The organism is Curtobacterium sp. MCPF17_003, from assembly GCF_003224385.1.
In the GTDB taxonomy this organism is placed as follows: Bacteria; Actinomycetota; Actinomycetes; order Actinomycetales; family Microbacteriaceae; genus Curtobacterium; species Curtobacterium flaccumfaciens.
Map to the genome: position 1 here is coordinate 1 of NZ_QKLC01000023.1, position 47,366 is coordinate 47,366.

At 69.7% G+C, this 47,366-nt stretch carries 37 protein-coding genes and 1 pseudogene; 28 read left to right on the forward strand and 10 right to left on the reverse strand.

Features of this window, described 5'->3' with window-relative positions; all coding sequences use genetic code 11:
• The first annotated feature begins 174 nt into the window (after nt 1–174).
• Nucleotides 175–780, forward strand: coding sequence for an ANTAR domain-containing response regulator (locus tag DEJ30_RS16370; protein ID WP_017887240.1), 606 nt, complete (start codon nt 175–177; stop codon nt 778–780).
• 108 nt (nt 781–888) lie between these two features.
• The gene (locus DEJ30_RS16375) at nt 889–1,359 is read left to right on the forward strand and encodes a GNAT family N-acetyltransferase (protein WP_110862741.1); all 471 of its coding nucleotides are present in this window, start codon (nt 889–891) and stop codon (nt 1,357–1,359) included.
• 16 nt (nt 1,360–1,375) lie between these two features.
• Here the strand turns inward: DEJ30_RS16375 and DEJ30_RS16380 are convergent, their stop codons facing one another.
• The gene (locus DEJ30_RS16380) at nt 1,376–1,744 is read right to left on the reverse strand and encodes a PaaI family thioesterase (protein WP_051596794.1); all 369 of its coding nucleotides are present in this window, start codon (nt 1,742–1,744) and stop codon (nt 1,376–1,378) included.
• A 101-nt stretch (nt 1,745–1,845) separates the two neighbouring features.
• Between DEJ30_RS16380 and polA the strand changes: the two genes are divergently transcribed.
• The 8 genes and pseudogenes from polA (at nt 1,846) to DEJ30_RS16420 (ending at nt 12,425) form a co-directional block, all read left to right on the forward strand.
• Complete coding sequence (polA, locus tag DEJ30_RS16385) at nt 1,846–4,515, forward strand: DNA polymerase I (protein ID WP_110862742.1); 2,670 nt, start codon at nt 1,846–1,848, stop codon at nt 4,513–4,515.
• Nucleotides 4,516–4,564: 49 nt separating this feature from the next.
• Nucleotides 4,565–6,244 (forward strand): DUF885 domain-containing protein, encoded by a 1,680-nt coding sequence (locus tag DEJ30_RS16390; RefSeq protein ID WP_110862743.1) that lies wholly within the window; start codon nt 4,565–4,567, stop codon nt 6,242–6,244.
• A gap of 158 nt (nt 6,245–6,402) precedes the next feature.
• On the forward strand, nt 6,403–7,878 hold the full coding sequence (rpsA, locus tag DEJ30_RS16395; protein WP_027465699.1) for a 30S ribosomal protein S1: 1,476 nt from the start codon (nt 6,403–6,405) through the stop codon (nt 7,876–7,878).
• A gap of 92 nt (nt 7,879–7,970) precedes the next feature.
• The gene (coaE, locus tag DEJ30_RS16400; protein ID WP_110862744.1) at nt 7,971–8,573 is read left to right on the forward strand and encodes a dephospho-CoA kinase; all 603 of its coding nucleotides are present in this window, start codon (nt 7,971–7,973) and stop codon (nt 8,571–8,573) included.
• Nucleotides 8,570–9,613, forward strand: a complete 1,044-nt coding sequence (locus DEJ30_RS16405; protein WP_110862745.1) for a hypothetical protein — start codon at nt 8,570–8,572, stop codon at nt 9,611–9,613. The genes coaE and DEJ30_RS16405 overlap by 4 nt, the downstream gene beginning before the upstream one ends.
• A 22-nt stretch (nt 9,614–9,635) precedes the next feature.
• On the forward strand, nt 9,636–11,132 hold the full coding sequence (locus tag DEJ30_RS16410) for a class I adenylate-forming enzyme family protein (RefSeq protein WP_110862746.1): 1,497 nt from the start codon (nt 9,636–9,638) through the stop codon (nt 11,130–11,132).
• A gap of 140 nt (nt 11,133–11,272) precedes the next feature.
• Nucleotides 11,273–11,833: pseudogene (locus DEJ30_RS18695) on the forward strand (acyltransferase family protein); the annotation flags it as partial.
• A 52-nt stretch (nt 11,834–11,885) separates the two neighbouring features.
• Entirely contained in the window at nt 11,886–12,425 is a 540-nt protein-coding gene (locus DEJ30_RS16420) for a hypothetical protein (RefSeq protein ID WP_110862747.1), read from the forward strand.
• A gap of 205 nt (nt 12,426–12,630) precedes the next feature.
• Here the strand turns inward: DEJ30_RS16420 and DEJ30_RS16425 are convergent, their stop codons facing one another.
• Nucleotides 12,631–13,959: an MFS transporter gene (locus DEJ30_RS16425; protein ID WP_110862748.1), complete on the reverse strand. Its 1,329-nt coding sequence runs from the start codon at nt 13,957–13,959 to the stop codon at nt 12,631–12,633.
• 170 nt (nt 13,960–14,129) lie between these two features.
• Here DEJ30_RS16425 and uvrB point away from each other — a divergent pair, with 170 nt between their 5' ends.
• The 11 genes from uvrB (at nt 14,130) to DEJ30_RS16480 (ending at nt 28,339) form a co-directional block, all read left to right on the forward strand.
• Nucleotides 14,130–16,202, forward strand: coding sequence for an excinuclease ABC subunit UvrB (uvrB, locus tag DEJ30_RS16430; protein ID WP_110862762.1), 2,073 nt, complete (start codon nt 14,130–14,132; stop codon nt 16,200–16,202).
• Nucleotides 16,192–17,109, forward strand: a complete 918-nt coding sequence (locus DEJ30_RS16435) for an SDR family NAD(P)-dependent oxidoreductase (protein ID WP_110862749.1) — start codon at nt 16,192–16,194, stop codon at nt 17,107–17,109. The genes uvrB and DEJ30_RS16435 overlap by 11 nt, the downstream gene beginning before the upstream one ends.
• 48 nt (nt 17,110–17,157) lie before the next feature.
• Nucleotides 17,158–20,199, forward strand: coding sequence for an excinuclease ABC subunit UvrA (gene uvrA / locus DEJ30_RS16440; protein WP_258370025.1), 3,042 nt, complete (start codon nt 17,158–17,160; stop codon nt 20,197–20,199).
• Nucleotides 20,200–22,230: an excinuclease ABC subunit UvrC gene (gene uvrC / locus DEJ30_RS16445; RefSeq protein WP_110862750.1), complete on the forward strand. Its 2,031-nt coding sequence runs from the start codon at nt 20,200–20,202 to the stop codon at nt 22,228–22,230.
• A gap of 103 nt (nt 22,231–22,333) precedes the next feature.
• Nucleotides 22,334–23,233 (forward strand): RNase adapter RapZ, encoded by a 900-nt coding sequence (gene rapZ, locus DEJ30_RS16450; RefSeq protein ID WP_027465691.1) that lies wholly within the window; start codon nt 22,334–22,336, stop codon nt 23,231–23,233.
• 75 nt (nt 23,234–23,308) lie between these two features.
• Nucleotides 23,309–24,289 (forward strand): DNA-binding protein WhiA, encoded by a 981-nt coding sequence (gene whiA / locus DEJ30_RS16455; RefSeq protein ID WP_027465690.1) that lies wholly within the window; start codon nt 23,309–23,311, stop codon nt 24,287–24,289.
• 269 nt (nt 24,290–24,558) lie between these two features.
• Nucleotides 24,559–25,563, forward strand: a complete 1,005-nt coding sequence (gene gap / locus DEJ30_RS16460; protein ID WP_027465689.1) for a type I glyceraldehyde-3-phosphate dehydrogenase — start codon at nt 24,559–24,561, stop codon at nt 25,561–25,563.
• A 3-nt stretch (nt 25,564–25,566) separates the two neighbouring features.
• Complete coding sequence (locus tag DEJ30_RS16465; RefSeq protein ID WP_110862751.1) at nt 25,567–26,784, forward strand: phosphoglycerate kinase; 1,218 nt, start codon at nt 25,567–25,569, stop codon at nt 26,782–26,784.
• Between the two features lie 40 nt (nt 26,785–26,824).
• Nucleotides 26,825–27,604 (forward strand): triose-phosphate isomerase, encoded by a 780-nt coding sequence (tpiA, locus tag DEJ30_RS16470; RefSeq protein WP_110862752.1) that lies wholly within the window; start codon nt 26,825–26,827, stop codon nt 27,602–27,604.
• A gap of 111 nt (nt 27,605–27,715) precedes the next feature.
• Entirely contained in the window at nt 27,716–27,967 is a 252-nt protein-coding gene (gene secG, locus DEJ30_RS16475; protein ID WP_017887256.1) for a preprotein translocase subunit SecG, read from the forward strand.
• 3 nt (nt 27,968–27,970) lie between these two features.
• Entirely contained in the window at nt 27,971–28,339 is a 369-nt protein-coding gene (locus tag DEJ30_RS16480) for an RNA polymerase-binding protein RbpA (RefSeq protein ID WP_110862753.1), read from the forward strand.
• Nucleotides 28,340–29,174: 835 nt separating this feature from the next.
• Here DEJ30_RS16480 and pgl read toward each other — a convergent pair.
• From pgl to tkt, 6 genes are all read right to left on the reverse strand, one after another.
• Complete coding sequence (gene pgl, locus DEJ30_RS16485) at nt 29,175–29,945, reverse strand: 6-phosphogluconolactonase (RefSeq protein WP_110862754.1); 771 nt, start codon at nt 29,943–29,945, stop codon at nt 29,175–29,177.
• Nucleotides 29,946–30,045: 100 nt separating this feature from the next.
• Nucleotides 30,046–30,990, reverse strand: coding sequence for a glucose-6-phosphate dehydrogenase assembly protein OpcA (locus tag DEJ30_RS16490; protein WP_110862755.1), 945 nt, complete (start codon nt 30,988–30,990; stop codon nt 30,046–30,048).
• Nucleotides 30,987–32,525, reverse strand: a complete 1,539-nt coding sequence (gene zwf / locus DEJ30_RS16495) for a glucose-6-phosphate dehydrogenase (protein WP_027465683.1) — start codon at nt 32,523–32,525, stop codon at nt 30,987–30,989. The genes DEJ30_RS16490 and zwf overlap by 4 nt, the downstream gene beginning before the upstream one ends.
• Before the next feature lie 22 nt (nt 32,526–32,547).
• Nucleotides 32,548–34,146 (reverse strand): glucose-6-phosphate isomerase, encoded by a 1,599-nt coding sequence (locus DEJ30_RS16500; protein ID WP_110862756.1) that lies wholly within the window; start codon nt 34,144–34,146, stop codon nt 32,548–32,550.
• A complete protein-coding gene (gene tal, locus DEJ30_RS16505; protein ID WP_110862757.1) occupies nt 34,146–35,258 on the reverse strand; it encodes a transaldolase in 1,113 nt (370 codons plus the stop codon). The genes DEJ30_RS16500 and tal overlap by 1 nt, the downstream gene beginning before the upstream one ends.
• A 139-nt stretch (nt 35,259–35,397) precedes the next feature.
• Entirely contained in the window at nt 35,398–37,491 is a 2,094-nt protein-coding gene (tkt, locus tag DEJ30_RS16510; RefSeq protein ID WP_110862758.1) for a transketolase, read from the reverse strand.
• Nucleotides 37,492–37,914: 423 nt separating this feature from the next.
• On the opposite strand from tkt, the gene DEJ30_RS16515 reads away from it, so the two are divergent.
• Nucleotides 37,915–38,841, forward strand: coding sequence for a heme o synthase (locus DEJ30_RS16515; RefSeq protein WP_110862759.1), 927 nt, complete (start codon nt 37,915–37,917; stop codon nt 38,839–38,841).
• Nucleotides 38,842–39,270: 429 nt separating this feature from the next.
• Here DEJ30_RS16515 and DEJ30_RS16520 read toward each other — a convergent pair whose 3' ends face one another.
• Nucleotides 39,271–40,245 (reverse strand): heme A synthase, encoded by a 975-nt coding sequence (locus DEJ30_RS16520; protein ID WP_051596734.1) that lies wholly within the window; start codon nt 40,243–40,245, stop codon nt 39,271–39,273.
• Between the two features lie 251 nt (nt 40,246–40,496).
• Between DEJ30_RS16520 and sufB the strand changes: the two genes are divergently transcribed.
• The 5 genes from sufB to DEJ30_RS16545 are packed head-to-tail and all read left to right on the forward strand — an operon-like array spanning nt 40,497 to nt 44,704.
• Nucleotides 40,497–41,915, forward strand: a complete 1,419-nt coding sequence (gene sufB / locus DEJ30_RS16525) for a Fe-S cluster assembly protein SufB (protein ID WP_027465678.1) — start codon at nt 40,497–40,499, stop codon at nt 41,913–41,915.
• Nucleotides 41,916–43,217, forward strand: a complete 1,302-nt coding sequence (sufD, locus tag DEJ30_RS16530; RefSeq protein ID WP_258370026.1) for a Fe-S cluster assembly protein SufD — start codon at nt 41,916–41,918, stop codon at nt 43,215–43,217.
• A complete protein-coding gene (locus DEJ30_RS16535) occupies nt 43,217–43,543 on the forward strand; it encodes a non-heme iron oxygenase ferredoxin subunit (protein ID WP_017887268.1) in 327 nt (108 codons plus the stop codon). The genes sufD and DEJ30_RS16535 overlap by 1 nt, the downstream gene beginning before the upstream one ends.
• A gap of 58 nt (nt 43,544–43,601) precedes the next feature.
• A complete protein-coding gene (sufC, locus tag DEJ30_RS16540) occupies nt 43,602–44,375 on the forward strand; it encodes a Fe-S cluster assembly ATPase SufC (RefSeq protein ID WP_110862760.1) in 774 nt (257 codons plus the stop codon).
• Nucleotides 44,375–44,704: a metal-sulfur cluster assembly factor gene (locus DEJ30_RS16545; RefSeq protein WP_017887270.1), complete on the forward strand. Its 330-nt coding sequence runs from the start codon at nt 44,375–44,377 to the stop codon at nt 44,702–44,704. Before sufC ends, DEJ30_RS16545 begins: the two co-directional genes overlap by 1 nt.
• A 320-nt stretch (nt 44,705–45,024) precedes the next feature.
• On the opposite strand, the gene DEJ30_RS16550 is transcribed toward DEJ30_RS16545, so the two are convergent.
• A complete protein-coding gene (locus tag DEJ30_RS16550; protein ID WP_110862761.1) occupies nt 45,025–45,624 on the reverse strand; it encodes a biotin transporter BioY in 600 nt (199 codons plus the stop codon).
• Between the two features lie 115 nt (nt 45,625–45,739).
• On the opposite strand from DEJ30_RS16550, the gene DEJ30_RS16555 reads away from it, so the two are divergent.
• Nucleotides 45,740–47,338, forward strand: a complete 1,599-nt coding sequence (locus DEJ30_RS16555; protein ID WP_027465675.1) for an ABC-F family ATP-binding cassette domain-containing protein — start codon at nt 45,740–45,742, stop codon at nt 47,336–47,338.
• The last annotated feature ends 28 nt before the right edge of the window (nt 47,339–47,366 follow it).

A 47,366-nucleotide genomic window follows, 5' to 3' on the forward strand; every position in this document is an offset into this window, starting at 1 on the left:
ACTCGTACCAAGATGCTCACGGCGAGCGGGGCAGCACCGATCCGCGTCCCGCCACTCGTACCAAGATGCTCACGGCGTGCGGGGCAGTACCGATCCGCGTCCCGCCACTCGTACCAAGCATCGTTCTGCGTGGTCTGGGATACGGCACTTCCGTCGTCTAGTAGGCTTTCGCCCGTGAGTGACACAGAAGCAACAGCACCAGCACCCCGTCGCGTCGTCGTCGCCGAGGACGAGTCGCTCATCCGCCTCGACATCGTGGAGATCCTCCGCGACAACGGGTTCGACGTGGTCGGTGAAGCCGGTGACGGTGAGACCGCCGTCCAGCTCGCGACCGACCTCCGCCCCGACCTCGTCGTGATGGACGTCAAGATGCCCCAGCTCGACGGCATCTCCGCAGCCGAGAAGCTGTCCAAGAACCACATCGCGCCCGTCGTCCTGCTGACCGCGTTCAGCCAGAAGGACCTCGTCGAGCGTGCCACCGAGGCCGGTGCGCTGGCCTACGTGGTCAAGCCCTTCACCCCGAACGACCTGCTCCCCGCGATCGAGATCGCCCTCTCGCGGTACCAGCAGATCATCACGCTCGAGGCCGAGGTCGCCGACCTCGTCGAGCGCTTCGAGACCCGCAAGCTCGTCGACCGCGCCAAGGGCCTGCTGAACGAGAAGATGGGCCTCACCGAGCCCGAGGCGTTCCGCTGGATCCAGAAGGCCTCGATGGACCGCCGCCTGACCATGCACGACGTGGCGAAGGCGATCATCGAGCAGCTCAGCGCCAAGAAGTAGTCCAGCGCTCCACCGTCGCTCACGGAACGCCGCCGGCCCCCTGGGGTCGGCGGCGTTCCTGCGTCCGAGGGCGGGGCGTGTGTCGCGACCACCTGGCAGGCTGGAGCCATGGACGACGTGGTGATCCGGGCCTCCCGGCCTGACGACATGCCGGCGGTGGCCGACCTGCGGTGGCGGTGGAGCGTGGACGAGGGCGGCGCTCATCCGGTGGCGAGCGTGGAGGCGTACCGCGATGCCATGACGGCGTTCGCCGCCGACCACGCGGAGTCGCACCGGTGCGTCGTCGCGGAGCGGGACGGTGTCGTGCTCGGCATGGCGTGGCTCGGGCTCGTCGCGCGACCGCCGCTGCCGGACCGGCCGGGGCGCCGGCTGACCGCCGACGTGCAGACGGTCTACGTGCACCCGGAGCTGCGCGGTTCCGGCGTCGCCGGACGGCTCGTCACGGCCCTGCTCCAGGTCGCCGACGAACTCGGCGTGGAGCGGACGTCGGTGCACTCGAGCGTGGACGGCGAGCGGCTCTACCGGCGGCTCGGGTTCGGCGACGCCCGCCTGCTGCTGCAGCGGCCGCCGGAGGACTGAGCCGTCGGTCCGTCGGTCAGCGACGCTCGCGGATCATGTTCGTGATCCGGACGGTGGAGCACCGGCGACCCTGGTCGTCGGTCAGGACGATCTCGTGGGTGGTGAGCGTGCCGCCCAGGTGGATGGCGGTGCACGTGCCCGTGACGATGCCGCTCGTGGCGCTGCGGGAGTGCGAGGCGCTGAGCTCGATGCCGACGGCGTAGCGGCCAGGCCCGGCGTGCACGTTGGCGGCCATCGAACCGAGGCTCTCCGCGAGGACGACGTAGGCGCCGCCGTGCAGCAGGCCGACCGGCTGGCGGTTGCCCTCGACGGGGATCGAACCGACCGCCCGCTCGGCCGAGAGCTCGGTGATGACCATGCCCATCTTCTCGGCCAGCTCGCCCATGCCGCGTTCGTCGAGGCGGGGATCGATCGTGGTCGATGTGGTGTCGTCGGTCACGGTCTGCGTCGACCTTCCGTGTCAGCGGGCGTCGGTAGGCTGTCCGGGTGTCGGACTCCGCAAAGCCTACCCTCATGGTCATCGACGGCCACTCGCTCGCCTTCCGGGCCTTCTACGCGCTGCCGGTCGACAGCTTCGTGAACCGCGAGGGGCAGCACACCAACGCGATCCACGGCTTCATCTCGATGCTGCTGATGCTCCTGCAGCGCGAGAAGCCCACCCACCTGGCGGTGGCGTTCGACATCTCCCGGTTCTCGTTCCGCACGCGTGAGTACGCCGAGTACAAGGGCACCCGCTCCGAGACCCCGGCCGAGTTCAAGGGACAGATCCCGCTCCTGCAGCAGGCGCTCGAGGCGATGGGCATCACCACCGTCACGAAAGAGGACTACGAGGCCGACGACATCCTCGCGACCCTCTCCAAGCAGGGTGCCGACCAGGGCTTCAAGGTCTACGTGGTCTCCGGCGACCGCGACTCGATCCAGCTCGTCAACGACGACGTCACCCTGCTCTACCCGTCGGTCCGCGGTGTCTCCGAACTCACCCGCTACGACCGCGACAAGGTTTACGAGCGGTACGGCATCGAGCCCCACCAGTACCCGGACATCGCCGCCCTCGTCGGCGAGACCAGCGACAACCTGATCGGCATCGACAAGGTCGGCGAGAAGACCGCGGTCAAGTGGGTGACCCAGTACGGGTCGCTCGACGGCGTCCTCGAGCACGCCGGCGAGATCAAGGGCGTCGTCGGCAACAACCTGCGCGAGCAGCAGGACCGGGCGATCCGGAACCGCCGGCTCAACCGCCTGGTCACCGACGTCGAGCTGCCCGTCGGTCCCGCCGACGTCGCGCTCCGCCCGGTCGACGAGACCGCGGTGCGCGAGCTCTTCGCGAAGCTGCAGTTCCGCACGCTGCTCGACCGCGTCTTCAAGGTGGCCGGGTCGGGCGACCCTGTCGAGCCGGCGGCCGAGGGCACCGTCACCGACGGCGCGCCGACCCCGCCGCCCGTCAAGACCCTGATCGACGAAGAGCTCGGCTACTGGCTCGAGCGCCGCAACGCGACCGAGGCGGCGAACGGCTACGGCGTCGCGGTCGAGGTCATCGACGGACGCCTCAGCGCCATCGGCATCGCGACGCACGACGACGCCGTGCTGGTGCCGGGCGGCAGCGGCGCGAAGGACTACGAGCAGCTCTCGGCCTGGTTCGCCTCCGACGCCCCGAAGCACTTCCACGACGCCAAGGCCGCGATCAAGGCGCTCGGCACCGCCGGCTTCGTCGTGAACGGCATCGCCGGCGACGCCCGGATCATGGGGTGGCTCGCGCAGCCCGGCAAGCAGGGGCAGCCACTGTCGGACCTCGTCTACCAGGAGCTCGGCGAAGAACTGCCGACGGCTGACCCCAACCAGCTGGTCCCCGAGACCGACCCGGTCAACGTCGGGGTGCACGCGTGGTTCGTGCTCCGCGTCACCACGGCCCTGCGCGCCCGGATCGACGCATCCTCGCTGCGGGTCCTCGACGACATCGAGCTGCCGCTCGTGTCGGTGCTGGCCGGCATGGAGACCATCGGTGTCGGCATCGACCGCCCGGTGCTCACCGGCCTGTCGAAGGAACTGGGGGAGCGCGCCGCCGAGCTCGCGCAGCAGGCCTTCGCCGAGATCGGGCACGAGGTCAACCTCGGGTCGCCGAAGCAGCTGCAGGAAGTCCTGTTCACCGAGCTCGCGATGCCGAAGACCCGCAAGACCAAGACCGGGTTCTCGACCGACGCCGCAAGCCTGGCCGACCTGCAGGAACAGCACCCGCACCCGTTCCTCGGGCTCCTGCTGCAGCACCGCGACGCCACGAAGCTCCGGCAGATCGTCGACACGCTCGACGCCGCCGTGGTCGACGGGCGCATCCACACCCGCTACGAGCAGACCGGTACGAGCACGGGCCGGGTCTCGTCGACCGACCCGAACCTGCAGAACATCCCGGTGAAGACGGCCGTCGGTCGCCGGATCCGGTCGGCGTTCGCGGTCGCTGAGCCGTACACGACGCTCGTGACCGCCGACTACTCGCAGATCGAGATGCGGATCATGGCGCACCTCTCCGGCGACCCGGGGCTCATCCAGGCCTTCAACGAGGGCGAGGACCTGCACCGCTTCGTCGGCGCCCGGGTGTTCGGCGTCGACCCGTCCGAGGTCTCCAACGAGATGCGCACGAAGGTCAAGGCGATGTCCTACGGCCTGGCCTACGGGTTGAGTGCCTTCGGTCTGTCGAAGCAGCTGCGCATCGAGCAGTCCGAGGCCCGCACCCTGATGACCGAGTACTTCGCCCGCTTCGGTGCGGTGCGCGACTACCTGCGCAACGTCGTCGAGCAGGCACGCGAGGACGGCTACACCGAGACGATCTTCGGTCGCCGTCGCCCGTTCCCCGACCTGAAGAGCCCGAACCGGGTCCTGCGTGAGAACGCCGAACGCGCCGCGCTGAACGCCCCGATCCAGGGTTCGGCCGCCGACATCATCAAGATCGCGATGCTCGGGGTCGCCGACGACCTGCGCGAGGGCGAGCTGCAGTCCCACCTGCTGCTCCAGGTGCACGACGAGCTCATCCTCGAGGTCGCGCCCGGTGAGCAGGAGCGTGTGGAGGAGATCCTCCGCACCCGGATGGGCAGCGCTGCCGAGCTGAGCGTCCCGCTCGACGTCTCGGTCGGCGTGGGGCCGAACTGGGAGAGCGCCGCCCACTGACCCGGGCTGCTCGGGGTCCTGCCGACCCACGGGTCGGTAGGGTCGGGGCATGAGCGAAGAGCGTCCTGTCCGCCAGCCGTCCGCCGTCGACCGCGTCGCCGAGGACTGGGTCACCACCCTCGTCGACCTCGACCCGACGACCGCCACGTACATCGGCGTCCCGGGGCGCACGGGGGAGTACGGCGACACCTCGCCCGCCGGTGCCGCCGCGATGGCCGAGGCCGCGCGCGGTGCGAAGCGTGCGCTCGACGCCGCTCCCGCCGTCGACTCCGTGGACCAGGTGACGAAGGCCGACCTCGGCGCCGAGCTGGACCTGGTGCAGGAGTCGTACGAGCGCAAGCTGCACCTCCGCGACCTCAACGTCATCGCGAGCCCGGCGCAGTCGGTCCGCGAGATCATCGACCTGATGCCGACCGCGACCGAGGGCGACTGGCAGGACATCGCGAGCCGGCTGCACGCGCTGCCGGACGCCCTCGAGGGCATCCGTGAGACCCTGCTCGAGGGCACCCGCGAAGACGTCACCCCGGCCAAGCGCCAGGTCGCCCTGGTCGCCGAGCAGGCAGCCCGGAACGGCGCCGAGGACGGCTTCTTCGCGCGCCTCGCCGAAGGCGCCGCGTTCGACGACGGTTCGCCGGTGCCGGACACGCTCCGCGCCGAGCTCACCCGCGGAGCCCAGGTCGCCTCGGCCGCGTACCGCTCGCTCGGGCAGTTCCTGGAGCACGAGCTGCTGCCGCTCGCCACCCCCGTGGACGCCGTCGGTCGCGAAGCCTACGAGCTCCACTCGCGCCGGTTCCTCGGGGCGGTCGTCGACCTCGACGAGACGTACGAGTGGGGCCTCGAGGAACTCGCGCGCATGCGGGACGAGCAGGAGCGCATCGCCGACCGCATCGAGTCCGGCGCGAGCGTCGCCCGGGCGATCGAGGTGCTCGACACCGACCCGTCCCGGATCCTGCACGGAACCGACGCGCTGCAGCGGTGGATGCAGGAGACGAGTGACGCGTCGATCGCCGCGATGGCCGGGACCTACTTCGACATCCCGGACCCGATCCGTCGCCTGGAGTGCCGGATCGCCCCCACGCAAGAGGGCGGCATCTACTACAGCGGCCCCTCCGACGACTTCTCCCGTGCCGGCCGCATGTGGTGGTCGGTGCCCGAGGGCGTCACCGAGTTCGGCACCTGGCGCGAGAAGACGACGGTCTACCACGAGGGCGTCCCCGGACACCACCTGCAGATCAGCCAGGGCGTCTACAACCGTGGCGAGCTGAACACCTGGCGCCGGCAGCTGTCCGGGGCCTCCGGGCACGTCGAGGGCTGGGCGCTGTACGCCGAGCGGCTGATGGAGCAGCTCGGGTTCCTCGACGACGACGGCGACCGGCTCGGCATGCTCGACGGGCAGCGGATGCGTGCGGCCCGCGTCGTGCTCGACATCGGCGTGCACCTGCAGAAGACGAACCCCGACGGCGGCGGCTGGACGTGGGAGTACGCGCTCGACTTCATGGGGCAGAACGTCAACATGGACCCGGCGTTCGTCCGGTTCGAGGTCGCCCGGTACTTCGGGTGGCCGGGGCAGGCACCCTCGTACAAGGTGGGTCAGCGCGTCTGGGAGTCCATCCGCGACGAGGTCGCCGCGCGCGAGGGAGCTGACTTCGACCTGAAGGCGTTCCACCACCGTGCGCTCTCGCTCGGCAGCATCGGCCTCGACACCCTCCGGACCGCGCTGGTCGGGTGACGCGCCGTCGACACGCCCGGTTGTGGGGCCTCCGCCGGTGCGGTTAGACTTGTGCGGCGCAATCCGCGCCACTCAATCAATCGCCACGGCGGTGCACCACGGGGGCCGAGTCCCCGCACGCCATGGCCCGACTCATGTCCGTTCGGAGCAATCTCTACATGACAACCACTACGACCAAGGCTCCTAAGCAGGTCGCCATCAACGACATCGGTTCGGCTGATGACTTCCTGGCCGAGGTCGAGAAGACCCTGAAGTTCTTCAACGACGGTGATCTCATCTCCGGCACCGTCGTGAAGATCGACCGCGACGAGGTCCTCCTCGACGTCGGTTACAAGACCGAGGGCGTCATCCCCTCGCGCGAGCTCTCGATCAAGCACGACGTCGACCCCAACGAGGTCGTCGAGGTCGGCGACGAGGTCGAGGCCCTGGTTCTCCAGAAGGAGGACAAGGAAGGCCGCCTCATCCTGTCGAAGAAGCGCGCGCAGTACGAGCGTGCGTGGGGCGACGTCGAGAAGATCAAGGAGTCCGACGGCGTCGTGACCGGGACGGTCATCGAGGTCGTCAAGGGCGGTCTCATCGTCGACATCGGCCTCCGTGGCTTCCTCCCCGCCTCGCTCATCGAGCTCCGTCGTGTCCGCGACCTCACGCCGTACCTCGGCCAGGAGATCGAGGCCAAGATCCTCGAGCTCGACAAGAACCGCAACAACGTGGTCCTGTCGCGCCGTGCGCTCCTCGAGCAGACGCAGTCCGAGTCCCGGACGACGTTCCTCAACAACCTCCACAAGGGCCAGGTCCGCAAGGGCATCGTGTCCTCGATCGTCAACTTCGGTGCGTTCGTGGACCTCGGCGGCGTCGACGGTCTCGTCCACGTCTCCGAGCTCAGCTGGAAGCACATCGAGCACGCCAGCGAGGTCGTCGAGGTCGGTCAGGAAGTCACCGTCGAGATCCTCGAGGTCGACCTGGACCGCGAGCGCGTGTCGCTCTCGCTCAAGGCGACGCAGGAGGACCCGTGGCAGGTCTTCGCCCGCACCCACGCGATCGGTCAGATCGCACCGGGCAAGGTCACGAAGCTCGTCCCGTTCGGTGCCTTCGTCCGCGTTGCCGACGGCATCGAGGGCCTGGTGCACATCTCGGAGCTCTCGAACAAGCACGTCGAGCTCGCCGAGCAGGTCGTGTCGGTCAACGACGAGGTCTTCGTCAAGATCATCGACATCGACCTCGACCGTCGCCGCATCTCGCTGAGCCTCAAGCAGGCGAACGAGGGCGTCGACCCGGAGAGCGACGAGTTCGACCCGGCGCTCTACGGCATGCCGACCGAGTACGACGACAAGGGTGACTACAAGTACCCCGAGGGCTTCGACCCGGAGACCAACGAGTGGCTCGAGGGCTACGACACGCAGCGCACCGAGTGGGAGGGCCAGTACGCGGCCGCCCAGGCGCGTTGGGAAGCCCACAAGGCGCAGGTCGCGAAGACCATCGCCGACGAGGCGCAGGGTGGCTTCGACCTCCCGGCCACGGCTTCCTCATCGTCGTCGACCTCGTCGTTCGCCGGCGAGACGGGTGGCGCAAGCCCCCTGGCCGACGACGCGTCGCTCGCTGCACTCCGCGAGAAGCTCAGCTCGACCAACAACTGATCGAGCGGTTCGTCCCGACCGGAAGCCCGGCACCCCTGACAGGGTGCCGGGCTTCCGGCGTTTCCGGGCATCGGGGTCGTTACCCTGTTGCCGTGCACATCATCGGACTCACGGGCGGCATCGCCGCGGGCAAGTCGACCGTCTCCCGACGCTGGACCGAGCACGGGGCAGTCGTCGTCGACGCCGACCGACTGGCGCGGGACGCCGTGGCACCGGGCAGCCCGGGCCTGGCGCAGGTCGCCGAGCGGTTCGGACCGTCGGTGATCGCCGCCGACGGTGCCCTCGACCGGCCGGCGCTCGGGTCGATCGTGTTCGCGGACCCCGCGGCGCGGAAGGACCTCGAAGCCATCACGCACCCCGAGGTCTGGCGGCTCGCGCAGCAGGCGTTCGACGCCGCCGAGGCCGCCGACCCCGACGCCGTGGTGGTCTACGACGTGCCGTTGCTCGCCGAGGCCCGCGGCTCGCGCCCGCTCCGGTTCGACGCGGTCGTGGTGGTCGACGCCCCCGCTGCGCAGCGCATCGAACGGCTCGTCGAGCACCGCGGGATGCCCCGTGACGAGGCCGAGCGTCGTGTCGCCGCCCAGGCGAGCGACGCAGACCGTCTCGCCCTCGCCGACCACGTCGTCGACGCCACCGGGACGCTCGAGCAGACGATCCGCTCCGCTGACGAGGTGTGGGCACGGATCACGGCATGAGCCACCGTCTGCTGCTGGTCCTCGCCGCGATCGTCCTCGTGGCGATCGGGGCCGGCTCGCTCGTCGCCGCGAACGTCCTCGGTGCCCAGCGAGTGGCGGACAACGGCCGGGTCGCGGTGCACGAGCGGCCGTCGGGTGACGAACGCGGGCCTCACGGGGAGTTCCACCGGTTCCGGCTCGGAACGGTGAACGGTGAGCGGCTCACCCCGAACCGCGACGACTTCGCCGCGCGCACGTCGGCCGACGGTCCGCTCCTGTTGTTCCTGCCCGCGACCCGGTCCCGTCCGGCCGAGTACCAGCGGTTCCTCGGGGCCGCGCTGGCGGACGGCTACCACGTGCTCGGCCTCGACTACTGGAACCTCGGTCGCACCCTGTCCGGCACGTGCGAGGCGGACGCGCGCTGCTACGGCCTGGTCCAGCGGAACCGCTTCGACGGCACCCGGCCGTCGGAGTTCAGCGCGGTCAGTCCGGCCGGGTCCATCGTCTCGCGCTTCCGTGACGCCGTCGCGTACCTCGACGACCACGACCCCGAGGGCGGCTGGGGGCGGTTCGTCCAGGGCGACGACCGCATCGTCTGGAACGACGTCGTCGTGGCCGGGCACTCGCAGGGCGGCGGAGAGGCGGCGTACATCGCACACATCCGCAGCGTCCACGGTGCGTTGATGTTCTCCTCGCCCGTCGAGTCCCGCGGGCCGTCGCACGCAGCGTGGATGGACCGCCCGGGCCGGACACCGGTCGACCGGATGTACGCCATCGACGACGTCCGTGACGCGTTCGGCCCCCGCATCACCGGTTCGTGGGACGTCCTCGGGCTGAGTGGCGTGTCCGGGCCGTTCGAGACGGACACCACCCCGCCCGTCGCCGGCGCGGACCCGCACGCGATCCTCACCGACCTCCGCGGCGACGGCAAGGCGCACTCCCTGATCATCAAGGACTCGACACCGCTCACCCGTGACGGCGTGCCCCGGATGCTCCCGCTCTGGCAGTGGATGCTGCACCGGTTCTCCACAGATCCCGCTGTTCCCTCCGACCGCTCATAGGGTCGGGCAATAGCCTTCTTGCGTGCAGCCCGTTCGCGATGAACCCGACCTGCGCTCGCTCATCCGTGCCCGTGCGGCCGGCGGGGGCGAGCGCCACTTCCTCGAGGATGCTCGCTCCGAGCGCGTCCTGACGTACCGTGCGCTCGACGACGCGGTCACCGCGTGGTCGCGGACCTTCGACGCGATCGGCATCGCCCCGTCGGGTGCCGTCCTGGTCGACGTGGGCGACCCGCTCGCGTTCGCGGTCGTGCACCTGAGCGCCGTCGCCGCAGGTCTCAGGGCGATCCCCGTCGACACCGGGCAGCCGGCCACCGAGCCCGGCCGTCTCGCCGACCTGATCGGCGGTGCGTCCATCGTCGTGTCCGACCGCGCGGTGGACGCGACCGTGCCCGGGGCGCCGGCCAGCGGGATCGACCCCGCCACGTTCCTCCCGACCGCCGTCCGTGACGGCGACCTGCCCGCCGACAGCCCGCACGCGCCGGGTCAGGGTTCCGTCGTGCTGTTCACCTCCGGGTCGACCGGCACACCGAAGGGCGTCGAGCTGCCCGAGACGCAGCTGCTGTTCGTCGCCCGGGCCGTCGCGCGGCACAACCGGCTCGTGCCCGACGACCGCGGGTTCAACTCGTTGCCGCTGTTCCACGTCAACGCCGAGGTGGTCGGGCTGCTCGCGACGCTCGTCGCCGGCGCGACCCTGGTGCTCGACCGGCGCTTCCGTCGCACCGGGTTCTGGGACCTGCTCGCGGAACGACGGATCACCTGGCTGAACGCCGTCCCGGCCGTCCTGGCCGTGCTGGCGAAGACCGGGCCGCTCGAGTTCCCGTCGGGCCTGCGGTTCGTGCGCAGCGCGTCGGCGCCGCTGCCCGATCCCGTGCGCGCCGCCCTCGGCGACGTGCCGCTCGTCGTGAGCTGGGGCATGACCGAGGGCGCCTCGCAGATCACGGCGACCCCGCTGGACGAACCGGCCCGGCCGGGTACCGTCGGGGTGCCGGTCGGGTCCGAGGTGCAGGTCCGAGGCGAGGACGGCTCACTCCTGCCCGCCGACGAGATCGGCGCCCTGTGGGTGCGTGGTGCGGGGATCGTCCGCGGGTACCTCGGGGGCCGTGCGTCCGAGCGATTCGACGCCGACGGCTGGCTCCACACCGGTGACGTCGGGTCCGTCAGCGCCGACGGCTGGGTGTCCCTGGCCGGGCGCTCCGACGACGTCATCAACCGCGGTGGCGAGAAGGTCTACCCGTCCGAGGTCGAGGACGTCCTGCTCGGCGACCCACGTGTGCTCGAGGCGGTCGTCGTCGGCCGCCCCGACGACGTGCTCGGTGCCGTCCCGATCGCCTACGTGATCCCGCAGCCCGACGAATTTGTCGACCACGCAGCCCTCGTGGCCGACCTCGTGGCCCGGGCCGAGGCGCACCTGACGCGGTTCCGCCGACCTGTCGAGGTCATCGTCGTGCCCGACCTGCCGCGTGCGCCCACCGGCAAGGTGCAGCGCGCGAAGGTCCGGACCATGGCCCGACCCTCGTGAACGGACCATCACGCGTGTCGCCGGCGTCGACCGGCGCTGAGCCGGGGGTGCAGACACCGACGCGCACGGCCGCGGGCAAGCCCCGGCACCTGTACGAGGTCGACGTGCTCCGCATCCTCACGTTCGCGTGTGTGATCGGGGTGCACACCACGAGCCACACCGCCGCCGCCGACGACGTCGGGCTGAACGCGCTGCTCGCCCTGCTGCACTTCACCCGGCTGGTCTTCTTCTCGCTGACCGCGTTCGTGCTCGTGTACAGCTACACGTTGCGCCCGCGTCCGATGGCGCAGTTCTGGCCGAAGCGGTTCCTGCTCGTGGGCGTGCCGTACCTGGCGTGGTCGTTCCTCTACGTCGCGGCGGCGTGGCTGCTGAGTCCGACCCGCCGGGGCGACGTCCCGGACCTGGTGCGCACCGCGGCCGAGGGCATCGTCACCGGCACCTCGTGGTACCACCTGTACTTCCTGCTCGTGACGATGCAGGTGTACCTGCTCCTGCCGGTGATCGTCTGGCTGGTGCGCCGGACCCGCGGGCACCACGTGACCGTGCTGGTCGTGGCTTTCCTGGTCCAGCTGGTGGTGTTCGCCGGGTACAAGTACTTCCCGGCGAGCGACGCGTGGATGCACGGGTACCAGAAGCAGTTCTTCTTCTCGTACGTCTTCTTCATCGTCTCGGGGGCGATCGCCGCCGACCACGCGGACGCCTTCCTGCGGTTCATCCGGCTCCACCGCCGTTCGGTCCTGTGGGCCTTCGCCGGTGTCGGGGGGGCTCACCCTGGGCGTGTGGGCGCTGCAGGTCGGCCTCGGGCAGTCCCTCTACGCCGCGGGGACACCGCTGCAGCCGATCCAGGCGGTCTGGAGCACCGCGGTGTTCGTCGGGTTCCTGGCGATCGGCGCCGCGTGGGCGGACCGCCGGCGACCCGGCAGCCGGGCCGCCCGTTTCGTCGACTACGCGTCCGATCGCTCGTTCGGCATCTTCCTGAGCCACCCGTTCGTCATCTGGATCCTGCTCTTCGGCGACAGCTGGCTCGAGGCCGCCGTGCCACGGCCGTGGCTCACCCTCGTCACGTACGTGCTCGTGTTGGTCCTGTCCGTCGCGGTGACCGAGCTGTTCCGGTGGACGCCGCTCAGCGTGCCGCTGACCGGCCGGCCGTCGTTGTCCTCTCGGGCGTCGCGAGCGGCGCGGGCGCGTCGTTCCGCAGGCGCGGCGGCGCCCCGGCGGTCGCCGGAACCGGTGGAGCCGGACGACGCCCTCGTCGGCGAGACCGACGACGTCGGGCGGCGCGCGGCGCGCTGAGCGCCCGCGCGCCCGGCGCAGCTCTGGGAGGTCCCGTCCGTGGTGCGACGGCGGCGCCATCGCACCGAGTCCGGAACCCCGCACCAGCCGTGCGGGGCGGTGGACGCGTGGCGGGCGGCCGGGAGGCGCGGGGCGGGCCCGACGCGTGCCTCCCGGCCGTCGCGCGCGGACCACCAGGGCCGGCGCACGTTCCGCGCGTCGCCCGTCAGGCCGGGCGCTGCTCGGCCTTCGGGGTGCCGATCTCGAGCACGCCGTCGGTGGAGGTCAGCCGCTGCGGCTTCATGAACCAGGCGACGACGGCCGCGGCTCCGAGCAGGGCGCAGGAGAGCGCGAAGGGCACCTGCCAGCCCGAGGCGTCGATGAGCAGGCCGAACACGATGGGCGAGACCACCCCGGCGATGCCGAACCCGGTGTTCATGAAGCCCGAGGCCGTGCCGGACCACTGCGGCGCGACGTCCATCGGAATCGCCCAGAGGTTGGCGTTGCAGAGTTCGAGGAAGAAGAACGACAGGGCCAGCGAGATCGTCGCGACGAGCAGGCCCTGCCCGATCACGAGCGGGATGAGGCAGAGGAGCGAGCCGCCGAGTCCGATCACCAGGATGATCCGGCGGGCGTTCCGGGTGTTCCCGCCGCGGTGGATGATGCGGTCACTGAGCATCCCGCCGACCGTGTCCCCGACGACACCGGCCAGCAGGATGAGGGTGGTGAACAGGGCGAAGTCGCCGATCTCCAGGCCGTAGGTGGAGCTGAGGAACGTCGGGAGCCACGTGAGGAACACCCAGAGGGTCCAGCCGTACCCGAAGTCGACGAAGGTGACCGGCAGGATCTGCTTCGCCATCTGCCGCCACGGCACCGGGGGACGGGTCGCACGGGTCTCGACCGGCGGGAGCTCGGCGAGCTCGACCTGCGTGATGCCCTTCGCGGACTCGGGCTTGTCGCGGAACCAGACGAACCAGACGACGGCCCACGCCAGGGACAGCACCGCGGTGGCGAAGAACGCCCAGCGCCAGCTTCCCGTCGCGCCGATCACCCACGCGACGATGAGCGGGGCCAGGGCGTTGCCGAGCCGGGCGGCCGAGTGGACCACGCCCTGGGCGAAGCCGTTCCGGTCGCGGGGGATCCAGCGGCTCATCGCCTGGGTGGCGGTCGGGAACGCGGCGGCCTCGCTCAGGCCGAGCAGCGCACGAGCAGCGAACAGGGTCCAGAAGCCGACGGCGAAGCCGGTCCAGAGCGTCGCGACGCCCCAGATCACCGTGATGACGAAGAGTGCCCGGCGCGGGCCGAACTTCTCGCTGATCGTGCCGCCGAACACCTGCAGCAGGGCGTACGGCAACGAGAAGGCGGAGACGATGAGGCCGGCGGTCGCCTCGTTGAACCCGAACTCCTCGGTGATGTGCGGCAGCGCCGTCGAGATGTTCGTCCGGTCGATGTACGAGATCGCGTACATGCAGCAGAGCAGGACGAGCACACGCCCGCGGATGCGTCCGCGGAACGGGGTGCCCTTGATCGGTGCGGCCGGGGTCGCCGTGGTCATGAGGCCTCTTCGGGGGAGTGGGAAGGAGTCGGGTGGCTGATCGGATCGAACGGTATGCCCGGTGGCCATCAGTCGACTTGGAGCCCGCTTGCAGCGGACAATACGCCGAGGGCGAGCAGGGGTCCTCGATGTCAGGGGTGCCGACTACCGTTGTCCCCATGGGTGTTGCGATCGAACCGACCCGAGCGGTACGTCCGTTCGAGGTCATCAGCGAGTACTCGCCGAGTGGCGACCAGCCCGCGGCCATCGCGGAACTCGCCGGACGGATCAACGCTGGTGAGACCGACGTCGTGCTGCTGGGTGCGACCGGTACCGGCAAGTCGGCGACGACCGCGTGGCTCATCGAGCAGGTGCAGCGGCCGACGCTCGTGCTCGCGCACAACAAGACCCTCGCGGCCCAGCTCGCCAACGAGTTCCGCAGCCTGATGCCGAACAACGCGGTCGAGTACTTCGTCTCGTACTACGACTACTACCAGCCCGAGGCGTACGTCCCGCAGACCGACACCTTCATCGAGAAGGACTCGTCGGTCAACGCCGAGGTCGAACGGCTCCGGCACTCGACGACGAACTCGCTGCTCAGCCGCCGCGACAGCGTCGTGGTGTCGACGGTCTCCTGCATCTACGGCCTGGGGACGCCCGAGCAGTACATGAACGCGTCGGTCGCACTCCACGTGGGTCAGACGATCTCCCGCGACCAGCTGGTGCGCAAGTTCGTCGCGATGCAGTACCAGCGCAACGACGTCGACTTCGCACGCGGCACGTTCCGGGTCCGCGGCGACACCATCGAGATCATCCCGATGTACGAAGAGCACGCCATCCGCATCGAGATGTTCGGCGACGAGGTCGAGGCGCTCTCGTCGCTGCACCCCCTCACCGGCAACGTCATCGACGACCTGCCTGCCGTGTCGATCTTCCCGGCTTCGCACTACGTCGCCGACACCGACGTGATGCACCGCGCGATCGCCTCCATCAAGGAAGAACTCGCGGAACGGCTCGCCGAGCTCGAGGGCCAGGGCAAGCTGCTCGAGGCCCAGCGACTCCGCATGCGCACCACGTTCGACATCGAGATGATGGAGCAGATCGGGTTCTGCTCCGGCATCGAGAACTACTCGCGGCACATGGACGGCCGTGGTCCGGGCGAGGCACCGCACTGCCTCATCGACTACTTCCCCGACGACTTCCTCCTGGTCATCGACGAGTCGCACGTCACCGTGCCGCAGATCGGCGCGATGTACGAAGGCGACGCCTCGCGCAAGCGCACGCTCGTCGAGCACGGCTTCCGTCTGCCGAGCGCGATGGACAACCGTCCGCTCAAGTGGGAGGAGTTCCTCGACCGCGTCGGCCAGAAGGTCTTCCTGTCGGCGACGCCCGGCAAGTACGAGCTCGGGATCACGGACAGCGTGGTCGAGCAGATCATCCGCCCGACGGGTCTGATCGACCCCGAGATCGTGGTCAAGCCGAGCGACGGCCAGATCGACGACCTGCTCGAGGAGATCAAGCAGCGGGTCGAGAAGGACGAGCGCGTCCTCGTCACCACGCTGACCAAGCGCATGGCCGAGGAACTCACCGACTTCCTCGGGAACGCCGGAGTCCGCGTCCGGTACCTGCACTCCGACGTCGACACCCTCAAGCGCGTCGAGCTGCTGACCGAGCTGCGGCAGGGTGTCTACGACGTGCTCGTCGGCATCAACCTGCTGCGCGAGGGGCTCGACCTGCCCGAGGTGTCGCTCGTGGCGATCCTCGACGCCGACAAGGAAGGCTTCCTCCGCTCGTCGACGTCGCTCATCCAGACGATCGGTCGCGCTGCCCGCAACGTGTCGGGCCAGGTGCTCATGTACGCCGACAAGATGACCGACTCGATGAAGACCGCGATCGAGGAGACCGATCGCCGTCGTGAGAAGCAGGTCGCCTACAACCTGGAGCGCGGCATCGACCCCCAGCCGCTGCGCAAGAAGATCGCGGACATCACCGAGGTCCTGCAGCGCGAGAACGACGACACGAAGGCGCTCCTGCAGGGTCGCCCCGGCACCGACGGCCGTCGGTCGCCCACGCCGAACCTCAAGCGCGGCGGCATCGCGGGCGAGGGCGCGACGCAGCTCGGTGCCACCATCGCCGACCTGAACGACCAGATGCTGCAGGCTGCGGCCGAGCTGAAGTTCGAGCTCGCGGCGCGACTGCGCGACGAGGTGCAGGACCTGAAGAAGGCCCTGCGCCAGATGGAGTCGGCCGGGCATGTCAGCTGACGGCGCCCGCACGGTCGTCGTCACCGGCGCGAGTGCCGGGCTCGGGTACCACGCCGCCGAGCAGCTCGCCGCGGCGGGGCACCGCGTGGTGCTGGCCACGCGCGACCGTGACCGGGCGGACGCCGCCGAGCGCAGCATCCGACGGCACGTCGACGGAGCCTCGCTCGCCCACGTCCACCTCGACCTCGCCGACCTCGACTCGGTCAACGCCGCCGCCGACGAACTCGCCGCGCTGGAACCCGACGGCGTCGACGCGGTCGTGAACAACGCCGGGGTCGTCGGGGCGTCCACGCCGGGGAGCACGGCGCAGGGCACCGAACTGCAGATCGGCACGAACCACCTGGGACACTTCGCGTGGACCGCCCTGGTCCTGCCCCTGCTCGAACGACGAGCCGGCCGGGTCGTGCACCTCGGGTCGATCGCCCACCGGTTCGCACAGCTCGACACGACCGATCCACTCGGGGTCGGTCGGTACTCGAGCCACCGCCAGTACGCCAGGAGCAAGCTCGCGGTGATGCTGTTCGGCTTCGAGCTCGCCGAACGACTGGCCGACTCGGGGTCGTCCGTCTCGAGCGTCGTCGCGCACCCCGGCCTGTCGCTCGACCGACTGTCACCGGCCCGCCCGGACGTCAGCCCGACACGACCTGAACCCGAGTGGATCCGCCCGGCGCAGCGCATCGTCGCCCAGGGCAAGGACGTCGGCGCCCAGCCGCTCGTGCACGCGGCCGTCGGTGCCGACGTGCGCTCGGGGGAGTACTGGGGCCCGGCAGGCTGGATGCAGCTCCGTGGTCCGGCCACGGTGGTCGCGGCCGAACCACGGGCGCACGACCGTACGGTCGCAGCACAGCTCTGGGCGGCGAGCGAGCGCGCATCCGGTGTCGCGTTCGCTCTCGACGCACTCGTCTGACCCTCCATCCCGGCCGAATGTCGGTGCCGCTTCGTAGAATCGACGACGATGACCATCACCTCTGACCCCGGTACCTCGACGTCGGGCCGGAACGCCTTCGGCGAGCCCGCTGACCTCCACCTCCCCGGCGGGACCGCACCGCACAGCACCTCCACGCTCAGCGTGCGCGGCGCCCGCGTGCACAACCTCCGTGACGTCGACCTCGAGATCCCGCGCGACTCGCTCGTCGTCTTCACCGGCCTGTCCGGGTCGGGCAAGTCCTCGCTGGCGTTCGACACGATCTTCGCCGAGGGACAGCGCCGGTACGTCGAGTCGCTGTCCGCCTATGCGCGCCAGTTCCTCGGCCAGGTCGACCGTCCCGACGTCGACTTCATCGAGGGGCTCTCGCCGGCGGTCTCGATCGACCAGAAGTCGACGAACCGCAACCCCCGGTCGACGGTCGGCACGATCACCGAGGTCTACGACTACATGCGTCTGCTCTGGGCGCGCATCGGGGTCCCGCACTGCCCGACGTGTGGCGAGGTGATCAGCAAGCAGACCGTGCAGCAGATCGCCGACCAGCTCATGCAGTTCGAGACCGGCACCCGGTTCCAGGTCCTCGCGCCCGTCATCTCCAAGAAGAAGGGCGAGTTCGTCGACCTCTTCCAAGAACTCGCGGCGTCCGGCTACGCCCGTGCGATCGTGGACGGGGAGCGCATCCAGCTCAGCGACCCGCCCAAGCTCAAGAAGCAGGTCAAGCACGACATCTCGGTCATCGTCGACCGCCTGGTGGCGAGCGACGACATCCTCGGTCGTCTCACCGACTCGCTCGAGACCGCCCTGCGGTTGACCGACGGCACCGTCGGCATCGACCTGGTGGACCACGAGGGGCCCGGAGCGGTCCGGACCTACTCCGAGAACCTCTCGTGCCCGAACAACCACCCGCTCGCGCTCACCGAGATCGAGCCGCGCACGTTCTCGTTCAACGCGCCGTTCGGTGCGTGCCCCGAGTGCTCCGGCCTCGGCACGCGCATGTCGGTCGACCCCGACCTGGTGCTCGGCGACCCCGAGGCCTCGTTGCGCGACGGCGTCCTGCTGCCCTGGACCGGGACGAGCGGGCTGTACTCCTACTTCGACAAGCTGCTCGGCGGCCTCGGCAAGGAGCTCGGCTTCTCGCTCGACACCCCGTGGAACCAGCTCGACCCCGCGGTGCAGGCGTCGATCCTGACCGGCAAGGACTTCCAGGTGTCGGTCTCCTGGCGCAACCGGTTCGGCCGCGAGATGCGGTACACGAGCGGGTTCGAGGGCGTCATGCCCTACATCGAGCGCAAGTTCGCCGAGGCCGAGTCGGACTCGCAGCGGCAGCGCTTCCAGGGCTACCTGCGCGAGGTCCCGTGCCCGGTGTGCGAGGGAACCCGTCTCAAGCCCGAGGTGCTCGCGGTGACGGTCAACGACCGCAGCATCGCGGACGTCACCGACATGTCGCTCGACAACGCGTACGCGTTCATGGACGAGCTGACGCTGACCGACCGTGAAGCGCACATCGCCGCCGCGGTCCTCCGCGAGATCCGCGCACGCCTCGAGTTCCTGCTCGAGGTCGGTCTGAACTACCTCACGCTGGCACGTGGTGCCGGTGGTCTGTCCGGCGGTGAGGCGCAGCGCATCCGTTTGGCGACGCAGATCGGCTCCGGGCTGACCGGCGTGCTGTACGTGCTCGACGAGCCGAGCATCGGCCTGCACCAGCGCGACAATCGTCGACTCATCGACACCCTGGTCAAGCTCAAGGACCTCGGCAACACGCTCATCGTCGTCGAGCACGACGAGGACACGATCCGCACGGCCGACTGGGTCGTCGACATCGGCCCCGGCGCCGGTGTGAACGGCGGCAACGTGGTGCACTCCGGCTCGTACGAGGGCATTATCGAGAACCGTGAGTCGATCACCGGTGACTACCTCGCCGGCCGACGCGCGATCGAGGTGCCGGCCGAGCGCCGCAAGGTCAACCTGAAGCGGGCCATCACCGTGCAGGGCGCCCGCGCGAACAACCTCAAGTCGATCGACGCGGACTTCCCCCTCGGTGTTTTCACCGCGGTCACGGGCGTGAGTGGTTCCGGCAAGTCGACGCTGGTGAACGACATCCTGTACAAGGTGCTCGCCAACCAGCTCAACGGCGCACGGCACATCGCGGGAAAGCACACCCGGGTGAAGGGCCTCGACCAGCTCGACAAGGTCGTGCACGTCGACCAGGCACCGATCGGCCGCACGCCACGGTCGAACCCCGCGACCTACACGGGCGTGTTCGACCGCATCCGTCAGCTGTTCGCCGAGACGCAGGAGGCCAAGACGCGTGGCTACCAGCCCGGCCGCTTCAGCTTCAACGTCAAGGGCGGCCGCTGCGAGAACTGCGCGGGCGACGGCACGATCAAGATCGAGATGAACTTCCTGCCCGACGTCTACGTCGCGTGCGAGGTGTGCGGTGGTGCGCGCTACAACCGCGAGACGCTCCAGGTGCACTACAAGGGCAAGAACATCTCCGAGGTCCTCGACATGCCGATCAGCGAGGCGGCCGAGTTCTTCGAGCCGATCTCGGCGATCCACCGGTACATGGCGACCCTCGTCGACGTGGGCCTCGGCTACGTGCGCCTGGGCCAGAGCGCGACCACGCTCTCCGGCGGCGAGGCGCAGCGCGTCAAGCTCGCCACCGAGCTGCAGCGCCGCTCGAACGGCCGCACGGTCTACGTGCTCGACGAGCCGACCACCGGTCTGCACTTCGAGGACGTCCGAAAGCTGCTCCTCGTGCTGCAGAGCCTGGTCGACAAGGGCAACACCGTCATCACGATCGAGCACAACCTCGACGTCATCAAGTCCGCCGACTGGTTGATCGACATGGGACCCGAGGGCGGTTCCGGTGGTGGCACGGTCCTGGCGACGGGCACCCCGGAACACGTGGCGACCGTGCCGGAGAGCCACACCGGTGTCTTCCTGCGCGAGATCTTCGACGCGCAGGACGCCCGGGTCGGCAAGCAGCAGGCGGTCGGCGCACGCCAGGCCACCCAGAAGCAGCAGGGCACGACCAAGCAGGCGAGCAAGCAGAAGGCGGGTGCTCGGTAGGTGGCGGACACCGTCCCGTGGCGTCCGAAGGCGGGGGAGATCCCGACCGACCCGGGCGTCTACCGCTGGCGTGACGAAGCCGGTCGGGTGCTCTACGTCGGCAAGGCGAAGAACCTCCGCGCCCGGCTGAGCAACTACTTCGCACCGTTGCCGACGCTGCACGAGCGCACCCGGCGCATGGTCCTGACGGCGCGCAGTGTCGAGTGGACGACGGTCGGCTCCGAGATCGAGGCGCTCCAGCTGGAGTACACCTGGATCAAGGAGTTCGACCCGCCGTTCAACGTCAAGTTCCGCGACGACAAGTCGTACCCGTACATGGCGGTCACCCTGGGTGACGAAGCGCCGCGGGTGATGGTGACGCGCAACCGCAAGATCAAGGGTGCGAAGTACTTCGGTCCGTACCCGAAGATCTGGGCGGTGCACGACACCATCGACCTGATGATCAAGGTGTTCCCGATCCGCACGTGTTCGGACTCGTCGTACAAGAAGGCGATGCAGACCGGCCGCCCGTGCTTCCCGGGGCAGATCGGCAAGTGCGGCGGCCCCTGCTCGCAGAAGGTCACGATCGAGGAGCACCGTGCCCTCGTCGAGGAGTTCGTGCGCTTCATGAACTCGTACGACCGTCGGGTCATCACCGAGCTCCGGCAGCGCATGGGGGCCTCGGCGGACGCGATGCAGTACGAGCAGGCCGCGAAGTACCGCGACCAGGTCGAGGCGCTCGAAGCCGTGCTCGAGAAGTCCGCCGTGGTGCTCCGCGACTCGGTCGACCTCGACCTGTTCGGCATCGCGGAGGACGAGCTCGCCGCGGCCGTGCAGCTGTTCTCGGTCCGTGGTGGTCGCATCCGCGGTGTCCGCGGCTGGGTGGTCGACAAGGAGCTCGACATCGCCACGGGCGACCTCGTCGAGCAGATCGTGCAGGGTGTCTACGTCACCGACGAGCCCCCGCGCGAGGTCGTCGTCCCCGAGCTGCCGGAGGACGCGGACGCGCTCCAGGAGTGGCTCAGCAAGCGCCGGAACGGGCGCGGTACGAAGCTCAGCACGGCACAGCGCGGCGATCGTGCCGGTCTCGCGCGGACGGCCGCGCAGAACGCCGGGCAGGCGCTCATGCTCTACAAGACCAAGCGTTCGGCCGACTACACGACGCGGGCCGCGGCACTGGCCGACATCCAGGACGCCCTCGGCATGACCGAGGCGCCGCTCCGCATGGAGTGCTACGACATCTCGCACCTGCAGGGCACCAACGTCGTCGCGTCGATGGTGGTGTTCGAGGACGGTCTGCCGCGCAAGGACCAGTACCGCCGGTACTCGATCGCCGAGACCACCGACGACACCGACAGCATGTACCAGGTGCTCTCGCGGCGCCTGGCGCGGCTGGACGAGGACGCCGAGCTGCCGGACGTCCCGGACGTCACGACCGACGAGGTCGTCGAGGGGTCGAAGCCGACGAAGCGGTTCGCGTACCGCCCGCAGCTGCTCATCGTCGACGGTGGCCAGCCCCAGGTGCAGGCAGCGAAGCGCGCGATGGACGAAGCAGGCGTGCACGACATCGCCCTGGTCGGCATCGCGAAGCGGCTCGAGGAGCTCTGGCTGCCCGACGACGACTTCCCGGTCATCCTGCCCCGCAACTCCGAGGCGCTCTTCCTCATCCAGCGCATCCGTGACGAGGCGCACCGGTTCGCGATCACCCACCAGCGCAGCAAGCGGAAGCGTGACGTCCGGTCGCGGCTGTCCGAGATCCCCGGTCTCGGTCCGAGCCGCGTCAACGCCCTGCTGAAGCACTTCGGCTCGGTCGCCCGGCTGCGCGAGGCCACGGCCGAGGACATCGGCGAGGTGAACGGGATCGGCCCGGCGACCGCTGCCGCGGTGGTCTCGAAACTGGCCCAGACGCCGACGAGCGCACCCGCCACGAGCGCGTCGAGCGCCCCCGAACCGGACGCCGACGCGATCACGGACACCGGAACCGGAACCGATCCCGGAGGCCCGGTGCGGGTCCCCGAGGTGACCGACGACGGTCCGCAGCGACCGTCGTGACGAACCCCGCGCCTCCCGGCCGTCACCGGGCGGTAGCCTGGTCCGGCAGCCGAGACCTCCCCGGGCGACGCGCCCGGGCCGCCACGACGGAGCCCACTCCCAGATGACCGACAGCGCCACCGCGACCACCCACGCGTCGCAGCACGACATCCTCATCGTCACCGGCATGTCCGGGGCCGGGCGGTCCACCGTCGGCAAGGCCCTCGAAGACCTGGGCTGGTACGTCGTCGACAACCTGCCCACGCAGATGCTGGCCCCGCTGACCGAGCTGGCCGACCGCGCGGGGGAGAAGATCCCGAAGATCGCCACGGTGGTCGACGTCCGTGGTGGACGGTTCTTCACCGACCCCGAGCACGCGGTCGAGCAGGTCCGCTCGAGCACGTCCGCGCGGGTCCGGGTGCTGTTCCTCGAGGCCACCGACGCCGTGCTGGTCCGGCGCTTCGAGCAGGTCCGTCGACCCCATCCGCTCCAGGGCGAGGACACCCTGCTCGACGGCATCGCCCGCGAGCGGGCGCGTCTCGCCGGCCTGCGCGAGGCGTCCGACGTGGTGATCGACACCTCCGACCTCAACATCCACCAGCTCGCGAACACCGTGATCGAGCACTTCGCCGACGAGCACTTCGTGGGTGTCCAGGTCACGCTGATGAGCTTCGGGTTCAAGTACGGACTGCCCGCCGACGCCGACATGGTGGCCGACGTGCGGTTCCTCCCGAACCCCTACTGGGTGCCGGAACTGCGGCCCCACACCGGGCTCGACCAGCCGGTCTCGGACTACGTGCTGGCCCAGGCCGGAGCCCGTCCGTTCGTCGATCGCTACGCCTCCGTCCTCGAGCCGGTGTTCGAGGGGTACCAGCGCGAGAACAAAAGACACGCTACGATCGCCATCGGCTGTACCGGCGGGAAGCACCGCTCGGTCGCCATCGTCGCCGAGTTGGCGAACCTCCTCCGCGGGATGCCAGGCGTCGCCGTGCGTGTGAAGAACCGAGATCTCGGCCGGGAGTGACCGTCCCTCCGGCCGCTCCCACGCCCGTGCCGCCGGATCTGCGGGAACCACTGAACGAACGTTAGGAATGATGCTGTGCCGTTGACTGCCGAGGTCAAGGACGAACTGGCCAGGGTCGCCGTGAACCGCAACACGGTCCGCGCCGCCGAACTGGCCACGATCCTCCGGTTCGCAGGTGGTCTGCACGTCATCTCGGGCCGCATCGCGGTCGAGGTCGAGCTCGACACCCGGATCATCGTGCACCGGGTCCGCAAGGACCTCGCCGAGCTCTACGGCGTGCGCAGCGAGGCGTCGGTGGGGTCGTCCGCGTCCGCCCGCCGTGGCACCCGCTACCTGGTCCGCGTGCTCGAGGCGGGGGAGACCCTCGCCCGCCAGACCGGCTTGATGGACGCCCGTCGTCGCCCCGTCCGCGGGCTGCCGAACCGCCTGACCACGGGCAACCGCGAGGACCTGGCCGCCATCTGGCGCGGCGCCTTCCTCGCCTCCGGCACCCTGACCGACCCGGGTCGGGCTGCAGCGCTCGAGGTCACGTGCCCCGGCAACGAGGCCGCGATGGCCCTCGTCGGTGCCGCGTCGCGTCTCGGGGTCGCCGCCAAGGGCCGCGAGGTCCGCGGGGTGCACCGCGTCGTCATCCGCGACGGCGAGGCCATCGGTCAGATGCTGACCGTCATGGGGGCCGCGCGCACCACCGCCGACTGGGAGGAGATGCGCCAGCGCCGCGAGGTCCGTGCGACCGCGAACCGCCTGGTCAACTTCGACGATGCGAACCTCCGCCGTTCCGCGCAGGCCGCCGTGGCCGCCTGCGCCCGGGTCGAGCGTGCGCTCGAGATCCTCGGCGACGAGGTCCCCGACCACCTGCAGTACGCCGGCACACTGCGCCTGCAGCACCGCGACGCCTCGCTCGACGAGCTCGGCCAGCACGCGGACCCGCCCATGACCAAGGACGCCATCGCCGGCCGCATCCGTCGCCTGCTGGCGATGGCCGACAAGCGGGCCTCCGACCTCGGCATCCCGGGCACCGAAGCGAGCGTTCCCGAGGAGCTCGAAGGGGCCTGACACGGGTCTGTCGACCCTGCGGACGGGAGGCGCGGTGCCAGCTGGCACCGCGCCTCCCGTCCGTTTCACGGCCCGTTCTCGGACCCGTTCCCGGCCTGGTCGGCGACCGTCCGGACGGACCGTCATCACGCTCGGGCACGCAGTGTCCGACTGCTAGGGTCGTTACGGCGACGTTACGGGGCGTATCGTCCACCACACGCGGGCCCGCCAGGGTGCGCGACTCCCGAAAGCAGCGCCCCCTGGGCGCTCCACACTCACCAGGAGATCCATTGACCGTCAAGATCGGTATCAACGGCTTCGGCCGCATCGGCCGTAACTTCTTCCGGGCCGCCCTCGCGAAGGGCTCCGACCTCGAGATCGTGGCGGTGAACGACCTCACCGACAACGCGTCGCTCGCCAACCTGCTGAAGTTCGACTCCATCACGGGCAAGCTCCCCGCGACCGTCGAGCTCGACGGCGACAACATCGTCGTCGACGGCAAGGCCATCAAGGTCCTCGCCGAGCGCGACCCCGCCAACCTCCCCTGGGGCGAGCTGGGTGTCGACATCGTCATCGAGTCGACCGGTTTCTTCACCAAGGCCGCCGATGCGCAGAAGCACATCGACGCCGGTGCCAAGAAGGTCATCATCTCCGCTCCGGCCTCGGGTGACGACGTCACCATCGTGCTCGGCGTGAACGAGGGTCAGTACGACCCCGCGAACCACCACATCATCTCGAACGCGTCCTGCACCACGAACAGCCTCGCGCCGCTCGCCAAGGTGTTCCACGACAAGTTCGGCATCGAGCGTGGGCTCATGACGACGGTGCACGCCTACACCGCCGACCAGAACCTGCAGGACGGCCCGCACAAGGACCCCCGTCGTGCCCGTGCCGCCGCGCTGAACATCGTGCCGACCTCGACCGGTGCGGCGAAGGCCATCGGCCTCGTGCTCCCCGAGCTCGCCGGCAAGCTGGACGGCTTCGCGCTGCGTGTCCCGGTCCCCACCGGGTCGATCACCGACCTCACCCTCGAGACCAAGTCCGAGGTCACCGTCGACGAGATCAACGCCGCCTACAAGGAGGCCGCAGAAGGCCCCCTCAAGGGCATCCTGCTCTACAGCGAGGACCCGCTGGTGTCGACCGACATCACCACGGACCCGCACTCCTCGATCTACGACTCCGGCCTGACCAAGGTCATCGGCGGCCTCGTGAAGATCACCTCGTGGTACGACAACGAGTGGGGCTACTCGAACCGGCTCGTCGACCTCACCGAGTACGTCGGCGAGCGTCTGTAACACATGGCCCTCCGCACCCTCGAGGACCTCGGCGACCTCGCCGGCAAGCGCGTCGTCGTCCGTTGTGACCTGAACGTCCCGCTCAAGGACGGCACCATCACGGACGACGGCCGCGTCCGCGCGTCGCTGACCACGCTGAACACCCTCGTCAACGCCGGCGCACGCGTCATCGTGATCTCGCACCTGGGCCGCCCCGACGGGGAGCCCAAGCCCGAGTTCTCGCTCGCGCCCGTGGCCCAGCGGCTCTCGGAGCTGCTCGGCAAAGAGGTCACGTTCGTCGGCGAGACCGTCGGCGACGAAGCGACCGCCGCGGCCGAGGCCCTCGAGGACGGCGACGTCCTGCTGCTCGAGAACCTCCGCTTCAACCCGGAGGAGACCTCGAAGGACGCCGCCACGCGCGGTGCCTTCGCGGACCGCATCGCCGCCCTCGGTGACGCCTTCGTCTCCGACGGCTTCGGTGTCGTGCACCGCAAGCAGGCCTCGGTCTACGAGCTCGCGTCCGCACTGCCCAGCGCAGCCGGTTCGCTGATCGAGACCGAGCTCCGCGTGCTCGAGCGACTGACCAAGGACCCGGAGCGCCCCTACACGGTGGTGCTCGGCGGTTCGAAGGTCAGCGACAAGCTCGGTGTCATCGACCACATCCTGCCGAAGGTCGACACCCTCTGCATCGGTGGCGGCATGCTCTTCACGTTCCTCGCGGCCCAGGGCCACGGGGTCGCGAAGTCGCTGCTCGAGGCCGACCAGCTCGACGTCGTCCGCGAGTACCTCTCGCGGGCGAAGGAGCTCGGTGTCACCATCGACCTGCCGACCGACGTCGTGGTGGCCTCCGGCTTCGCGGCCGACGCCGACCACGAGACCGTGGCGGCCGACGCCATCGAGTCCTCGTCGTTCGGCACGGACGGCATCGGCCTCGACATCGGCCCTGAGACCGCAGCGCGGTTCGCCTCGGCCGTCTCGGGTTCGGAGACCGTGTTCTGGAACGGCCCGATGGGCGTGTTCGAGTTCCCGGCCTTCGCCGCCGGCACGAAGACCGTCGCACAGGCGCTGACCGAGGTCGACGGCCTCGGCGTCGTCGGTGGTGGCGACTCCGCTGCCGCCGTGCGGTCGCTCGGCTTCTCGGACGACCAGTTCGGCCACATCTCGACCGGCGGCGGTGCGAGCCTCGAGTTCCTCGAGGGCAAGTCGCTGCCCGGTCTCGAAGCACTGGGGTGGACCGCATGACCCGGATGTCACTCCGTTCCGTGCTCTCGGGAGGCGCAGCATGAACCGGATTCCACTGATCGCCGGTAACTGGAAGATGAACCTGGACCACCTCCAGGCCATCGCCACCGTGCAGAAGCTCGCGTGGACGCTCAAGGACGCCCGGCACGACTTCGACGACGTCGAGGTCGCGGTGTTCCCGCCGTTCACCGACCTGCGGAGCGTGCAGACGCTCATCTCGGCCGACAAGCTGCCCATCCACTTCGGTGCGCAGGACCTGTCGCAGTTCGACTCCGGCGCCTACACCGGTGACGTCTCCGGCGCGTTCCTCGCTGCACTCGACGCCCAGTACGTCATCGTCGGCCACTCCGAGCGGCGCACGCTGCACGGGGAGACCGACGAGGTCGTCGCGGCGAAGACCGCAGCGGCCGTCAAGCACGGTCTCGTCCCCGTGGTGTGCGTCGGCGAGACCGGCGAGCAGCGCGAAGAGCGCGGCGCCGGCGTCGTGCCGGTCGAGCAGCTCCGTGTCGTGCTCGACGCGGTGAAGCCCGCCGACATCGTCGTGGCGTACGAGCCCGTCTGGGCCATCGGCTCCGGCCAGGCGGCCACGGCCGAGCAGGCGCAGGACGAGTGCGCGGCCATCCGTCGTGGCATCGCCGCAGCCTGGGGCGACCAGGCTGCTGCCGACACCCGGGTGCTCTACGGCGGCTCGGTCAAGTCGGGCAACATCGCGGGGTTCCTCCGCGAGCCCGACATCGACGGCGCGCTCGTCGGTGGCGCTTCGCTCGACGTGCAGGAGTTCGCGGCCATCGCGCGGTTCCGTCAGCACGTCGGGCTGTAGTCCACGGGCGACGTCGTCGCGGGCAGTCGTCCGCACCACTCCCGTCCAGGTACCGGCCGTGCTCCGCGTGGCCGGTACACTGGTACGGCTGACTGACACGAAAGGTACGTCGTGGCGATACTCTCCGTCGTGCTGCAGGTCCTGCTCGCAATCACGAGCCTCCTGCTCACGCTCCTCATCCTGCTGCACAAGGGCCGCGGTGGTGGCCTCTCCGACATGTTCGGCGGTGGGGTCACGAGCAACCTCGGTGCGTCCGGCGTGGCCGAGCGCAACCTCAACCGCATCACGGTGATCCTCGGTCTGGTCTGGATCGTCTCCATCATCGTGCTCGGTCTCATCAACAAGTTCACGGCGGGGGTCTGATCCATGGCAAGCGGAGGCAGTGCAATCCGAGGGTCCCGCGTCGGCGCGGGCCCGATGGGCGAACAGGACCGCGGGGTCCAGGCCGAGCGCGTGGCGATCTCGTACTGGGACGCCCTGGGCAACGAGGTCGTGCGGTACTTCGCCGCGAACCTGCCCGACGAAGAGATCCCCGAGACGGTGGACTCGCCGTCGAGTGGTCTGCCGGCCGGGCGCGACAAGGAGAACCCTCCCGTGGTCTCCAAAACCGAGCCCTACAAGACCCACCTCGCGTACGTGAAGGAACGCCGCACCGAGGAAGAGGCAGCGCAGCTCCTCGAGGACGCGCTCCAGCAGCTCCGAGAGCGTCGCGGCACCGCGGCGAAGAAGAGCTAACGCTCAACGCTGACGAAGGCCCTTGCACCGATGGTGCGGGGGCCTTCGTGCGTCCGGGGGACTGCCGGCAGTGCTCGGCGCGCGGGTAGCCGGTTCGCCGAGAGGTCAGGACACGCCGCGGGCGGTGCGCCGAGGTGGCGCGTTGTGTCACCTGCGGCGGCCGCGGCCAACACTTCGTGACCGCTCGGCGTTGCGCCGGCGGGATGTCGCGACCGTTCGGCGCAGGTGTGCCGCGCGGGGTGGAGTGCGGGGTGGAGTGCGGGGTGGAGTGCTGGGTGCCGCGCCGAGAACCGGTTTGCCGAGTGGTCAGGACACGCCGCGTGCGGTGCGCCGAGGTGGCGCGTTGTGTCGCCTGCGGCGGCCGCAGACGACGGTTCCAGACCCGTCGGTGCCGGGCCGGCGGGGTGTCGCGACCGCTCGGCACAGGTGTGCCGCGCGGGGTGGAGTGCTGAGTGCCGCGCCGAGCGCCGGTTCACCGAGTGGTCAGGACACGCCGCCTGCGGTGCGCCGTTGTGGCGCGTTGTGTCTCCTGCGGCGCCCGCAGACGACGGTTCCTGACCTCTCGGTGCCGCGCCGGCGGGGTGTCGCGACCGCTCGACGTGCCGGGTGCCGCGCCGAGAACAGGTTCGCCGAGTGGTCGGGACACGCCGCGTGCGGTGCGCCGTGGTGGCGCGTTGTGTCGCCTGCGGCGCCCGCAGACGACGGTTCCAGACCCCTCGGTGCCGGGCCGGCGGGGTGTCGCGACCGCTCGACGCACGCGATGGGCGCGACCGCAGACGGACAGGAGGCCCGGTGCCAGCTGGCTCCGGGCCTCCTGTCCGTCAGGAACGCGCGTCTAGTACGTCGACGCGATCAGATTCTCGGGGACGTCGCGCGCGGCGTCCTGGTCCACGAAGAAGACCGTGCGCTTGCGACCCTGAACGCCACCCACGGGGACGTCTTCGATCGACGCACCGGCGAGGGCCAGCCCGAGGACCGAGGCCTTCTCGGCACCGGAGAGGATCACCCAGACTCGCTGCGAGGCGTTGATCACCGGGAAGGTGACGGTCAGACGCTGCGGCGGCGGCTTGGGGGAGTCGTCGACCGACACGACGGCGCGGTCGGTGACGGTGAGCTGCGGGAACTCCGGGAAGAGCGAGGCGGTGTGTCCGTCGGGACCGACGCCGAGCAGCGTGATGTCGAAGCGCGGAGCGACGGCACCCTCGGGTGCGGCGTCCTGCAGCTCGCGCTCGTACTGGGTCGCAGCGGCCTCGATGTCGAGCCCGCCGTCCGACGCCGGCATCGGGTGGATGTTCGACGAGGGGATGTCGACGTGGTCGAAGAAGTCGTTCTGCGTGCCGATCGTGTTGCGGTCGGCGTCGTCCGCCGGAACCCAGCGCTCGTCGACCCACCAGACGTGCACCTTCGACCAGTCGACGCTCTCACGCGCCGGCGACTGGCCGATCGCGGCGAGGACCAGGGAGGACACCGAGCCACCGCTGATCGCGATGTCGGCACGCTCCTGCTCGTCGAGCACGTCGATGATCTTGGTGATGAAGCGTGCGGCGACCGAAGCGCCGAGGGCCTGCTTGTCCGGGTGCACGAGCACCCGCCGTTCGTTGGTCACGTGACTCCCGTGTTCGTGGCGGCTGACCGGTCGTCCGACCGCCTTCGGTCCGGTCGGGCCGCCTGCACCAGACAGGCGGCCCGACCGTGTGGGGTGTGGATCAGCGGGCGATGGTCTCGCGCAGCTGGGGCACCCCGTGCTTGACGACGTCTCCGAAGAGGACGTCCGGGTCGAGTCTACGGAGTTCCTCGGCCAGGCAGTCGCGCAGGTTGCGGCGTGGCAGCGACAGGTCGTGCGTCGGCTGCCCGGGCATCGAGAGCGTGGCGACGTCCACCAGGGACCGCTCGAGCTCGATGGTGCCGGACTCACGCACAAGCTTCACACCGTGGATGCCGCTGGACCCCGTCGCGCGCGGTGACGTGACGACGGACACCGGCACCCGGAGCTGCAGCTGGAGCCAGGCGGCGAGCAGGATCGTCGACGGGCTGTCGGACGCTCCGGAGACCTCCACCGCGGTGATCGGCTCGTACGGCGGCTGGTCGAGCGCCGCGGCGAGCTGGTTGCGCCACAGGGTCAGGCGAGTCCAGGCGAAGTCGGTGTCACCCGGAACGTAGGACGCCCCGAGGGCCTCGATCGCGCCGTTCGGGTCCTTCTGCGCGGCCGCGTCGGTGATCCGTCGCTGCGCGATGCGGCCGAGGGCCGACGCCGCGGGCTGCTCGGGAGCGGTCTGCGGCCACCAGGCCACGACGGGCGCGTCGGGCAGCAGGAGGCCGGTGACCAGGCTCTCCTCGTCGGTCGCGGTCTCGCCGTACGCGCGCAGGACGATGACCTCGCTCGCACCCGCGTCGCTGCCGACACGGATCTGCGCGTCGAGACGACCGGGGGACTTCGTGTCACCGCTGTTCTTCGAGACGATGATCACGCGCATCGGGTGCTCGCGGGACGCCTCGTTCGCCGCCTCGATCGCCTCTTCCTCGTGGCCGAGGGCCGTCGAGACGATGAGGGTCAGCACGCGACCGAGGGCGACGGCGCCGCCCTCCTCGCGGATGCGGACGAGCTTCTTCTGGATCTTCGACACCGTGGTGTCGGGCATGTCGATCTTCACGGACGCCTCCAGGTCCGACCATCGCGGGCGAGCAGGGCGTCGGCGGATGCCGGGCCCCACGTGCCGGGACGGTACTGCTCGGGCTGGCCCTGCGTGGCCCAGAACTCCTCGATGGGGTCGAGGATCTTCCAGGACAGCTCGACCTCCTGGTGCCGCGGGAACAGCGGCGGGTCACCGAGGAGCACGTCGAGGATGAGTCGCTCGTACGCCTCGGGGGATGCTTCGGTGAACGCGTGGCCGTAGCCGAAGTCCATCGTCACGTCGCGCACCTGGGTGCCGACGCCGGGGACCTTCGAGCCGAAGCGGAGCGTGACGCCCTCGTCCGGCTGGACACGGATGACGAGCGCATTCTGACCGAGCGGGGACTGCGTGTTGCCGTAGACGTCCTCGGGGACACGCTTGAACACGATCGCGATCTCGGTCACACGACGGCCCAGGCGCTTGCCGGCGCGCAGGTAGAACGGGACACCCTGCCAGCGGCGCGTCGCGATGTCGAGCTTGATCGCCGCGTACGTCTCGGTGCCGGACTCGGGGTTCATCCCGGCCTCCTCGAGGAAGCCGAGCACCTTCTCGCCGCCCTGCCAGCCGCCGTCGTACTGCCCGCGGGCGGTGGCGGTCGACAGGTCCTCGGGCAGACGTACGGCGGAGAGCACCTTCTCCTTCTCGGCACGCAGGTCGGCGGCCTTGAACGAGACGGGCTCCTCCATCGCGGTGAGTGCGAGGAGCTGCAGCAGGTGGTTCTGGATGACGTCGCGCGCTGCGCCGATGCCGTCGTAGTACGCGGCACGCCCGGCGACGCCGATGTCCTCGGCCATCGTGATCTGCACGTGGTCGACGTAGTTCGAGTTCCAGATGGGTTCGTACATCTGGTTCGCGAACCGGAGCGTCAGGAGGTTCTGGACGGTCTCCTTGCCGAGGTAGTGGTCGATGCGGAACACGTCGTCGGGCGCGAAGACGCTCTCGACGATCGCGTTGAGCTCGCGTGCCGTGCGGAGGTCGGAGCCGAACGGCTTCTCGACGACCACGCGGCTCCAGGAGCCCTCGCGCTTCTCGGTCAGCCCGGACAGCTTCAGCTGCTCGGTGACGACCGGGAACATCTTCGGCGGGATCGACAGGTAGAACGCGTGGTTGCCCAGCGTCCCGCGCTCGGCGTCGAGGTCGTCGACGGTGCGCTTGAGCTCGCGGAACGCCTCGGGGTCGTCGAACGAGCCCTGCACGAAGCGGATGCCCTGTTCGAGCTGACGCCACACGTCCTCGTCGAACGGGGTGCGGGAGTGCTCCTTGACGGCGTCGTGGACGAGCTGGGAGAAGTCTTGGTCCTCCCAGTCGCGACGAGCGAACCCGACGAGCGCGAACCCCGGGGGCAGGAGCCCCCGGTTGGCCAGGTCGTAGACCGCGGGCATCAGCTTCTTGCGTGACAGGTCGCCCGTCACGCCGAAGATGATGAGCGTGCTCGGTCCCGCGATCCGGTTCAGTCGACGATCCGTCGGCAGCCGGAGCGGGTTGTGCTCCGGGGTGATTGCCACCGGTGACATGAGTCGGTGAACTCCTTACGAGTCAGTGGGAGACGGCGGACGCGATCGCCGCGGTGGCGGCGTGGACGTCCGACGTCGTGAGGGTGAGGACCGGCCGGCCGTGCTCGGCGAGGACACTCGCGTCGCCGGCTGCCTGGGCCCGGAGGAGCTGCCCGAACGTGAACGGCCGACCCGGGATCGCCAGGTCGTCCGCTTCGTCGGCCACGATCTGCAGGAACACTCCTGTGGCGGGGCCGCCCTTGTGGTACTGGCCGGTCGAGTGCAGGAACCGAGGTCCGTACCCGAAGGTGACGGGGCGTCCGGTACGCGCCGCGATCGCGTCGCGCAGCGACTCGAGGCCGCTGTTCGTGGTGCGGTCGACGTACGCCTGCACCGCCACGTAGCCGGTCGGGTCGAGTGCGGACAGGAGGCCCGACACGGCTTCCGAGAGCGTCGCACCGACCGCGAGTCCGGGCGTCGCGCGGACGGCGATGCCGTCCTCGGAGAACGCCGGCTCCGCCGGAGCGGGGCGGTCGTCGAGCAGCGCCCGGGTCGCGACCTTGGCGGCCTCGACGTCGGGCTGGTCGAACGGGTTGATGCCGAGCAGGCGACCGGCGACCGCGACGGCGTACTCCCAGACGAGGATCTGGCCGCCGAGCGTGCCGGTGATCTCGACCTCGCCCTCGGCCACGTGACGCTCGTCCTCGCGCGAACCGACCAGGCGGATGACCTGGACGTCGGGCAGGCCGGCGGTGACCTCGGGGGAGTCCGCGTGCAGCACGACGGGCAGCAGGCCGCGGCCGTCCTTGCCGGTCGACTCCGCGATCAGCTGTTCGACCCAGTCGCCGAAACCGACGATGTGCGTGCCGTCGGGCACGATGGCGATCTTGTCGCGCCGCGGCTCGGTTCCGGCGAGGACCGCACCGAGCACGAGCCCGGGGTTCTCGTCCAGGTCGACCGAGAGCAGCGCGGAGATCGCGTCGGCCTCGTCGAGGAGTTCGGCGATGTCCGCTCCCGCGAGCCCGGACGGCACGAGGCCGAAGGCGGTGAGCGCGGAGTAGCGGCCGCCGACCGTGGGGTCGGCGGTGAAGACGCGGTAGCCGGCGTCGATCGCAGCGGCCTCGAGCGCGGAGCCCGGGTCGGTGACGACGACGATGCGGCGGGCCGGGTCGATTCCGGCGTCGCGGAAGGCCTGCTCGTAGACACGACGCTGCGAATCGGTCTCGAGCGTCGAACCGGACTTCGACGAGACCACGAGCACGGTGCGCTCGAGGTCGGTCGTCACGGCTGCGCGGACCTGTGCGGGGTCGGTCGAGTCGAGGACCGTGAGGGGCACGCCAGCGGTGCGCGTGATGACCTCGGGTGCGAGGGACGAGCCGCCCATGCCGGCGAGGACGACGTGGTCGACCCCTTCGGCACGGAGCGACTCGCGCAGCGCGGTCACCTCGGCGACGAGCGGGCGGGAGACCGAGACGGCCTCCACCCAGCCGAGGCGCTTCGACGCCTCGGCCTCGGCGGCGGTTCCCCACAGATCGGCGTCCTGGGCGGTGATGCCCGAGGCCACCAGGTCAGCGACGAGCCGCGGGACCACCTGTTCGATGGCCCGCGCGGCGTCGCCGCTGGCTGCGATGGAAACCGTCACTACTTGGCGCCCTCGAGCGCGTTCTTGACGGTGTCGACGAGCTCGCCCCAGGAGACGTTGAACTTGTCCACGCCCTCCTTCTCGAGCAGTGCGACGACCTCGTCGTAGTCGACGCCCTGTGCGGCGAGCTGGTCGAGGACCTGCTGTGCCTGGTCGAACGTGCCGGCGATGGCGTCGCCGTGGATCTCAGCGTGGTCGAACGTGGCGTCGAGCGTCTTGCCCGGCATCGTGTTGACGGTGTTCGGGGCGGCGAGTTCGGTCACGTAGAGCGTGTCGGGGAGCGACGGGTCCTTGACACCGGTCGAGGCCCAGAGCGGACGCTGCGTGTTGGCGCCGGACTCGAGCAGGCCGAGGGCACGCTCCGAGGCGAACGCCTCGGTCCAGACCTGGTAGGCGAGCTGCGCGTTGGCGATGCCGGCCTTCGACTTGAGGGCCTTGGCCTCGTCGGTGCCGACGGCGTCCAGGCGCTTGTCGATCTCGGAGTCGACGCGCGACACGAAGAAGGACGCGACCGAGTGGATCTTGGAGAGGTCGTGGCCGGCGGCCTTGGCCTTCTCGAGCCCACCGAGGTAGGCGTCGATGACGGCGCGGTAGCGCTCGAGCGAGAAGATCAGGGTGACGTTGACGGAGATGCCGGCGCCGATGACCTCGGTGATCGCCTCGAGGCCCTCGAGCGTCGCCGGGATCTTGATGAGGACGTTCTCCTTGCCGACCTTCTCGAACAGGAACTTGGCCTGCTCGATGGTCTTGGCGGTGTCGTGCGCGAGGCCCGGCTCGACCTCGATCGAAACGCGGCCGTCGAAGCCCTTGGTCTCGTCGTAGATCGGCTTGAAGACGTCGGAGGCGTTCGCGACGTCCTGCGTGGTGATCTCGAAGATCGCGTCGGTGACGTCGGTGCCCGCAGCGGCGAGCTCCTTGACCTGCGAGTCGTAGCGCTCGCCCTTGGCGAGGGCCGACGCGAAGATCGTCGGGTTGGTCGTCACGCCGACGACGTTCTTCTGCTCGATGAGCTCGGTGAGCTTGCCGGTCTCGAGGAGCTCGCGGGAGAGGTCGTCGAGCCAGATGCTCACGCCGACCGCGGAGAGGGCGGCGGTGGGGGTGTTCTCAGCCATGTGTTTCTCTTCTTCTTTCATCGACGGGTCCGTGAGGACCGTGAGTCGGGGTTTCGGGGACGGGAGGCCCGTGGCGGAACCGAGCCGGGCCTCCCGGAAGAAGGGCCGGATCCGGCAAACCGGACCCGGCCCTTGCAGGTCAGGAAGCTGCGATCGATTCCTTCGCGGCGGCCACGACGTGCTCCGTCGTGAAGCCGAACTCCTTGAAGAGCGTCTGGTAGTCGGCCGATGCACCGAAGTGCTCGATCGAGACGCTGCGGCCCTTGTCGCCGACGATGTCGCGCCAGCTCATGGCGATGCCGGCCTCGACCGACACGCGAGCGGTGACGTTCTTCGGGAGCACCTGGTCCTGGTAGTTCTCGGACTGGGCGCGGAACCACTCGATCGACGGGGCGCTCACGACGCGGGCGTTGATGCCCTCGGCCTTGAGCTGCTCGCGTGCCTCGACCGCGATCTGGACCTCGGAACCAGTCGCGATGAGGATGACGTCCGGGGTGCCGTTGGGCGCCTCGGCCAGGATGTACGCACCCTTGGCGACGTTCTTCGCCGAGGCGAAGACCTCACCGGAGGCGTCACCCTCGCCACGCTCGAACACGGGGAGGTTCTGACGGCTCAGCGCGATGCCGGCCGGGCGGTCGGTGTGCTTGAGCATCTCGAGCCACGCGTACGCGACCTCGTTGGCGTCGGCCGGGCGGACGACGTCGAGACCGGGGATCGCGCGGAGCGACGAGACCTGCTCGATCGGCTGGTGCGTCGGGCCGTCCTCGCCGAGGGCGATGGAATCGTGGGTCCAGACGTAGATCGCCGGCGCCTGCATGAGCGCGGCGAGACGGACAGCCGGACGCATGTAGTCGCTGAAGATGAGGAACGTGCCACCGAAGGGGCGGGTGTTCCCGTGCAGGACGATGCCGTTGAGGATCGAGCCCATCGCGTGCTCGCGGATGCCGAAGTGCAGCACGCGGCCGTACGGGTCGGTGCTCCACGTCGAGGTCGAGGCCTCGGCCGGACCGAAGGACTTGGCGCCCTCGATCGTGGTGAGGTTCGACTCGGCGAGGTCGGCCGAACCGCCCCAGAACTCGGGCATCAGCGGCGCGATGGCGTTGATGACCTTGCCGGAGGCGGCACGGGTCGAGACGGCCTTGTCGGTCGGGAACACCGGGAGCGCTGCCTCGAGGCCCTCCGGGAGCTCCTTCGACTGGACACGGTCGAACAGCGCCTTCTTGTCGGCATTGGCCGCGGCCCACGCGTCGAAGGTCTTCTGCCACTCGGCGTGCTCGGCCTGGCCCTTGGCGACGGCGCCGCGGGTGTACTCGAGGACCTCGGGGGCGACCTCGAAGGTCTTGTCGGTGTCGAAGCCGAGGACCTCCTTGAGGCCCTTGATCTCGTCGGCGCCGAGCGCCGAACCGTGGATCTTGCCCGAGTTCTGCTTGGTCGGCGACGGCCAGCCGATGATCGTCTTGAGGACGATGAGCGACGGCTTGTCGGTGACCTGCTTGGCGGCCTCGATCGCGGCGTGGAGCTCCTCGACGTCCTCGGAGTACTCGCCGGTCTTCTTCCAGTCGACGACCTGGACGTGCCAGCCGAGCGCCTCGTAGCGGTCGGCGACGCTCTCGGAGAACGCGATGTCGGTGTTGTCCTCGATCGAGATCTGGTTCGAGTCGTAGAACGCGATGAGGTTGCCGAGCTGCTGACGGCCGGCGAGCGAGCCGGACTCGTTCGTCACGCCTTCCTGCATGTCGCCGTCGCCGGCGATCACGTAGGTGTAGTGGTCGAACGGCGACTGGCCGGCCGGGGTCTCCGGGTCGAACAGGCCGCGCTCGAAGCGCTGGGCGTAGGCGAAGCCGACCGAGGACGCGAGGCCCTGGCCGAGCGGGCCCGTGGTGATCTCGACGCCGTCGGTGTGGCCGTACTCCGGGTGACCCGGGGTCTTCGAGCCCCACTTGCGCAGGTGCTGCAGGTCCTCGATCTCGAGCCCGTAGCCGTGCAGGTAGAACTGCACGTACTGCAGGATCGAGGCGTGACCGGCGGAGAGGATGAAGCGGTCGCGGCCGATCCAGGTGGAGTCGCTCGGGTCGCGACGCATCACCTTCTGGAAGAGCAGGTGGGCGAGCGGAGCGAGGCTCATCGCGGTGCCGGGGTGACCGTTGCCGGCGGCCTCGACCGAGTCGGCGGCGAGAACGCGGGCCGTGTCGACGGCCTTCCGGTCGATGGCGTCCCAGGTGAATTCAGCCACTTGGATGTTGACCCTTCTTGATGCGACATGTGCGAGGGCTCGTGCCATCGCACGGACATGTGGCCATCCCGGGGCCGAGTCGTGTCGCCGTCTAGCGGCGGCCGACCGGCTCATCGCGGCCGACGTCATCGGGGCGCGCACTGCGGGAGGGCGTGTCCAGCATAGTGACCCGGTACTCAGAAGGGGTTCAGGTGACCCCCGATGTTCACACCGGGGTGGCCGACGACGGTCGATCCGGGCGTGTCGAGCGCTCCGAATCACGCCGGGATGTCGGAGCGGGGCACCGTCGCGGCGCTTCGATCACGTAAACTGGTCGGGACCCGTGGACATTCCGGGTCAGCGCATGCCCGGACGCCGTCGCAGTCGTCCACCGAGTGTGCGAGCTGATGCGAACAGACTGAGGTTCTCTTGCCGACTGCCACCGTGACCCGGCCCGACACCGATCGACCCCGATCGCCGCTGTCCCGCAAGGTCCGTGCGTACGTCTCGTTGACGAAGCCGCGCGTGATGGAGCTGCTGCTCGTCACCACGGCGCCGACGATGTTCCTCGCCGAACGCGGCGTCCCCGACCTGTGGCTCGTCTTCTGGACGATGCTCGGCGGAGCGATGTCGGCCGGTTCGGCGTCGGCGTTCAACTGCTACATCGACCGCGACATCGACCGGCTGATGAAGCGGACCAGCACCCGCCCGCTCGTCACCGGTGAGCTGTCCGACCGCGAAGCGCTCGTGTTCTCGTGGGTGCTCGGCATCCTGTCGACCGCGGTGCTCGGGTTCCTGGTGAACTGGCTCGCCGCGGCGCTGAGCGTCATCGCGATCCTCATCTACGTGTTCGTCTACACGCTGTGGCTCAAGCGCCGCACCCCGCAGAACATCGTCTGGGGCGGCTCGGCCGGCTGCATGCCGGTGCTCATCGGCTGGGCGGGCGTCACCGGGTCGCTGACCTGGACCCCGGTCATCCTGTTCATGGTGATCTTCCTCTGGACGCCGCCGCACTACTGGCCGCTGTCGATGAAGTACCGCGACGACTACGACGCGGCCGACGTGCCGATGCTCGCCGTGGTTCGCGGCCGAACCGTCGTCGGCCTGCAGGTCGTGCTGTACGCCTGGGCGACGCTCGTCTGCTCGCTCCTGCTCATCCCGGTCGGGCACATGGGGCCGCTCTACACGGTCGTCGCGCTGGCCGGCGGTGTCTGGTTCGTCCTCGAGTCGCACCGCCTGTACTCGCGGGCGATCCAGCACGTCGAGCACGTGCAGCCGATGCGCGTCTTCCACAGCTCGATCACGTACCTGACGCTGCTCTTCATCGCCGTGGGCATCGACCCGCTGCTGCCGCAGGTCTTCACCTTCTAGGCGGTCGAGCGGGCGCCCGCGCGCGCTCGGTCCGCAGGACGCCGTCGTGTCCGGCTGACGCCGTCGTGTGCGGCTGACGCCGTCGTGTCGACGCGATGCGGTCCTGTTCGTACGACGCCGTCGTGTCGGCACGACGCCCACCCATCCGCCGAGACGCCGCCGAATCCGGCGGCGTCTCGCGCGCTCCGCGGTGTCTCCGGACGACGCCGGCGCTCTGTGCTGGGCACGGGCGGCCTGGAGGCACGGTGCGGGCCCGCCGCGGGCCTCCATGCCGGCGCTGCCGGCGTCGGCCGCGGGGCGGACGCGCGCAGCTGCGGACCGCGCGTGGTGCGCCCATTGGCCATGCCCACCGTCAACGCGACACCCCACGAGTCGAACGACTCGTGGGGTGTCGGAGAACGGGTGCCGAGCGCGCGACGCGCCCGGGCGTCAGGCGTCGATGGGTTCCCGGACGGCGTCTCTACCGGCCGAGGCCCGCGTCGACAGCACCACGGCGGTCACCGCACCGACGAGCAGTCCGGCGAGCACCATGTGCGTGCCGACGAGCCCGACGGGCAGACCCGTGCGCGCCTGCGTGAGGCCGACGGCGATCTGCAAGAACTCGACGACGAGCAGCAGCAGGGGCCACTTGCTCGGACGACCCAGGCGGACGGCTCCGATGACGAGCACCAGGGTCAGCGCGAAGAGGGCGTACGCGGGCCAGGCGTGCACGTGCTCCATGACCGCGGGGTCGAACCCGGTGCGGTGCAGACGCCCACCGTCGACCGCGGCGTCGGCTCCGGCGTGCGGGCCGCTGCCGGTGGTGAGGATGCCGACGAGCACGGTCACGACGACGGCGGCGACGGTGCCGCGGACGACACCCGTGTACCAGCCGGGGACGAGGCGCTGTGCGGTCCGCGGGCCGTGCGTCGTCCGGTAGACCAGCGCAGCGGTCACCGAGGTGAGGGCGGCGGAGACGACGAAGTGCAGCCCGACCACGAAGGGGTTCAGGTTCGTCCAGACGCTCATGCCGCCGATGACGGCCTGCACCGGGATCGCGACGCCCTGAGCGAACGCCAGCCAGAACAGTTCGGGGCGCGTGCGGAGCATCCGGACGACCGCGAGGAACATCGCGACGGCCACGATCACGAGCACGAAGGTGAGCAGGCGGTTGCCGAACTCGATGATGCCATGGATGCCCATCTCCGGCGTGGAGACCAGCGAATCCGCCGTGCACTTGGGCCAGGTGGGGCATCCGAGGCCCGAGGCGGTGAGGCGCACCAGGCCCCCGGTGCCGATCAGCACGACCTCGACCACGAAGGACGCCCAGGCCAGTGCGACGACGCGACGGTCCACCACGCGGGGGAGCGACCACCACCGTCCGGTCCGGAGATCCTGCTCGACGGGGGATCCGACGCGTGTCACGAGGGTGGTGCCTTCCTGTTGTTCCGTGCAGTGAACCTGTAGGATTCGAGGGTTCAGCAGCAGTCAAGTCTAGGCAGGCGCCGGCTCCGAATGGGCCGAGATCGCCGATCACTCCACGGACTGCGTGGAACCATTGTCGTTGCGAGGGAGCAGCACCGGGTCCGCATGTCAGCGGTCCGCGGTGGAATGGCGTCCAGACGCCACGGGTTCACACCTGTAACGCTGTCCCGCGAGAAGGAAACGAGGAGACCATGTCCGACGTGCTCATCGACCGTCCCGAGCTCGAAGGGCTCGGCCAATACGAGTTCGGCTGGTCCGACTCCGACTCGGCAGGGTCCTCCGCCCGTCGTGGGATCTCGGAAGAGGTCGTCACCGACATCTCGAACCTCAAGAACGAGCCCGAGTGGATGCTGAAGAACCGCCTCAAGGGGCTGTCGCTCTTCGGCCGCAAGCCGATGCCGACGTGGGGTGCCGACCTGACGGGCATCGACTTCGACAACATCAAGTACTTCGTGCGTTCCACGGAGAAGCAGGCGCAGTCGTGGGAAGACCTCCCCGAGGACATCCGTGCGACCTACGAGAAGCTCGGCATCCCCGAGGCCGAGCGCCAGCGCCTCGTCGCCGGCGTCGCCGCGCAGTACGAGTCCGAGGTCGTCTACCACCAGATCCGCGAGGACCTGGAGCAGCAGGGCGTCATCTTCATGGACACCGACACGGCGCTCCGTGAGCACCCCGAGCTGTTCGAGGAGTACTTCGGCACCGTGATCCCGGCCGGCGACAACAAGTTCGCCGCGCTGAACACGGCCGTCTGGTCCGGTGGCTCGTTCGTCTACGTCCCCAAGGGCGTCCACGTCGAGATCCCGCTGCAGGCCTACTTCCGGATCAACACCGAGAACATGGGTCAGTTCGAGCGGACGCTGATCATCGCGGACGAGGACTCGTACGTCCACTACATCGAGGGCTGCACCGCCCCGATCTACAAGTCCGACTCGCTGCACTCGGCCGTCGTCGAGATCATCGTGAAGAAGAACGCCCGCGTTCGGTACACGACGATCCAGAACTGGTCGAACAACGTCTACAACCTCGTCACCAAGCGTGCGATCGCACACGAGGGCGCGACGATGGAGTGGATCGACGGCAACATCGGGTCCAAGGTCACGATGAAGTACCCGTCGATCTACCTCGCCGGCGAGCACGCCAAGGGCGAGACGCTCTCCGTCGCCTTCGCGGGCCCCGGTCAGCACCAGGACGCCGGCGCGAAGATGATCCACATGGCGCCGTACACGACGTCGTCGATCGTCTCGAAGTCGATCGCCCGTGGTGGCGGTCGTGCGGGCTACCGCGGTGAGGTCCGGGTCGACCCGGCCGCGCACCACGCCGCCAACACCGTGCGCTGCGACGCCCTGCTGGTCGACACGATCAGCCGGAGCGACACCTACCCGGCGATCGACATCCGTGTCGACGACGTGCAGCTGGGACACGAGGCCACGGTCTCGCGTGTCAGCGAGGAGCAGCTCTTCTACCTCATGTCCCGCGGCATGGCCGAGGACGAGGCGATGGCGATGATCGTCCGTGGCTTCATCGAGCCGATCGCCCGCGAGCTCCCGATGGAGTACGCACTCGAACTCAACAAGCTCATCGAGATGAGCATGGAAGGATCCGTCGGCTAGATGTCCAGCACCACCCCTCCCCACATCGACCAGCCGATCGAGCCCGCTGCCGCAGCGCAGGGCGGCACCCAGCACGGCGCCGGAGCCCACTCCGACGGCGGCTGGGGCGCCCCCGACAAGAAGGTGCCGGTCCAGACCCGCTCCGAGCGGTTCCAGTCCGGCGACGTCGAGGCGTTCCCGAAGGTCACCGGCCGAGAGGTCAACTGGAAGTTCGCGCCGCTCGCCAAGCTCCAGCCGCTGCTGGACGGCGGACTCGACGGATCCGCCTACCCGTACCTCGCCCGCCAGTCCGAGGGTGCCGACGTCGAGTGGGGTCGGAGCGACGACCCGCGGGTCGGTTCCGCCGGGCTGCCCGAGGACCGCGCCTCGGCCGCCGCCTGGACCGCGCGTGACGCCGTGCTGGCGATCACGATCAAGGCCACCGAGGCACACGAGTTCATCACGGTGACCCGCTCCGACTTCGGGTCGCAGCCCCGCGCCGCACACACGGTCATCACGGCCGAGCCGAACGCGCAGGGCATCGTCGTGCTCGACAACCGCGGCAGCGCCCTGCTCAGCGAGAACGTCGAGATCGTCGCGCAGCAGAACGCGCGACTGACCGTCGTCAGCCTGCAGGACTGGGACGACGACGCCGTGCACGTCGCGACGCACTTCGCCGAGGTCGGTCGCGACGCGTTCCTCAAGCACGTCGTGGTCTCGCTCGGCGGCGACGTCATCCGGGTCAACCCGTCGACGCACCTCGGTGCGCAGGGCGCCGACACGGAGATGTACGGCGTGTACTTCGCCGACGCCGGCCAGTACATCGAGCAGCAGGTCTACGTGAACCACGACGCGCCCAACACGCGCGGTCGGGTCAACTACAAGGGGGCGCTGCAGGGCCAGGGCGCGCACACCGTCTGGATCGGTGACGTCCTGATCGGCCGCGCCGGCGACGGCACCGACTCGTACGAGCAGAACCGCAACCTCGTGCTGACCGACGGCACCCGTGCCGACAGCATCCCGAACCTCGAGATCGAGACGGGCAACATCGAGGGCGCCGGGCACGCGAGTGCGACCGGTCGCTTCGACGACGAGCAGCTGTTCTACCTGCAGTCCCGCGGCGTCCCGGAAGAAGAGGCCCGGCGCCTCGTCGTGCTCGGCTTCCTGGTCGAGGTCATCCAGAAGATCGGTGCGCCCGAGCTCGAGGAACGCCTCATCGCCGCGGTCGAGCAGGAGCTGGCCGAGGGCCGTTCGGTCATCGCCGCACCGGCCGAAGCCATCGCCGCACCGGCCGAGGCCGGCGCCACGGAGGCCAGCGCCTGATGGCCGAGAAGGTCTGCGCCGAAGCCGACATCGCGGTGGACAGCCCGATGCGCGTGGTCGTCGGCGGCACGGCGGTCGCGATCGTGAAGGACTCGTCCGGCACGGTCCACGCCATCGGCGACACCTGCACGCACGGCGACATCTCGCTGGCCGAGGGCTTCGTCGAGGGAGACTCGCTGGAGTGCTGGGCCCACGGGTCCCGCTTCTCGCTGACCACCGGCAAGCCGCAGAACTTCCCGGCCTACGAGCCCGTCCCGGTCTTCCGGGTCGAGGTCCGCGACGGCGACGTCTACGTCGACGTGCAGGACGTCGTCCCGGTCGACTGAGCACCCCCACCACTTCCCGCGGCTGACGCCGCACCACAGCTGCAACCGAAGGAACGCAATGTCCACTCTGGAAATCCGTGACCTCAAGGTCTCGATCGACACCGATCAGGGCACCAAGGAGATCCTGAAGGGTGTCGACCTCACCATCAACGAGGGCGAGATCCACGCGATCATGGGGCCGAACGGCTCCGGCAAGTCCACGCTGGCGTACACGATCGCCGGGCACCCCCGGTACAACGTCGTCGGTGGCACGATCACCCTCGACGGTCAGGACGTCCTCGCGATGAGCGTCGACGAGCGCGCCCGTGCCGGCATGTTCCTGGCGATGCAGTACCCGGTCGAGATCCCCGGCGTCACGGTGTCGAACTTCCTCCGCACCGCCAAGACGGCGATCGACGGTGAGGCTCCGGCGCTGCGTGGCTGGATCAAGGAACTCCGCCAGTCGATGGCCGACCTGAAGATGGACTCGTCGTTCGCCGAGCGCAACGTCAACGAGGGCTTCTCCGGCGGCGAGAAGAAGCGCCACGAGATCATGCAGCTCGAGCTCCTCAAGCCGAAGTTCGCCGTCCTCGACGAGACCGACTCCGGCCTCGACGTCGACGCGCTGAAGATCGTCTCCGAGGGCGTCAACCGCGCCAAGGCCGCGACCGGCCTCGGTGTGCTGCTCATCACGCACTACACGCGCATCCTCCGCTACATCAAGCCGGACTTCGTGCACGTGTTCGTCGCCGGCAAGGTCGCGGAGCAGGGCGGCCCCGAGCTCGCCGACCGCCTCGAGAACGAGGGCTACGACCGCTACGTGCAGGCCGCTGCCGCCGAGGCGCAGGCCTGATGATCGCCGCACTCGCTCCCGACAAGTTCGACGAGGTCGTCGAGGGCCTGAAGGAGGTCCAGGACCCGGAGCTCGGCGTGAACATCGTCGACCTCGGCCTGATCTACGACCTCGCCTGGGACGACGACGCCAACGCGCTCGTCATCAGCATGACGCTCACCAGCGCCGGCTGCCCCCTGACCGACGTCATCGAGGGTGACACCGCGAACGCCCTCGACGGCATCGTGGACGCCTTCCGGATCAACTGGGTCTGGATGCCGCCGTGGGGTCCGGAACGGATCACCGACGACGGACGCGAGATGATGCGCGCCCTCGGGTTCGCGATCTAGTCGCGACCCACCACGGACGGGAGGCGCGGTGCCAGCTGGCACCGCGCCTCCCGTCCGTCTGTGCGCGCGCCACGCGCGGGGCGCGCCGCCGAGCGGTCGAGACCACCCGCTCACGTTCGCCGGGTGGTCGCGTTCTGTCGGCTGACCGCGCGCCAGGCGACAGAACGCGACCACTCGGCGTCCAGTTGGCGGGGAGTCGTGACCGACCGACCACTCGGCGTCCAGTTGGCGGGGAGTCGTGACCGACCGACAGTCCGTCACCGCACCGGACGCAGAACGGCCCCGCACCGATCGGTGCGGGGCCGTTCTCGTGCCAGGCGTCAGCGGCGGCCGACGGCCTTCCACGCGAGCGGCAGGATGCCGGCGGCGATGAGGGCCTTGGCGATGCCACCGACGACGAACGGGTACAGGCCGGCGGCGAGCACCGACTTGACGTCGTTCGGGGCGCCGAGCTGCCCGAGCGCCACGGCCAGGTACGGCAGGCCGGTCACGAACGGGATGGCACTCGCGAGCAGCATCGCCACCGCGGCACGCCCGACGTGGCGGTCCCAGTTGCGGCGCGCGAGCCACCCGACGAGCCCGGCGGCCGGGATGAAGCCGATGACGTACCCGAAGCTCGGCAGGGCGAGGGCCTGCAGGCCGCCCTGCATGTCGGCGAAGAACGGCGCACCCGCGAGTCCGGCGACGGCGTAGACGAGCAGCGAGAGCATGCCGCGACGTGCGCCGAGCGTCGCGCCGACGAGCACGACGGCGAGTGTCTGCCCGGTGATCGGGACCGGCCACATCGGGACCTGGAGCTGCGCCATCGCGGCGGTGAACAGGGCTCCGCCGGCGACGAGGGCGGCGTCGGTGGCCAGACCGTGCGTGCGCAGACGGTCGGCGAGGACTGCGCGGGGAGCGAACCCGGTGGCGTTCGTCATGGATTCTCCTAGAATGGACTGCTGGTTCCGTTCGGAACCATCGGTCCCGTCAGCGTAGCGGTGCACCTCACGCACACACCGTTGTGCAAACCCACCAACTGATTGGACGTCCACTGTGCTTGCCGTGCACGAACTCGAGATCCGCGTCGGAGCTCGTCTCCTCATGGAGGACGTGTCCTTCCGTGTCGAGAAGGGCGACAAGATCGGACTCGTCGGCCGCAACGGCGCGGGGAAGACGACGATGACCAAGGCCCTCGCGGGCGAGACGCAGCCCACCGGCGGCAAGATCGAGCGCGGTGGCGAGATCGGCTACCTGCCGCAGGACCCCCGCTCGGGCGACCCGGAGGAGACCGCGCGGAAGCGCATCCTCGATGCCCGTGGGCTCGGTGAGCTCGTGGAGGGCATCCGGCTCGCGACCCTCGACATGGCGAGTGACGACGCGGCGGTGGCCGAGAAGGCGATGCGCCGCTACAGCCGCCTCGACGACCAGTTCAACGCGCTCGGTGGCTACGCGGCCGAGGCCGAGGCTGCCTCGATCGCGTCGAACCTCAAGCTGCCGGACCGCATCCTCGACCAGCAGCTCAAGACGCTCTCCGGTGGTCAGCGCCGGCGCATCGAGCTCGCCCGGATCCTGTTCTCGGACGCCGAGACGATGATCCTCGACGAGCCGACCAACCACCTCGACGCCGACTCGGTCGTGTGGCTCCGCGAGCACCTGAAGACCTACCCCGGTGGCGTCATCATCATCTCCCACGACGTCGAGCTCGTCGACGAGGTCGTGAACCGCGTCTTCTACCTCGACGCCAACCGGCAGACCATCGACATCTACAACATGGGTTGGAAGCTGTACCAGCGGCAGCGCGTCGCCGACGAGGAGCGCCGCCGCAAGGAGCGCGCGGGCGCCGAGAAGAAGGCCGCCACGCTCAAGGACCAGGCCGCCCGCTTCGGCGCCAAGGCCTCGAAGGCAGCAGCCGCCCACCAGATGGTCGCGCGTGCCGACAAGTTGCTCGCCGGCCTCGAGGACGAGCGCGTCGCCGACCGGGTCGCGAAGATCCGCTTCCCCACCCCGGCCCCGTGCGGCCGCACCCCGTTGATGGCCGAGGGGCTGTCGAAGTCCTACGGGTCGCTCGAGATCTTCGCGGGTGTCGACCTGGCGATCGACCGTGGTTCGCGCGTGGTCATCCTCGGCTTCAACGGTGCGGGCAAGACGACGCTGCTGCGCATCCTGGCGGGAGCCGACCAGCCCGACACGGGCGAGATCCAGCCCGGCCACGGTCTGCGCATCGGCTACTACGCGCAGGAACACGAGAACATCGACATCAACCGCACGGTGATCGAGAACATGGTGTCGGCGTCGACCGACCTCAACGAGACCGAGGCCCGTCGGGTGCTCGGGTCGTTCCTGTTCACCGGCGACGACGGCTACAAGAAGGCCGGAGTCCTGTCCGGTGGTGAGAAGACGCGTCTGTCGCTCGCGATGATCGTGGTCTCCGGCGCGAACGTCCTGCTGCTCGACGAGCCGACGAACAACCTGGACCCGGCTTCGCGCGAGGAGATCCTCAACGCCCTCGCCGGCTTCGAGGGCGCGGTCGTCCTGGTGTCCCACGACGCCGGCGCGGTCGAGGCGCTCAACCCCGAGCGCGTGCTGCTGCTGCCGGACGGCACCGAGGACCATTGGAACAAGGACTACGCGGAGCTCATCGAGCTCGCGTAGCCGGGTCGGCGTCGTGGGACACCAGGAC

Coding starts and splice junctions, on each gene's coding strand:
- DEJ30_RS16375 (WP_110862741.1), top strand. CDS start 889: ATGGACGACGTGGTGATCCGGGCCTCCCGGCCTGACGACATGCCGGCG.
- DEJ30_RS16380 (WP_051596794.1), bottom strand. CDS start 1,744: ATGGGCGAGCTGGCCGAGAAGATGGGCATGGTCATCACCGAGCTCTCG.
- DEJ30_RS16390 (WP_110862743.1), top strand. CDS start 4,565: ATGAGCGAAGAGCGTCCTGTCCGCCAGCCGTCCGCCGTCGACCGCGTC.
- rpsA (WP_027465699.1), top strand. CDS start 6,403: ATGACAACCACTACGACCAAGGCTCCTAAGCAGGTCGCCATCAACGAC.
- DEJ30_RS16405 (WP_110862745.1), top strand. CDS start 8,570: ATGAGCCACCGTCTGCTGCTGGTCCTCGCCGCGATCGTCCTCGTGGCG.
- DEJ30_RS16425 (WP_110862748.1), bottom strand. CDS start 13,959: ATGACCACGGCGACCCCGGCCGCACCGATCAAGGGCACCCCGTTCCGC.
- DEJ30_RS16435 (WP_110862749.1), top strand. CDS start 16,192: ATGTCAGCTGACGGCGCCCGCACGGTCGTCGTCACCGGCGCGAGTGCC.
- uvrA (WP_258370025.1), top strand. CDS start 17,158: ATGACCATCACCTCTGACCCCGGTACCTCGACGTCGGGCCGGAACGCC.
- rapZ (WP_027465691.1), top strand. CDS start 22,334: ATGACCGACAGCGCCACCGCGACCACCCACGCGTCGCAGCACGACATC.
- DEJ30_RS16465 (WP_110862751.1), top strand. CDS start 25,567: ATGGCCCTCCGCACCCTCGAGGACCTCGGCGACCTCGCCGGCAAGCGC.
- tpiA (WP_110862752.1), top strand. CDS start 26,825: ATGAACCGGATTCCACTGATCGCCGGTAACTGGAAGATGAACCTGGAC.
- DEJ30_RS16480 (WP_110862753.1), top strand. CDS start 27,971: ATGGCAAGCGGAGGCAGTGCAATCCGAGGGTCCCGCGTCGGCGCGGGC.
- zwf (WP_027465683.1), bottom strand. CDS start 32,525: ATGTCACCGGTGGCAATCACCCCGGAGCACAACCCGCTCCGGCTGCCG.
- tal (WP_110862757.1), bottom strand. CDS start 35,258: ATGGCTGAGAACACCCCCACCGCCGCCCTCTCCGCGGTCGGCGTGAGC.
- sufB (WP_027465678.1), top strand. CDS start 40,497: ATGTCCGACGTGCTCATCGACCGTCCCGAGCTCGAAGGGCTCGGCCAA.
- sufD (WP_258370026.1), top strand. CDS start 41,916: ATGTCCAGCACCACCCCTCCCCACATCGACCAGCCGATCGAGCCCGCT.
- DEJ30_RS16535 (WP_017887268.1), top strand. CDS start 43,217: ATGGCCGAGAAGGTCTGCGCCGAAGCCGACATCGCGGTGGACAGCCCG.
- sufC (WP_110862760.1), top strand. CDS start 43,602: ATGTCCACTCTGGAAATCCGTGACCTCAAGGTCTCGATCGACACCGAT.
- DEJ30_RS16545 (WP_017887270.1), top strand. CDS start 44,375: ATGATCGCCGCACTCGCTCCCGACAAGTTCGACGAGGTCGTCGAGGGC.
- DEJ30_RS16550 (WP_110862761.1), bottom strand. CDS start 45,624: ATGACGAACGCCACCGGGTTCGCTCCCCGCGCAGTCCTCGCCGACCGT.